At 44.4% G+C, this 50,152-nt stretch carries 44 protein-coding genes and 1 tRNA gene; 28 read left to right on the top strand and 17 right to left on the bottom strand.

Annotated features, from left to right (window positions below; translation table 11 throughout):
- From A3763_RS07595 to A3763_RS07575, 5 genes are all read left to right on the top strand, one after another.
- A partial coding sequence (locus A3763_RS07595; protein WP_156494994.1) for a DUF933 domain-containing protein occupies nucleotides 1-513 on the top strand: 513 nt, incomplete at its 5' end.
- An 80-nt stretch (nucleotides 514-593) separates the two neighbouring features.
- Nucleotides 594-670 (top strand) — tRNA-Met (locus A3763_RS07590).
- 552 nt (nucleotides 671-1,222) lie between these two features.
- On the top strand, nucleotides 1,223-2,152 hold the full coding sequence (locus tag A3763_RS07585) for a glutathione S-transferase family protein (protein WP_068515846.1): 930 nt from the start codon (nucleotides 1,223-1,225) through the stop codon (nucleotides 2,150-2,152).
- Nucleotides 2,153-2,167: 15 nt separating this feature from the next.
- Nucleotides 2,168-2,797 carry a hypothetical protein gene (locus tag A3763_RS07580; RefSeq protein ID WP_068515850.1) on the top strand — a complete coding sequence of 210 codons (630 nt, stop codon included), beginning with the start codon at nucleotides 2,168-2,170 and terminating at the stop codon, nucleotides 2,795-2,797.
- A 76-nt stretch (nucleotides 2,798-2,873) separates the two neighbouring features.
- The gene (locus A3763_RS07575; protein WP_068515853.1) at nucleotides 2,874-3,275 is read left to right on the top strand and encodes a hypothetical protein; all 402 of its coding nucleotides are present in this window, start codon (nucleotides 2,874-2,876) and stop codon (nucleotides 3,273-3,275) included.
- Between the two features lie 15 nt (nucleotides 3,276-3,290).
- Here A3763_RS07575 and A3763_RS07570 read toward each other — a convergent pair whose 3' ends face one another.
- Nucleotides 3,291-3,689, bottom strand: a complete 399-nt coding sequence (locus A3763_RS07570; RefSeq protein ID WP_068515856.1) for a hypothetical protein — start codon at nucleotides 3,687-3,689, stop codon at nucleotides 3,291-3,293.
- A gap of 259 nt (nucleotides 3,690-3,948) precedes the next feature.
- Here A3763_RS07570 and A3763_RS07565 point away from each other — a divergent pair, with 259 nt between their 5' ends.
- Nucleotides 3,949-5,157: a methyltransferase gene (locus A3763_RS07565; protein WP_068515858.1), complete on the top strand. Its 1,209-nt coding sequence runs from the start codon at nucleotides 3,949-3,951 to the stop codon at nucleotides 5,155-5,157.
- On the opposite strand, the gene hisA is transcribed toward A3763_RS07565, so the two are convergent.
- Entirely contained in the window at nucleotides 5,158-5,916 is a 759-nt protein-coding gene (gene hisA, locus A3763_RS07560; RefSeq protein ID WP_068515862.1) for a phosphoribosylformimino-5-aminoimidazole carboxamide ribotide isomerase, read from the bottom strand. It abuts the gene before it with no gap.
- A 156-nt stretch (nucleotides 5,917-6,072) separates the two neighbouring features.
- Here hisA and A3763_RS07555 point away from each other — a divergent pair, with 156 nt between their 5' ends.
- The 4 genes from A3763_RS07555 to A3763_RS07540 all read left to right on the top strand — a co-directional run bounded on the left by A3763_RS07555 (nucleotide 6,073) and on the right by A3763_RS07540 (nucleotide 9,004).
- Nucleotides 6,073-6,756: a CsgG/HfaB family protein gene (locus tag A3763_RS07555; RefSeq protein WP_068515864.1), complete on the top strand. Its 684-nt coding sequence runs from the start codon at nucleotides 6,073-6,075 to the stop codon at nucleotides 6,754-6,756.
- Between the two features lie 28 nt (nucleotides 6,757-6,784).
- On the top strand, nucleotides 6,785-7,192 hold the full coding sequence (locus tag A3763_RS07550; protein WP_068515868.1) for a DUF4810 domain-containing protein: 408 nt from the start codon (nucleotides 6,785-6,787) through the stop codon (nucleotides 7,190-7,192).
- Nucleotides 7,189-7,833: a GNA1162 family protein gene (locus A3763_RS07545; RefSeq protein ID WP_068515871.1), complete on the top strand. Its 645-nt coding sequence runs from the start codon at nucleotides 7,189-7,191 to the stop codon at nucleotides 7,831-7,833. The genes A3763_RS07550 and A3763_RS07545 overlap by 4 nt, the downstream gene beginning before the upstream one ends.
- Before the next feature lie 304 nt (nucleotides 7,834-8,137).
- Nucleotides 8,138-9,004 (top strand): hypothetical protein, encoded by an 867-nt coding sequence (locus A3763_RS07540; protein ID WP_068514500.1) that lies wholly within the window; start codon nucleotides 8,138-8,140, stop codon nucleotides 9,002-9,004.
- 37 nt (nucleotides 9,005-9,041) lie between these two features.
- Here A3763_RS07540 and A3763_RS07535 read toward each other — a convergent pair whose 3' ends face one another.
- Both A3763_RS07535 and A3763_RS28390 read right to left on the bottom strand, forming a co-directional pair.
- The gene (locus A3763_RS07535) at nucleotides 9,042-9,764 is read right to left on the bottom strand and encodes an MBL fold metallo-hydrolase (RefSeq protein ID WP_197475874.1); all 723 of its coding nucleotides are present in this window, start codon (nucleotides 9,762-9,764) and stop codon (nucleotides 9,042-9,044) included.
- Nucleotides 9,749-9,961: a hypothetical protein gene (locus tag A3763_RS28390; protein WP_068567935.1), complete on the bottom strand. Its 213-nt coding sequence runs from the start codon at nucleotides 9,959-9,961 to the stop codon at nucleotides 9,749-9,751. Before A3763_RS28390 ends, A3763_RS07535 begins: the two co-directional genes overlap by 16 nt.
- Nucleotides 9,962-10,308: 347 nt before the next feature.
- Here A3763_RS28390 and A3763_RS07530 point away from each other — a divergent pair, with 347 nt between their 5' ends.
- Nucleotides 10,309-11,223, top strand: coding sequence for an MBL fold metallo-hydrolase (locus A3763_RS07530; protein ID WP_082880408.1), 915 nt, complete (start codon nucleotides 10,309-10,311; stop codon nucleotides 11,221-11,223).
- Between the two features lie 26 nt (nucleotides 11,224-11,249).
- On the top strand, nucleotides 11,250-11,723 hold the full coding sequence (locus A3763_RS07525; RefSeq protein WP_068515874.1) for a hypothetical protein: 474 nt from the start codon (nucleotides 11,250-11,252) through the stop codon (nucleotides 11,721-11,723).
- Between the two features lie 539 nt (nucleotides 11,724-12,262).
- On the opposite strand, the gene A3763_RS07515 is transcribed toward A3763_RS07525, so the two are convergent.
- Complete coding sequence (locus tag A3763_RS07515; protein ID WP_068515881.1) at nucleotides 12,263-13,285, bottom strand: AraC family transcriptional regulator; 1,023 nt, start codon at nucleotides 13,283-13,285, stop codon at nucleotides 12,263-12,265.
- A gap of 223 nt (nucleotides 13,286-13,508) precedes the next feature.
- On the opposite strand from A3763_RS07515, the gene A3763_RS07510 reads away from it, so the two are divergent.
- Genes A3763_RS07510 through A3763_RS07500 form a run of 3 tightly spaced genes read left to right on the top strand, consistent with a single transcriptional unit; the run spans nucleotide 13,509 to nucleotide 16,750 of the window.
- Nucleotides 13,509-15,071, top strand: a complete 1,563-nt coding sequence (locus A3763_RS07510; protein WP_068515883.1) for an NAD(P)/FAD-dependent oxidoreductase — start codon at nucleotides 13,509-13,511, stop codon at nucleotides 15,069-15,071.
- Complete coding sequence (locus A3763_RS07505) at nucleotides 15,068-15,892, top strand: alpha/beta hydrolase (RefSeq protein WP_068634556.1); 825 nt, start codon at nucleotides 15,068-15,070, stop codon at nucleotides 15,890-15,892. The genes A3763_RS07510 and A3763_RS07505 overlap by 4 nt, the downstream gene beginning before the upstream one ends.
- Nucleotides 15,893-15,928: 36 nt before the next feature.
- A complete protein-coding gene (locus A3763_RS07500; protein WP_068515889.1) occupies nucleotides 15,929-16,750 on the top strand; it encodes an SDR family oxidoreductase in 822 nt (273 codons plus the stop codon).
- 106 nt (nucleotides 16,751-16,856) lie between these two features.
- Here A3763_RS07500 and A3763_RS07495 read toward each other — a convergent pair whose 3' ends face one another.
- The 4 genes from A3763_RS07495 to A3763_RS07480 form a co-directional block, all read right to left on the bottom strand.
- Nucleotides 16,857-17,036 (bottom strand): hypothetical protein, encoded by a 180-nt coding sequence (locus A3763_RS07495; protein WP_068512752.1) that lies wholly within the window; start codon nucleotides 17,034-17,036, stop codon nucleotides 16,857-16,859.
- A gap of 204 nt (nucleotides 17,037-17,240) precedes the next feature.
- Complete coding sequence (locus A3763_RS07490) at nucleotides 17,241-18,320, bottom strand: efflux RND transporter periplasmic adaptor subunit (protein WP_068515892.1); 1,080 nt, start codon at nucleotides 18,318-18,320, stop codon at nucleotides 17,241-17,243.
- The gene (locus tag A3763_RS07485; RefSeq protein ID WP_068553430.1) at nucleotides 18,307-21,723 is read right to left on the bottom strand and encodes an efflux RND transporter permease subunit; all 3,417 of its coding nucleotides are present in this window, start codon (nucleotides 21,721-21,723) and stop codon (nucleotides 18,307-18,309) included. Before A3763_RS07485 ends, A3763_RS07490 begins: the two co-directional genes overlap by 14 nt.
- A 20-nt stretch (nucleotides 21,724-21,743) precedes the next feature.
- Nucleotides 21,744-22,049 (bottom strand): helix-turn-helix transcriptional regulator, encoded by a 306-nt coding sequence (locus A3763_RS07480; RefSeq protein ID WP_197470031.1) that lies wholly within the window; start codon nucleotides 22,047-22,049, stop codon nucleotides 21,744-21,746.
- Nucleotides 22,050-22,174: 125 nt separating this feature from the next.
- Here A3763_RS07480 and A3763_RS07475 point away from each other — a divergent pair, with 125 nt between their 5' ends.
- The 3 genes from A3763_RS07475 (at nucleotide 22,175) to A3763_RS07465 (ending at nucleotide 25,296) form a co-directional block, all read left to right on the top strand.
- Nucleotides 22,175-22,516: a rhodanese-like domain-containing protein gene (locus A3763_RS07475; protein WP_068509654.1), complete on the top strand. Its 342-nt coding sequence runs from the start codon at nucleotides 22,175-22,177 to the stop codon at nucleotides 22,514-22,516.
- Nucleotides 22,517-22,915: 399 nt separating this feature from the next.
- Nucleotides 22,916-24,139: a YjgN family protein gene (locus tag A3763_RS07470; protein ID WP_068509657.1), complete on the top strand. Its 1,224-nt coding sequence runs from the start codon at nucleotides 22,916-22,918 to the stop codon at nucleotides 24,137-24,139.
- Nucleotides 24,140-24,165: 26 nt separating this feature from the next.
- Complete coding sequence (locus tag A3763_RS07465; RefSeq protein WP_068509659.1) at nucleotides 24,166-25,296, top strand: M48 family metallopeptidase; 1,131 nt, start codon at nucleotides 24,166-24,168, stop codon at nucleotides 25,294-25,296.
- Nucleotides 25,297-25,307: 11 nt separating this feature from the next.
- On the opposite strand, the gene A3763_RS07460 is transcribed toward A3763_RS07465, so the two are convergent.
- Nucleotides 25,308-26,633, bottom strand: coding sequence for an MATE family efflux transporter (locus tag A3763_RS07460; protein ID WP_068509662.1), 1,326 nt, complete (start codon nucleotides 26,631-26,633; stop codon nucleotides 25,308-25,310).
- A 180-nt stretch (nucleotides 26,634-26,813) separates the two neighbouring features.
- Between A3763_RS07460 and hisC the strand changes: the two genes are divergently transcribed.
- A complete protein-coding gene (gene hisC, locus A3763_RS07455) occupies nucleotides 26,814-27,881 on the top strand; it encodes a histidinol-phosphate transaminase (RefSeq protein WP_068509665.1) in 1,068 nt (355 codons plus the stop codon).
- A gap of 232 nt (nucleotides 27,882-28,113) precedes the next feature.
- On the opposite strand, the gene orn is transcribed toward hisC, so the two are convergent.
- Nucleotides 28,114-28,671 carry an oligoribonuclease gene (orn, locus tag A3763_RS07450; protein ID WP_068509667.1) on the bottom strand — a complete coding sequence of 186 codons (558 nt, stop codon included), beginning with the start codon at nucleotides 28,669-28,671 and terminating at the stop codon, nucleotides 28,114-28,116.
- Between the two features lie 135 nt (nucleotides 28,672-28,806).
- Here orn and rsgA point away from each other — a divergent pair, with 135 nt between their 5' ends.
- The 4 genes from rsgA to asd all read left to right on the top strand — a co-directional run bounded on the left by rsgA (nucleotide 28,807) and on the right by asd (nucleotide 33,476).
- Nucleotides 28,807-29,856, top strand: coding sequence for a small ribosomal subunit biogenesis GTPase RsgA (gene rsgA, locus A3763_RS07445; RefSeq protein WP_068553429.1), 1,050 nt, complete (start codon nucleotides 28,807-28,809; stop codon nucleotides 29,854-29,856).
- Between the two features lie 115 nt (nucleotides 29,857-29,971).
- Nucleotides 29,972-31,711, top strand: coding sequence for an HDOD domain-containing protein (locus A3763_RS07440; RefSeq protein WP_068509670.1), 1,740 nt, complete (start codon nucleotides 29,972-29,974; stop codon nucleotides 31,709-31,711).
- Nucleotides 31,712-31,777: 66 nt separating this feature from the next.
- Nucleotides 31,778-32,590 carry a sulfurtransferase gene (locus tag A3763_RS07435; protein WP_068507602.1) on the top strand — a complete coding sequence of 271 codons (813 nt, stop codon included), beginning with the start codon at nucleotides 31,778-31,780 and terminating at the stop codon, nucleotides 32,588-32,590.
- Between the two features lie 25 nt (nucleotides 32,591-32,615).
- On the top strand, nucleotides 32,616-33,476 hold the full coding sequence (gene asd, locus A3763_RS07430) for an archaetidylserine decarboxylase (RefSeq protein ID WP_068507599.1): 861 nt from the start codon (nucleotides 32,616-32,618) through the stop codon (nucleotides 33,474-33,476).
- A gap of 5 nt (nucleotides 33,477-33,481) precedes the next feature.
- Here the strand turns inward: asd and epmA are convergent, their stop codons facing one another.
- Both epmA and efp read right to left on the bottom strand, forming a co-directional pair.
- Nucleotides 33,482-34,477 (bottom strand): EF-P lysine aminoacylase EpmA, encoded by a 996-nt coding sequence (gene epmA, locus A3763_RS07425; protein WP_068507597.1) that lies wholly within the window; start codon nucleotides 34,475-34,477, stop codon nucleotides 33,482-33,484.
- Nucleotides 34,478-34,521: 44 nt separating this feature from the next.
- A complete protein-coding gene (gene efp / locus A3763_RS07420; protein ID WP_068507556.1) occupies nucleotides 34,522-35,094 on the bottom strand; it encodes an elongation factor P in 573 nt (190 codons plus the stop codon).
- A 224-nt stretch (nucleotides 35,095-35,318) separates the two neighbouring features.
- Here efp and epmB point away from each other — a divergent pair, with 224 nt between their 5' ends.
- The 3 genes from epmB (at nucleotide 35,319) to A3763_RS07405 (ending at nucleotide 40,574) form a co-directional block, all read left to right on the top strand.
- Nucleotides 35,319-36,347: an EF-P beta-lysylation protein EpmB gene (epmB, locus tag A3763_RS07415; protein WP_068507605.1), complete on the top strand. Its 1,029-nt coding sequence runs from the start codon at nucleotides 35,319-35,321 to the stop codon at nucleotides 36,345-36,347.
- A gap of 208 nt (nucleotides 36,348-36,555) precedes the next feature.
- Entirely contained in the window at nucleotides 36,556-38,367 is a 1,812-nt protein-coding gene (locus A3763_RS07410) for a hypothetical protein (RefSeq protein ID WP_068509967.1), read from the top strand.
- 110 nt (nucleotides 38,368-38,477) lie between these two features.
- Nucleotides 38,478-40,574, top strand: coding sequence for an EAL domain-containing protein (locus tag A3763_RS07405; protein ID WP_068509966.1), 2,097 nt, complete (start codon nucleotides 38,478-38,480; stop codon nucleotides 40,572-40,574).
- A 9-nt stretch (nucleotides 40,575-40,583) separates the two neighbouring features.
- Here the strand turns inward: A3763_RS07405 and A3763_RS07400 are convergent, their stop codons facing one another.
- From A3763_RS07400 to cysM, 4 genes are read right to left on the bottom strand one after another with little or no spacing between them, the layout of a single operon-like run.
- Nucleotides 40,584-41,048 carry a MazG nucleotide pyrophosphohydrolase domain-containing protein gene (locus A3763_RS07400; protein WP_068509964.1) on the bottom strand — a complete coding sequence of 155 codons (465 nt, stop codon included), beginning with the start codon at nucleotides 41,046-41,048 and terminating at the stop codon, nucleotides 40,584-40,586.
- A gap of 9 nt (nucleotides 41,049-41,057) precedes the next feature.
- Entirely contained in the window at nucleotides 41,058-43,301 is a 2,244-nt protein-coding gene (gene relA, locus A3763_RS07395) for a GTP diphosphokinase (protein WP_068509962.1), read from the bottom strand.
- A 26-nt stretch (nucleotides 43,302-43,327) separates the two neighbouring features.
- Complete coding sequence (gene rlmD / locus A3763_RS07390; protein ID WP_082865187.1) at nucleotides 43,328-44,809, bottom strand: 23S rRNA (uracil(1939)-C(5))-methyltransferase RlmD; 1,482 nt, start codon at nucleotides 44,807-44,809, stop codon at nucleotides 43,328-43,330.
- Nucleotides 44,810-44,834: 25 nt separating this feature from the next.
- The gene (cysM, locus tag A3763_RS07385; protein WP_068509959.1) at nucleotides 44,835-45,737 is read right to left on the bottom strand and encodes a cysteine synthase CysM; all 903 of its coding nucleotides are present in this window, start codon (nucleotides 45,735-45,737) and stop codon (nucleotides 44,835-44,837) included.
- A gap of 242 nt (nucleotides 45,738-45,979) precedes the next feature.
- Between cysM and A3763_RS07380 the strand changes: the two genes are divergently transcribed.
- Both A3763_RS07380 and A3763_RS07375 read left to right on the top strand, forming a co-directional pair.
- Entirely contained in the window at nucleotides 45,980-48,922 is a 2,943-nt protein-coding gene (locus A3763_RS07380) for a hybrid sensor histidine kinase/response regulator (RefSeq protein ID WP_068509957.1), read from the top strand.
- A gap of 219 nt (nucleotides 48,923-49,141) precedes the next feature.
- On the top strand, nucleotides 49,142-50,152 hold a 1,011-nt coding region (locus tag A3763_RS07375), incomplete at its 3' end, for a hypothetical protein (protein WP_156494993.1).

The raw sequence follows: 50,152 nt of genomic DNA, 5'->3' as shown, positions 1-50,152 counted from the left end.
CTTTGCCTGCTTACAATCAAGCCTACAATGTATATTGCCAACGTTGATGAAGACGGTTTTGAAGACAACCCTCACCTAGATAAAGTTCGTGAAATCGCAGCAGAAGAAAACGCTGTAGTCGTCGTGATCTGTAATAAGCTAGAAGCAGAAATTGCTGAGCTGGATGACGAAGAACGCGATGAATTTTTAGCAGACCTTGGCATGGAAGAGCCAGGCCTTGATCGTGTCATTAGAGCTGGCTACGAGCTACTTGGTCTACAAACCTACTTCACTGCAGGTGTAAAAGAAGTTCGCGCCTGGACAATGAAGCAAGGCGACCCTGCCCCTAAAGCCGCTGCAGTGATTCACACAGACTTCGAAAAAGGCTTCATTCGGGCCGAAGTAATTGCCTATGATGACTTTATCGACAATAACGGTGAAGCCGGCGCCAAAGACGCAGGTAAATGGCGTCTGGAAGGCAAAGAATACATCGTACAAGATGGCGATGTAATCCATTTCCGCTTCAACGTTTAAGCAATAGCATATAAGCGTATTTTTTATAAATTTTTGGCTTGACAAGTTCCAGTAAAAACAAGAGAATACGCGCCTCTTTTGGCTACATAGCTCAGTTGGTTAGAGCACATCACTCATAATGATGGGGTCCCAGGTTCGAATCCCGGTGTAGCCACCAATTATTCTAATAAATACAGTCAGTTAGACTTCGCGTCAGCTGGCTGTTTTTATTTGTGCTTCTACTTAACGACTTAACCCCCTATTACTCCCTACAGTTTAGAGCGCTCTCCTCGTCAAATTAACGACCATACATTCCGTCCAAGCCTAAAAGATTAGTGGATTTTATTCACAAACTATATTCGAGTTATTCGTTTATATCATGAATAGATAGTCGACATAATTCACATACTCTCAGTTCCAACGAAACAAGAACAGCCTTTCGACTAACCTGATTTTCATTAGAAAAAGCAATCCAGAGCTTATTACCACTTTATATTCAAAACATATTACCTTGCTCAAAACACGTAGCAGCCTTATCACACAAACTAAGGCTAACCAATGTAGGTCATCGAGCCAGTTTTTCCGGAAGCGGCCTATACGTCACTCCTGGTTCTAGCACCTAGCCACAACAGCCAAATACAGCAGTTTGCATTGCGAACTATACCACGAGACAGTTTTATGCTTAGATAGCCTGGATATCAACTAAGCCTGTTATTCTGGAACATCTTCAATGAGCATAATACTGCACCACTACCCTCTGTCTCCTTTCTCTGAAAAAATAAGAGCGATGCTTGGCTATACCAACCAAGAGTGGTCCTCCTGTCTGACCTCAGAAGCGCCGCCACGAGGCAAACTGGACTTACTTTCAGGAGGTTATAACAGAATACCAGTGGCACAGGTGGGAGCTGATATTTTTTGTGATACGAGCCTTATAGCTGATGAACTCGCCGCTATCGCTGACGAACCATCGTTAGCCAACGAAGCTCTGAATCAAGGCCTTCTAACTGAAAGACAATGGCTTGAATCAAAGCTATTTTTTGCATGTGTAAATAAAGCATTCTCTTTATCATTACTTCGACGTATTGCTAAAGACAAAGGCTTATGGAATTTACTTCTGTTCTTGAAAGACAGGATAGAAATGGGCGCCAAAGCCTCGGTATCCCTCGGCAGCCCTAGATCAGCCAACAAACATATTAAGCAAGGTCTAAGCTATCTATCAGAAAACTTAAGCTCGAATGAGTTTATCGGTGGTAACACACCGAATATTCTAGACTTCTCTGCTTATCATTGTTTCTGGTTTCTGACGGAAGTCGGCCTTAAAAAGGATATTTCCAAGAATACAGCCGCGTTGGCTTGGTACCAAAAAATGAAGGCTTTCACCAACTCTCCTGACAATGAAATTAGTATCGATACGGCGATCGATATCGGGAGAGAAGCCCAACCTCGGCAACTAGACAAGCGTTACACCTCAGACCATAGAATTGGCAGTAAGGTTGTTATCGCACCTAGTGACTACCGACAGGTACCCGTAACGGGAACCTTAGTAGGCGTCGACAGCCAGCGCTGGATTATTTCTCGTAACAACCCGGAAACTGGCTTGATACATTTGCACTTTCCTAGTAATGCCGTGGATGTAAATATCCGCCTTCCAAAGCAATAACAGGACAAGCCTATAATGAAAGCCGTTACGACCTCCCTCCTTATACTAATACTGTTTAGCTTAAGTATCAGCGCAAAGCTTTATGCAAATTCGATAGAGATGCCTTCACCTGAACAGCCCTCTGAAGACCTTGGAAAATATGTCTCTATTAATATTGAGATCAAGGAGTTGAAGGAGTCAGGCATAGTTCTCCGAGAAGCTAGCGAAAAGCTATCTCTTGCCCTGGATGAGGTTTCAGAAAATCTTCAGGATCTCTCTCCCGAGCAGTTGCGTTTGATTAATGACTTGGCCGATAAAGTAGACAGCATGACCAACAAACTCAATCGGGCAGCTGGTAGCTTTCCCGAAACCATTAAGAAGGCTCAACAGCCTTCAAATGAGCTGCTAACTCAGTCACTTAAAACAGTTCGGGACGAAACCGTAACGCCGATTGTCGACAGTATCAATCGCTGGTTAATTATCACCATTATAGGCTTAGTACTCATCGGTATAGGTCTGTTGGTAGGGTTTGTTATAGGCTTAAAGAAAGTATCGGCAGCGGGAAGTAAGATACTACAAATAGCTGATGGATATCGAATAATTCCTTTAGAGCAGTATAACGAATCACGAATAGCCCCCCTCAACAAAGCACCACAGGAGCTATAAAATAGTTCCTCATTACTTGGCATATTCCTGCTAGACCTTTACTATAATTCCCTCTGTATATTCTGAAGGTTTCAATATGCGTATTCGGCTCGATAACGGCAAAGACTATGATCTACTTGCGATGTTTACACCGTCTTGGGTCGGCCACAAAAAAGCTCTTGAAGCTCTTCGAAAAAACTATTCAGTCTGGACCAACGCCCTCACTTTACCGTTGTATAACAGGAACAGTGTTTCTGGCTTGCTTAAGTGGCTAGTGGTTCTGACCCTACATTCCATTTCACTTCTATCGCTCCCTTTCATCCTGGTCTTGGGCTTTTCAATGAAAGCTTATACGATTTTCTTAAGCGACGATGTAAAGAAGATGAAACAGTACAAACAAGACTTACAAACCATCTATGCAAAGTTAAAAGATATCGAAGATCAGGATGAATATAAGCGACGCTTGAAAGAAGAGATAGCCAAGGTAAAGCCGTTCTAAGAATTGCTTTGAAAATCAGGCAATATCCTCATATCCAGATACCGGGTCTTGCTCACAATTCTTACGGTACTGAGTCAACAACCAGGCTATCGCGCTTGCATAAACAAGATTGGTTGCAAGTTCAGCATGAGGGTTTTCCAAAAATGCCCTTTGCGAAGCCAAACCCCGTACGGTACTCGCCAGGTCTGGTTGAAAAGCTAAATACTCATCCCATAAAGCGGTGTGACTTTCAGGACTAATCGCATAAATACCTAAACCATCAGACTGCTTCGAGGCTACCAAGTGCTCACCGTAAGAGGAACGTTTAGAAGCTAGCTTCAATAAGTAATGTTCTGCAAATTGGGAGCGTTCATCCAAAGCCGCGAGTGCGGGACGAATTACATAATCATTGAGTTCTTGTGCATTAATACCCATGATCCACCTCTCAATGCCAATTTTTCGGCAGTTTTTTGCCTTTTATACGCTTATGAAGTTTGGATGCAATTTGCTTGCCTGATAACTTGAGCTGACGCTTACGCTAGCCTTATTAACCTTATCGGCCAGCGTCTCACATGCTCCATACCTGGGTAACAATTCGATAACAAACGAAACAAAAGCGCTTAAGTGTTTGCATCCGTTCGTCATAGAATATCTAATTTATAATCTAAAGATCTCCTAAGAACTTTTTATTCAGATGAAAGCTCGTTTTACGAAATTAGATCAAATCCTTAAACGCTATGAGCATCTTTGGAAGCCGCCTGCTTTTTCTAGTATTGACTCTCGCTTGGATGATTACCCCGAATTGCAAGCCTGGTTACGTTCACTTAGCTCAGATGATATTGATACGCTTCAGCTTTCTGATCAGGACTTACTAGCCTCGGCAGCCAATTATTTCCCCGTGGCGTCTGAACTCCTTTCACTTATTAGCGTTCCAGCTTCAGAGACATCAAAAGCAACAAAGGAAGTAGAACTACCCGCATTTTGGGATACAGGAATTCCTGGCAGAAAAGCAGCGCAGATAAAGTCCTTTATCAAAAGCCAATCTCCACCCACAACGCCGCTTATTGAATGGTGTTGCGGAAAGTTGCATTTAGGTCGATTAATATCAGAGCTATACAAGCAAAAAGTCACCGGTTTAGAGATTGATACGCAGCTAGTCAATCAGGCAAATATCCTTTCCCGCACCAGAAAATTGAGCAATCAAACTGTGGCGCTAGAGTGTGATGTATTGAATGATGACCTGTCTCAGCTGCTTGAAGCTAACCATCACCTAATTGCCTTGCATGCCTGCGGTGGCCTGCATGTACATATGCTAAAGCAAGGTGTAGAAAGTCACTCTAACAGAATGACCTTCTCACCATGCTGCTATCACCGCTTCAATAGCTCTGAAAACTACCAGGCGCTATCACTTGTAGGCCGAACTACCCTACTGAGCCTAAGCAATGAGGATTTGCGTTTAGCGACAAGACAGTGTAATACGGCATCGGCCGCTGAAACCCGAAAGCGCAAACAACTACAAGCTTGGCGACTCGGCTTTGATACGCTCCAAAAAGATATCAGACATACTGATCAATACCTTCCTTGCCCCTCTCTCAGCATTCGTATTCTTCAAGAAGGCTTCGAACGTTTTTGCAAAAAATGTGCGCAGCTAAAAGATATTGACCTGCCGCAAACAATAGACTTTTTACACTACCAATCTCTGGGGCAAACCAAGTATCAAGAATACGAAAAACTAGAGCTGGTAAGGATGTTATTTAGGCGCGCGTTGGAAACCTGGCTGGTACTGGATCGCTGCTTGTTTCTGGAGGAAAATGGCTATCATTGCCAAATATCGACATTCTGTGAGAGTTCAGTCAGCCCCAGAAACTTTCTGATTAAGGCCCATTTGAAAAACAAAACCTAGCTAGCGATTTTCATTCCATGAGATGCACTCATCAAGTGTAAGCCCCGCCCCCCCAAAAATATCCAAGGCACTCCCTATTGTCAGATCAACCTTGCCGCCAGATAACTGATGAACCAATTTTAAGTCTTCGAAAGAACGTGCACCGCCAGCGTAAGTGACTGGAATGGGGGAAATTTCTCCTAATAAAGAAACCAGGTCCTCATCAATTCCTGCTTGTAGCCCTTCAACATCGGCAGCATGTATTAAAAACTCATTGCAGTGCCCTGCCAACTCAGCGAGGGTATTCTTGGTAATCTGAGTACGGGTCACTGTTTGCCAACGATCCGTCGCAATATTCCAACCCGATTCGGTTTTTCGGCAACTCAGATCCATCACTAAACGCTCCGCTCCCGTCTCCGCTTTTATCTTTTCAATTCTGTCAGAAGATAGCTCCCCATCTTCGAAGAGGTAAGACGTGACGATCAAATGCGACGCACCTGCTTCCAAAAACTCGCTGGCATTTTCATGATTAACGCCCCCGCCAAATTGTAAACCTTGAGGCCAGGCCGATAGTGCCTTAAGTGCTTCGTCCTTATTTCCTGGGCCTAGTGCAATAACATGCCCACCTTGTAAGTTATGCTCCTTGTATAAGGAAGCATAGTAAGCCGCATCATAAGCACTCACAAAATTAGTATCGGCACCTTGGTCATTCAAGCTACCACCAACAATTTGCTTTACTTTGCCTTGATGTAAATCGATACAGGGACGAAACTGGGTCAAAGGAGGCCTCTTTTACAGAATGAGATAAAAATAAAACTGGCGCATATTATACCCAATTAAGCGGGGTGATTCGCCCCATATTGAAGATTAATCCAGTACACCTAGGCTTGTTGCTGTGATAATCTTTGGAGCAAACCTACCTGAAGGACCTTAATTATGAAGAATTTCTCCTTACGTTTTAGCAAAGTAATTTCCTTAGTTTCACTTTTTGTACTCCTTAGCGCCTGCGCAACGGAAAGTAAGCGAGCTATTCAACCAGATCGAGTTGCCAGCTATCAAACAAACTATAGTGGTAAGAAAACAGCCATGGTAGTAGGCAATTTTAATAACCGTTCAAACTATATGCAGGGTCTATTTTCTTCTGGTGGCGATCGCCTAGGTTCGCAAGGCAAGACCATCTTAAAGACCCACCTTCAACAAACGAACAGATTCAACCTTGTTGACCGTGACGCGATGAAAGAGCTTGAGCAAGAAGCTGCCTATCGCGGTCAAAAGCAAAACATTACGGGCGCAAGATATGTCGTTTCAGGCGCAGTCTCGGAGTTTGGCCGTAAAGAAGTTGGTGACAAGCAACTATTTGGTATCTTGGGGCGCGGAAAGGAGCAAATTGCTTATGCCAAAGTTTCCATCAATATCATTGACGTAACAACCAGCCAAATAATCTATTCAACACAAGGTGCCGGAGAGTATGCACTGAGCAATCGCGAAGTCATCGGTTTCGGTGGCACAGCGGGTTATGATGCAACGCTTAATGGCAAAGTTCTTAACTTCGCGATTACCGAAGCCATTAATAATTTAGTTAGAGATCTAGAGTCCGGCGTTTGGTCTGTTGAAAAATAGCAACTAACTATCGACATAAGGAAGTTCGATGAAATACATTAATATCAAGTTGATCGCTGCAATGGCGGTCATTCTTTTGGCTCAAGCATGTTCAACTCATAGTAATTTGTACTATTGGGGTGATTACCAAGAAATCGTTTACGATATTTACCTCAACCCCGGCGAAGCAGATACTGCCACGCAGATCTATAAACTAAACCTAACTATAGAGCGAGCAGAAAATAAAGGGATGAAAGTTCCTCCCGGCCTATATGCTCACTTAGGAATGGTTCACGCTCAAGCCGGAAACCCTGGCCTGGCAAAAAGCGCTTTGCTACAAGAAAAAGCACTGTACCCTGAATCTAGCGTATTTGTTGACGGCATTCTGACTCGCTCCAACATGCAAGACACCGCCTTGGAAGCATCTAACAGCCATCATAAGGAGAAAACAAAATGAAGGGATTCAAGTTCTTAGTTATTTCAATACTTGCTTTTGGAGTTTTATCCGGTTGTGCCGTTAAAGGTTATGACTACACGGCCCTTAAGCAAAGCAAACCGACCTCTATTCTGGTAATTCCACCCAATAATAGCTCTGTCGAAGTTAATGCACCCTATACGCTTATTTCCTCGATATCTGAGCCCTTGGCAGAAAAAGGCTACTATGTATTTCCTGTTTCAGTTGTCGATACTTTGTTTAAAGAGAATGGGCTCCCTACAACGGCTGAAATGAATACTATTCCCTTGGACAAAATTAGGGAAATTATCAACCCTGACGCAGTGTTATACATTGATATCAAGCAGTGGGGGCAGGAGTACCAAGTGATATCCTCAAAGACTGTCGTGGCTTCAGATTGGCGATTAATAGATGCCAAGAGTGGACAAATATTATGGAATGGCAGAGCCCAAGCTGTGAAGTCTTCAGGTGACGGCGGTGGCGGTTTGGCTGGTGCTCTCATTGGTGCATTAGTAGATCAAATTGCCGGCAGTATTGTCGATCACACACCTGAACTTTCTGCTATGGCGAGTAGTAACCTGGTCAATAACCAGCACTGGGGTCTACTTCCTGGGCCTTACGCACCAAAACCAGAAGAAAAGTAAAGATCAGGCAATAGCAATATCTAGAGTGCCTGGGTTTTGCCCGGGTACTCTCTCCTCAAGCCCCTCCATCAATCCTAAAAAGATAAGACAGCCCCAGAGTTTATTCTTACAATATCTTTGTTAGATTAGAATCAAACAAGAACAGTTTAATACCAGAGCCATTCAAGGTATCGTATAGTGCTAGGGAAGGAAAAAATAGCGCCCTTTTAGTAGGTGTCAAATTCGCTTTTGCTTAGATGGCAATCGATTCCTTCCAACTGCCATACCTGTCTCAATATTTGCTTGGTAGGAGTAACAGCGAATTATGAATTTTTCGAAACTCATTTACATCAGCTTATTGCTCTCGCTCTTCAGCTCATTTTCCAATGCGATAACTCAAACGAGCATTCGCTACCCTCAGCCAGGCGAAGTATTCACCAAACATCACAGTTACCCAATAGAGCTATTAAAGCTAGCCCTAAGTTATCATTCGGTGCCTCTAACAGTAGAACCCTCGCAGTATTTTATGACACAAGGCCGGGCTATCAAACAGTTGAGCCAAAGCAAGGGTATCGATGTGATGTGGACCATGACTTCCAAAGAACGAGAGTCAGAAGTAAAGCCTATTAGAATCCCTATTTATAAAGGCTTGATTGGCTGGCGCTTGTTCCTGACAACACCCGAGCAGTTGGCAACACGAAAACAAAGCCAAGATTTAAGGGCTTTAAAAAAAGCCACACTCATTCAAGGGCATGACTGGCCCGATACCAACATATTGAGATATAACAATTTTAAGGTACAAACTGGCCCCAGTTACGAAGGCTTATTTCAAGTGTTGTCACTTAATCGGGCGGAACTCTTTCCTCGCTCTATTATCGAGATCTGGGATGAACTAGAAACGCATCAACATCGCAACATTACCCTTGAGCCTCACACGCTACTCAGCTACCCGACCGCTACGTATTTCTTTGTCGCACAAGAAAATACGGCCTTAGCTAGCCTTATAGAAGAGGGGCTTCAGAAAGCCCTGTTGGACGGAAAGTTCGATGCGCTGTTCCAGCAGTATTATGCTGATCTGATACTGAAGGCTAATTTAAAGCAGCGACTACACTATCGCCTGATTAACCCTTTGCTTCCTGAAGCGACACCACTAGACCAGAAAGCTCTCTGGTTTCATTTAGATAAAGACTGAAAGCATCATTACTTTCAGCCTCTATACTAAGAGAAACTTAGTGTTTGTGCTTATGTTTATTGGGTTTATCGTGCTGGCTCGCATGCAAACTATTAAAGACGATTTTGATCCAGGTAGGCTCATTTAAGAAACCGTTTTCCCACTCGTCCCATTTTGCACTCAAACCTGCACTTTGTATCTCTTCCAGGCTCTTGTCATTCATCATGCTCTCGACCTCTTTCGCCGTACCACGCAACATGTCTCTGAAGGCAATAAGGTCTGGCTTCGTTGCCATTGGTCCGTGCCCAGGCACAATTTGGGTTGAGTCATCGATAGAATCTAAAATTCGATCAATATTCTGGGCGACACCTCGTACACGCCCACCTGCATCCACATCAACAAAGGGGTAAAAGCCGTTAAAGAAATGGTCACCCAAATGGACAATATTTTGTTCTTTAAAGAAGATCACGCTATCGCCATCAGTATGTCCGATTGGCAAGTGCATTACAGAAATATCATGCCCGTTAAAGTGGATAGTCATACGATGATCATAGGTAATATCCGGCAGCGCATGCTTTGGGTATGGTTCCGACACCATGTTAAACAGCTTAACCTCTTGACGAGAGTTCAAACGCTGATAAACATTATCATGCGCGACAACGGTAGGCTCTTTACCCAAGAGCTTATTGCCTTGAGTATGGTCACCATGCCAATGCGTATTTAGGATGTACTTAAGCGGTTTACCAAAAGTATCAAGTGTTTTCTCTAAACCACCTGACATATCGGCATAGTCACTATCGACAACCCGTCATCACCTTCGGACAATAAGATATTCCCGCCCTTTCCCTGAAGAAAGTGAAAGCCTGGCTTTAACTCAGTCACTTTAAACTGCTTAGTACTATGGTGGTGGTTTTCTGCAACACTTAAATTTGCAGACAATAACAACATGAGGCTGGCGCCCGCTTTAATTACGTTCACTAATTTATCTCCCTATTGATTGAGTCTTTAACATGCAAACATGTGAAGCGAAACGACCACCAAGCAGAGTATTTCTGCTTCATTTCCTTCTAAAGCGCCTTGAGTATATCAGTCTTATAATTTCCTCTCACCAACATTCAGGCTAAGGTAAATATGCGCTTAATTCAGGATAAGAACAAATACCGCAGCGATCACTAAGCTCCTGGAAGTGATAGCCTGTCGCTTGTTATTATTCTCAGCATTCTAAATACATATAAAATATATATCAGGTATATTTATTATATATTTTACCTATCAGTCTATTGTCATTACTATCGCCTCATCATACAAAAAACAAAGAGAACATTATGAAGCCCTTAGTCATGAGACTTACCATGCTGATCCCTCTCCTGCTTATCACTTTCACAAGCAGCACATCAACTTTTGCTGGAGAGATGATACCTGCAAATCTTAGTTTTTCAGTTATCGTCACCGCTGAATCAGGCGGCGCGCAAGAAGCGATGGTGGTATCCAGTGGTAGCTGGTTTACTCAGCGAACGTTAGTGCATAACGCAATTCTTATCAAACATCCAAAGGGTGATTTGCTCTGGGATAGCGGCATCGGCACTGAAGTCGAAGAACAAATGCAAGTATTCGCTTTTTGGGAGAAACAGTTGTTCGCGATCGAAAACGTTAAACCCGCCATTAGCCAGTTAAACGCGAATAACTACCCCATCAGCACAATTAAAGCCATCATCCCTAGCCATATGCACTGGGATCATGTCAGTGCAATTGAAGACTTCCCAGCAACACCGGTATGGATTCAACAGCAAGAGCATGACGCCGCGCACCAAGGCAAGCCACCCGCCTTTGTCTTATCGCAATTTGATAGTCCTGACATCAAACGGCAATTCATAAAGCTCTTAGATCAACCCTACCAAGGCTTCGATAAAAGTTTGGATATCTACGGTGACGGCAGCTTAGTGTTAGTCGACCTGGCCGGGCACTCGCAAGGGCACTTGGGTCTTTTTGTTAATACGCCAGACAAAGGGCGCTATTTCTTCATTGGCGATGCAACATGGGCGATCAAAGGAATTCAAGACAACCGCGGCCGTCCGAAGATTGTTCAGTGGGCAACTGGTGTCGATAATAACGTAGACCAAGCGGAAAAAGTCATCGATCAAATTCACTCTTTAAGCAAACGTGACCCTGACTTAGTGATCGTCCCGGCTCATGACGAACTGGTCACGGCAAAACTGCCCAACTATCCCAGCTTTTTATAAGATGGATTTACACCAAGGCTAACAAAGTGAACTACCAGCAACTTGATGCCATCGCCGATGCCTATATCCCTTTGTTAGGACTGCTTGTACTTGGCTTTATCGCCAGACAAATCCTTAATAAACAATACCGAACAGCAGCCAGGTTCAGTCTACAAACCTTGGTATCAGTAGCGCTGGTTTACGCCTTAATGGCTCTGGATAACTATTTTCTTATTTGGCCTACAGTCTCACTAGACTACAGCACTCATACAGCATTATCCCTGGCCTTAGTGATGTTATTAACTCAAGGTTCAACGTTTCAAGTTCACTGGCAAGTTGCCTTGGGAGTATCATTCTTAGCGTATGCGATTTTAATGCTTTACCAGCAATATCATACTATTGCAGACATAGTCAGCACCGCTTTCATCCTGGTTCCGAGTCTGTTTATTATTAACAGGAAACTGGTCTCTAAAGACCCAAATTGGGAACACTGTTCAGCTAAGCCTTATAAGAGTTCATAAAGTCGATGCCTGGCTTTAAGGCGCATCGCCAAACTAAAGCTGCTTCCTCACAAAAGTTAGGGTAGGTATCTTCAATAGCCTGAATGAAAGAGTCTACGAAAAGTTTATACATATATTCGTCAGCTCGAACTTTATCGGCGTGATGTCGAGCGATAGTTTTTAGGTATTCGCTTTCTTTATTAGTACAGTAGAATTTGACTAAGTGCTTTATAGATTCTCGAAGCATTTGCTTCTGCTTATCCATATCGATATAAGCANAAGCATTTTTTATTAAATTAGAGCTATTAAAAAAGTGTGTATAGAAAGAATCAAAAAAGTTGCTATCGTTACTCAGAATAAAATCGTAACTATCGTCAAAATGACTCCCGAGAGATTCAATCATCCCCATTACTTAAGCGCTCCAATGCAATTTTTATTCAGAAAGAAAATATTTTAGACTAAACATGCACATTGTTCTAAGTAATTATCGTTTTCACTCAGATGATATTCCAAGGCTGCAGATACGAGTAGTCTTATAGCCAGCCGGGATAAATTACTCGCTAAACTCTTCTAAGATAATCTTTAGGCGTACATCCAGTCCAACGTTTAAACGCTCTCAAAAAGCTAGCGGACTCAGCGTAACCTAACTGATCAGCCAATGCGGCCACTGACACTTTCCCTGCAGCCATCATCCCTAGACAGCGCTGTTTCTTATGCTCATCCAGGATACCTTGGTAACTCGTGTTGGCAGCGCTTAGTTTTCTGCGGAAGGTACGCTCACTCACAGAAAACATCTTTGCCACTTCAGGAACGCTTGGAAAGCGCCCTTCGTAGCCTTCAATGACTTGCTTGGTTTGTGAAACAATATCTTCATCTTGCGAATAGAACTTACGTAATAGCTCATAAGCTTGAACTCGATATAGCTGATGAGCGAGAGGGTTCCCGTGCTTCATCGCCACACTCAAAATGACGCGTGGAAGCCGAAACCAGTTATAGGGCTGATCGAAATGTAAATCAAAGTCGATATATTTCTGATACTCCGCCAAACACTTACCTTCAGGCTTAGGCCGAGCAGTACCTGCAGCAATTAGTATTTCGTTTGGTTTTTCAAGAAACTCCCTTACAAAGATATAGGTTCCCATAAGGTCTCTGTCGGCAATAAATGTCCTGAGTTTAGGTGAGGCCTCTGGTAAGGTATAACGTAGCTCTATCCAATCTTTATCAAAATGCAAAGTCATATGTGAAAAGAGCAGTGATAATGACTGAAATTGAGCGCCAACCTTCAAAGCCTGGTCAAAATTTGGTGCACTCATAAGCAACATTGCATAGGTACCGTATGAGGTAAATGTCACCTGACTGCCTACCTTGACACCAAGAATAGGGTCATTCAGTAAGTCTATTGCTTCTGACACGATATCCAGCTCCAAAGATTGCTCAATCACGGCGGCACCATTCATATTCTGCAAGGACATCCCCCTGCGCCGCAAAAGTTCTTCCGGGTCTGCCCCCAAGTCTTCAACCGCTTTAAACAGTGGAATCAAACCTAATATCGACTGCTTCTTTTTAGCACTGCCTACATACATAAACCCTACAGACCTTTCTTTGAATTAGGTGACCAAAGTAACAATTAACTAGCCTCAACTGTCATTATGGCCGTATTTATCAATTTTTGACAGGAAGCATCCTATATTATGTGACCAACAGTCACTAATCTGCATATACCCACTTTAGCTGATACGAATATTTCAGCAGAAAACTAATAAAAAAGAAGCACGATAACTTTCGCGGTAATTGCAGGAGATCATCATGAACAAAGACTATGAGCAACTCGACGTACTGATCGTTGGAGCTGGCATTTCTGGCATTGGCATGTGCTACAACCTAAAGAAAAAGCGCGCACATACCTCTTTTGCAGTGATTGAAGGTCGAAAAAACATTGGCGGCACTTGGGACTTATTCAAATACCCGGGTATTCGTTCAGACTCTGACATGTATACCTTTTCCTATTCTTTCAAACCCTGGACAGACCGTGAATATATTGGCACAGCTGACCGCATCAAGCATTATCTAGATGAACTGGTTTCTGATGAGAACCTGGACCAGTACATTCGTTTTCAACAGAAAGTCATATCAGCTGACTGGAACTCGGAACAAAACCGCTGGCTTGTCAGTATCGAGCGAGCAGATGGGTCGCAGTACCATATTGCTGCGAAATTCCTTACCTGTTGTTCAGGCTATTACAATTATGAAAAAGGTTACCTGCCAAATTTCGAAGGCTATGATGACTTCAAAGGAACCATTGCCCACCCTCAGCAATGGCCTGTTGATATGGACTACTCAGGTAAGCGCGTTATTGTCATAGGCAGTGGTGCGACGGCCGTCACCGTTGTACCCGCAATGGCAAAGAAAGCAGCTCATGTCACCATGGTTCAGCGCTCGCCAAGCTACGTCTACTCTCGCCCCGCTTCAGACATGTTATTTAGAATAATCTCTAAAATACTCCCGGCGGGCCTAACGAATAGAATCATGCGCGCCAAATACACTACCATGCAGCAAATGGTATTTATGTTATCCAAACGCTTTCCAAACTTTATTCGTAAGCTTGTCAGAGATATGAATAGGAAAGCACTGGCGGGAGCAGCTGACGTCGATACTCATTTCAAGCCCACCTACAATCCATGGGATCAGCGTATGGCCCTGGTACCTGATGCAGATTTATTCAATTCAGTTCGTTCCGGCAAAGCGAGTATCGTCACTGAGCATATAGCGCGCTTCACTGAGAAAGGAATATTGTTGAAGTCGGGCGACGAAATTGAAGCCGATATTATTGTTCCCGCCACAGGGCTCGATCTTCAGCTATGGGGAAAAATGAAACTGAGTGTCGATGGTCACGACGTCGATGCGCCTAAGCTAACCAACTATAAAGGCATGATGTTCAGCCAAATGCCAAACTTTGCTTGGGTCTTTGGATACACTAACTCTTCCTGGACGCTCAAAGCAGAGCTGACCTTTGATTATGTCTGCCGCCTATTGGAACACATGGAGCAAAATGGTTACCAAAGTGTCTACCCTTACCGTGAACCAAACGCCAAACAAAGCACCATTGTTGCACTGAAATCTGGCTACGTATTAAGAGCTCTCGACCGCTTGCCTGGCCAGGGAGAGTCCTTTCCATGGTGCAATAAGGACTTTTACTTCAAAGACATCTTTGCCATCAAACACAGCAAACTCGACGACGGTGTACTTCGTTTTGATGACAACACGCCTCTTGAAGCTTTTCATAAGGTAGAAAAAACTGAAACAAGTACGCCTTCCGTCGCCAAAGAAAAGACACAAACGACCGAAAAAGTTGAGGAGGTAGAAGTATGAAATCTCTACCTCCTGTTGTCTTGATCCACGGAATGTGGAGCACACCAGACATATTAGATGAACTGAAAGACGCCTTTGAACAACAAGGCTACCCTGTACTCGTTCCGAGACTTCCACTTCATTACCCTAAGAATAAGCTATGCGAGGACAAAAGGCGCTCTTTAGCTCGACTGGGTATCGAAGATTATGTCGCCTCTTTAAAGCAAGACATAAATAAATTCACGAGAGCCCATTCAAATCAATCACCGATATTAGTCGGCCACTCAATGGGCGGTTTACTCGCGCAGTTGCTTGCACAAGCGCTACCCTGCTCTCAGTTGATTTTAATTTCCTCAGCTGCGCCTGCGGGCATTAATGCTTCAAGTTGGTCGGTACTCAAAACCTTTGGACATAACTTGTTGAAATTTCCCTTATGGCGCTCGTATACCAATTTATTATTAAGAAATATTCAGTACGGTATCGCGAACACACAGAGCGCTGATATCCACAAGCAACTCACTCAAGCATCTACCTTTGAGTCAGGTCGAGTCACAACACAACTATCTATGTGGTTCTTATTTCGCAAGCCCCCCTCCAAGGTGGATTATCAATCTGTAAGCTGCCCGGTATTAGTGATTGGCGGCACCGAAGATAAAATCACACCGATAAAAATCCAACATAAGATCACCCGAAAATATGGCTCTTCAGCCAGCATAAAAGTTATCGAAGGAGCCTGTCACTATACCGTGGGAGGAAGCTTCTTCCCTCAAATAAGGGAGTCGATCTTTACCTGGCTGGATACAAAACTACCTAAACATAGTCAGGATGCACAAGCGGCGTAAACACCTAAATTAAAATAACAACTTAAGGGTCTTAACATGAAAAGCACTTGGACGAACAAAACAATTCTCATCACCGGCGCGGGCTCTGGTATTGGTCAGGCAATTGCTAAACTATTCGCGCAGCTGGGTGCAAATTTAGTGGTCACTGATATCAACCAAGCAGGTCTTAAAGAGACGAGTAAAGCCATCGGCTCATCAGCCATTATTTCCAAGCAGTCCGATGTCTGCTCAAAGGAGGACTGGCAAGCTCTCGCTAAAGATATTGAGCTTTCATCCGGGCATTTAGATGTACTCATTAATAATGCAGGCATGACGTCTTTTGGTTATTTTGAAGAAACTTCTGAGGCCCTATTTAACAAAGTAATGGATGTAAACCTAAATGGTGTCGTTATGGGTTGTCGAGAAATGATGCCATTACTTGAAAAGTCATCACGCGGCATGATCGTTAATGTCGCTTCAATATTCGGCTTGATCACCATGCCAATGGTAGCGCCCTACCATGCCTCTAAATTTGCCGTTCGCGGATTTACCGAAGCCTTACAACAAGACATGATTTATTCAGGTAAGAATATTGATGTTATTTGTGTGATGCCCGGCGGTATTCGATCCAACATTGCAAATTCTGCTGAAACTGAAGCAGCTAATTCCAATGAGCTTGCCAAACACTTTGAAACGGTGGCACGAACAAGCCCTGCAAAAGCGGCAGAAGTCATCGAAAAAGGCATGCGTAAGAAGACCTTCCGAGTATTAATTGGTGCCGATGCCAAGTTTGTCGATATTCTTTATAAGGTACTACCGACCAGCTACTATAAAGTATCTAACCAGCTTTTAGGCGTTAAACGGTTTTTACGTTCGTAGAACTAACAGAAATGGAAAAAAAGCGGGGATGGAGAGCTACCCCGCATAAAGGGGACTGGTAAACCAGCAAGGTAAAACAGGGACGTACTTTAACGAATTATGAACTTTAGGAAGCCTCGGACTTCATATGCTTACGTGCTGCAAATAAACCAACAAAGCCAGCCGAAAATAGCATCATGCTGCCGAACTCACTACTTGCATCCTGAGCGACACTAGCCGAAGCCTGTGCACTACAAGCAAAGACAAACAGTACAAGTATTGAGATAGAGTTTTTTATAGCTGACAATAGAATTCCTTCACATCAAAAAGATTGATAAACAAGCTTACTGCTTTGATTTAAGTGAAGACTAGCACGGAAGTTCTAACTCAACTGTCAACGAATGTTAAACGACAAGTTATTGAAATATAGTGTGATTTATTTGGCATTATTGCCAGCATAACTGTTCAATAAGCGAACAAAAGGTGCGAAAAATAGGGAGAAAGTCCCCCTTTAGCTCTGAACAGGTAAAACAAGGTCTCCGGCACGCAATCCCGAGACGACTTCGATCATCCCGTTTTCTTTCTGATCGCCAACTCTTATAAAGCGTCGAACAACTTGCTCGTTTTCCAAAACCCAAACAACGTTCAACTGACCAACATAAGCTATACGATCACTAGGCAATAGAATCTGTTGTTTCGTACCCACCGGCACACTTAATTGCGCATACATGCCAGGTAGCAAGCCTTCAGCCTCCAGACGGCTCTTAATCAAGAAGCTTCGAGATGCAGCATTACCTGCTGGCACCATTTCTTCTATTACTGAAGGCAGATTCTTATTCATCGAGGGAATCCTTACCTGCAAGGTGTCACCCAAACTGAGGCCGATCGCCAATTGTTCGCGCACATGCGCCTCGACTCGTAAAGTAGCTGGATTATATAAGGTAAGAAGCTGCATCCCTGGTTGGGCAGTATTACCGGGCTCTGCAAAGCGATCGATTATTAGACCATCAATAGGGGAATGCACCTGAGCATAACCCAGGGCCGTTTGCGCTTCTAACAAAGCCTGTTCTGCACTTTGCTTACCGGCTAACAAGCTATCGTAGTTTGCCTGAGTCTGCTCCAAAGCAGCGTTAGCAATCAAGCCTTTCTGACTCAAGTCCTCAGAACGCTTAAGATTATTCTTTGCTTCCAACAATCGTGCAGACACTGAAGACAAAGCCGCTTTTGCCTGAGACTCCCGTGATAGCAAATCTGCCTTTTCCAATTCAATCAGTAGCTGCCCTTGTTTAACCTGCTGCCCTGCTCGTACATGTACTTTCTCTATCTTGGCTAGAATACGTGATGAGATAAGTGAATTCTGTTTCGCTTCAATACCTGCTGGCACTGGCTCGAACACTTCCTTCTTCACCCGTTCGACCTCAATCGCTTGCCTTAGTAGCTCATCGAGTTTTACCAAACTTTGCTGCTCACTTTGCCCGGGCTTTACCTTGTTATTAAAGGCACCCGCCATCCAGGCAACCATAACGATAAGTAAAGCAATTGCCAGTACAGGTAAGCCCAGTTTTTTTAATACGGAGTCATTTGTTTGCATCTTCGTATCCTAATTTTGCGTGATCAGTTAATGAGTTATTTTCTGGCTTATCGAACACCAACAAGTAAACAATTGGTACCACCAGCAAGGTAAAGATGGTTGAGGCAATGATGCCGAAAATAATAGCCAGAGCCAGGCCACTAAAGACCGGGTCAAGGATAATCACCAGATTACCCAGCATGGTAGTGCCAGCAGTCAGTAGAACAGGCCTCATACGAACGGAGCCCGCCAGTATAAGCGCCTCTTTAAGCTCCACACCCCGGTCTCTGGCTTGAGTGATGAACTCTACGAGTATCAAAGAGTTGCGAACAACGATTCCAGCCAAAGCAATCATGCCGATCATCGCTGTGGCGGTAAATAATACGGGTTCAGGCGCTCCTGCAATCACTCGTTCGCCAAAAAGGTTCAGCGCTGCAAAACCAGGCATAATACCGATAATCGTCAAAGGAATAGCCGACATAATAATCAAGGAAAGACGGACAGATTGTGTCTGTATCTTCAGTACAAAGAAGATACCTGCCAAAGCAAACATAAATGCTAAACCCATATCTCTAAAGACATCTATGGTGATCTTCCACTCGCCTTCACCACCCCATTCGAGCTGGATATTTTCAGGTAGCGACCAAGTCTGTCCGGCTGACTCACCAGTGAATAGCGAAAGAAAGTTGCGAGACTGCCAATCACTAACATTCAGGTTTTCTTGTTTCGCTTCTGCCCCAAGCTGTAAATCGCCACTCACATCAGCAATCACTTCAGCAGGCGTTCTACCAGACAGCTCTGCCATCACATAAACGACCGGCTTTAGGTCTTTATGATGAATTGCACGATCCGAGACATGCTCTTCGAACGCACCTAATTCTCCCAAAGCAACGAGGGGCACCGGTGCACTGTCCAAGCCATAGCGGCTGCTCTGTTTGATCACCCCTGCTTGACCTCTTACCTGCAAACGCGCTAAATCTTCAATCGAGTTTTTATCTGCTTCCGCAAGCTCTAAATAAAGCGGAACGGGTGACGTTTCTCTTTCTTGCTGATAGAAACCCGCTGCCATGCCTTGATTAGCAATAACTAAAGCTTGATTGGCTTGAGCAGAAGAAATTCCAGATAAAGCTGCTGCTGTCTTATCCAGGGTATAGCGAAGCTTTTTCTGTTCAGCCTCGACAGTGGTATCAACCTCCACGACAAAAGGCTCTTTTTCCAGGCGCTCTTTTACACTCAATGCAGCAGCCTGTATATCCTCGTAGGGAGTCAGTTTGTCACCGTACAATTCAGCGACCAAGGTACTCAATACCGGGGGCCCTGGTGGCACTTCCACCACTCTAACCAATACACCTTCTTTATTAAAAGACTTAAGCAAGTCTCTTAAACGCAGCACCACGCCATGAGACTGATGCTCTCTTTCTGCTTTATCGAGTAAGGTCAGCCGCAAGTCTGCCTGATAAGGCATCGTGCGTTGATAGTAACGGCGAACCATACCATTAAAATCGATAGGCGAAGCCACCCCCACAAAGGCGGCTGAAGCGAGTACTTCGTTTACTTGCGTCACTTGTAAGGAGATCTGCTTAGCCAAACTCGCTGTCTGTTCCAAGGTCGCTGACTCTGGCATATCGATAATAATCTGCACTTCATTTTTATTATCAAAAGGCAGAAGTTTTAAGGGAACCCAGCGCATCATAGGTAACATGGCTGCAGCTAGGAATAAGATCAGCACAGCCCATAAGACCCATTTTGCTTTTCTCCGATCATTCAAAAAGGGAGAGAGAACACGTCGGAAAAAAGGGCTCCCGCTATCAGCACGACTGTCCTCACCCTGTTCAGCAACAATGGCCGAAGGTTTCAGAAGTTTACTCGCCAACCAAGGCGTCACTAAAAATGCCACCAGCGTACTGACGCCGACGCTCACTGGCACATTGAAAGCCATCGGCGCCATATAGGGCCCCATCATTCCGGTAATGAAGGCAAGCGGAATAAATGCCAGGACGATAGTGATGGTCGACATTATCAAAGGCACTTTGATTTCTGATATCGCTGCAACAATTTGAGAGGCCGTACCAGGGTCCTGGCTTCCATCTTTGCCACGCAGCTTCTTTTTCAAATATCGTTCAATGTTATCGACACCAGTAATCGGGTCATCGACAAGTAAACCTAGTGATAGAATCAAAGCAAATAAGGTCACACGGTTAATGGTATAACCAAAAGCCATATCCAAGGCCAAGGTCACCCCGTAACTAATGGGTACCGCAATACCAACAACTAAAGCAGGGCGCCAGCCAAGGAAAACCGCGATAAACACCACCACGGTAAAGACCGCAAAGGCCAAGCTACTCGTTAGGTTATCAACCTTCTCATTCGCCGTTGCACCGTAATCACGTAGCACTTCTATGCCGATACTTGTCGGCAATAAATCTGACTTTAGCGCTGCAATAAGCTTATGAACTTCCTGAGCCACACTGACTGCATTGCTTCCCGGCTGTTTGGCGACACTGATAACCGACATCGGTAAATCACTACGTGCGGCGATCGGGACCCCTTCAAATTCTGGATGTGTTTCAGCAAAATCCAACCAGGTATAAGTACTCGCATTGGCAGGGCCGTCAACAATTTCAGCTACATCCTGAAGCGTTACCGGAATCCCATCGACAACATTGACCACCGTCTGTTTTAGACTACTAAGGTCGCGGATAAAGTCGCCGCTTTCGAGTTGAATAGACTCATTGTCAACGAACCAGTTGCCGCTACTTTGAAGCAGATTGGACACCTGTAAAGCTTGCAAGACGTCTGCCGAAGTACTTTGACGCGCTGCCAAACTTTCGGGCTGTAAAAAAATCCTTATCGTTCGTTCTCGGCCCCCCGTTACCTTGACTTCACTGGTATCAGGAATTGCCTGTATATAAGTCGACAGCTCTTCCGCTACCCGCCTTAAGTCATAATCGCTAGCATCGCCTTTGGAATACAAAGCCAACATCATGATCGGCACATCATCCACTTCAACCGGGTTTACGCGCCAGTTTTGTACTGCCTGAGGGACTTTATGTTGATTGGAATGAAGTTTGTTATAGGTATTCAGAATTGCATCTTCACGATCTTCGCCAACATAAAATCGTAAAGTAACAGCCGCCTGACCGCTCATTGAGGTGGAATAAACATTCTCTACACCCGGGATTTGAGCCAGAAGTTTTTCCAGCGGTGTTGTCACCTGCCGTTCTACCTGCTTAGAAGACATACCTGGCGAACTGACTAACACATCGACCATCGGTACAACAATTTGAGGCTCTTCTTCACGTGGAGTGTAGTTCAGCGCGACCATGCCCAATAAAAGCGAGACAATAAGAATCGCTGAAGGTAAGCCACCCGCTAAACTGTAGGCGAGCAAACGTTCGATAAAAGATTTATCTGCTGAAGTCATGCAATTACCCTAAGGTTTAATTAATTCGGCTGGCAAAATACGTTATACAAGTTCTGAATTATCGACTCTACACGAGGGTCGTTTAGCCGGTAATAGATGGTCTGCGACTCCCTGCGCGTTGCCACAAACTCTACTGCTCTAAGCTTTGCCAAGTGTTGCGACAAGGCCGATTGAGAAAGAGGCACCCGCTTATTTAATTCGCCAACTGATAGCTCCCCTTCACTCAAAACACACAAAATCATTAAGCGCTTGCTGTTTGCCAGGTTTTTTAAGAAAGCCTCTGCTTCTGCCGAGCGCGAAGACATTTCATCCAGACTAATATCCATCACCTACACCTTAAATTACGTCTTATGCATGTCACGATAAATATGAATACTAATTAAAAATTGCTAATTTAGCAACTTCTAATATATCATACCTCCCATCACTGTAAATGTTTGAGGTAATAAATATGTTGAGATCGATACCGGACTTAATTCAAGAAATCAGACCTAAAGTACGCTGTGTAACATCATCAAGCGCCAAGCTGGAAATGAGCAATAATGGTGGTATTTTGATTGACGTAAGAGAACCCATGGAAGTGGCACAAAACCCGACACCGAACGCCCTCAACATTCCACGTGGTGTCTTGGAAATGAAGGTATCAGAACTCCACCCACATGAAGAAACACCGCTCTATATCCACTGCGCAACCGGTGCACGCGCCACTTTATCTGCAGAGCAGCTGATGAGAATCGGCTATAAGCATGTATCGGTGATCACTTGTGATATTGAGACGATATGTCAGAGCTAGAATAATTAGAAAGTAGAATGGCACTTACTTAAACTGAATTTCACTTTTTTACAGTGGAAGCCTAGAGAAACATTACTCCTCTGTGCAGCAAAGCGCTCTGTGTCCTCTGTGGTTAAGGGCCTTAGTCTTGAAGATCAAAAACCCAAAAACGAATCCACCACAGAGGACACAGAGCGGCCGATGGCCTGTACGGAGATAATCAAAAAAGGGTTCTTAAATGAATGGCTCCTATTTAATCTGAATTGCACCCTATAGATAATCATTTGTTTAGATGGAACATATGCTTAAGTAAGTGCCGTTCGGTCTAGAGTAAATTTACTCTGACCGCAGCCTCTCCTTCTAATTATGTTAGACTGCCGCTAGTTTTTAAGCGCATCAAATTGAAGGAACTCCCATTAAATGGACTTAGAAGTAAAACCCTATACTGAACAGCCTTTTAGATTCAGCGGCAAAGCACTCGAATTCTTTGGCATTTGGATCGTCAATATAGCTCTCACCATCGTTACGCTGGGCATTTATTCGGCCTGGGCGAAAGTTAGAACACACCGCTATTTTTATGGCAATACTCAGCTTGACGACAGCGCCTTTCAATATTTGGCAAAGCCTGAACAGATTCTAAAAGGGCGAATTTTTGCATCCATATTATTCGGCATTTATTACGCAATAAATTCCTATAATGGCGTTTGGGGTTTGTATGCCGCTGCAGCAGTGACAGTTTTAGTGCCTGCAATCATTGTTCTTTCTATGTCGTTCAGGCTCCGCCACACAGCTTATCGTGGTATTACCTTCCGCTTTGAACGAAACTTCAAGCAAGCTTATTTATTTTATGGCCTACCGGTATTTTTGTTCCTGGCTCTGCTTGTTAGCTCAATATATTTTTCTGTGCCCAGTGAGGTATGGGAATACTCGGAAGTCCCGATTTCTGAGGAGATGCCAGCTGATGAAACGACAGAGATACCTGCCGTAGGAGAAGAAGCAAAAATAGATATTGAGGAAGAGTTTAATATGCCTTGGGGGCTTGCTGCTTTGTTCCCATTGTTTATCTTGGGCTTTCCCTTCTGGCAATACTTAAAAGCTATTTTCCTTGTAAATAACGCTCGCTATGGCACCTCACCATTCAGCTATGGCGCTGGCGCAAAAAGCTTCTATCTTATGTATTTAAAGGCCTCCGGTGTTTTTATCTTAGCGATATCTATTGTACTTTGGACTTTATCCCAGCTAGACCTTATGAATTTTACAAGTGAAGAAACAGCACCGTCTTTTTCAAACCTCATTTTAATTCAGCTGGTATTCTTTACTGTTTATTTATGGATCTTTGCCTACCTTCAAACCAAGCGCCAAAACTTGATATTCAATCATACCCAGATCGAAGAGATGACTTTCTCAAGTACATTGAGCGTTAGCTATATGTTGTATCTATACCTCAGCAATACGATTGCCATTATCTGCTCACTAGGCTTACTCATCCCCTGGTCGATGATCCGTACTGCGCGCTACCGCGCAAGCCAACTAACACTGCTGACAAATCAATCTCTCGATAATTTCGTCGCGGATCAACAAAATCAATTGACCGCAATGGGTGAAGAGTTTGGTGAAGTCTTTGATATCGAAGTGGGAATTTAAATGCTGACGAAGCCTGGTTGCTAACAATGGAGATTTCCGGCTATTTGTACCTAGGGCAAAGCTCATCACGGCTTCCCGCTAAGCTACATTATCAGGAAGGCGGTCAGCTCTGCTTTTTTCCAGAAAGTGAATTTGTCACTGAGTCATCCAATGAACCCTTAAAAAAGGTCGCCATTAAAGATGTCGACATCTCATCACGCATTGGCAATACCCCGCGCTTCATTAGTTTTGGCGATCAATGTCAATTTGAATGTGCTGATAATTTAGCAATCGATGAACTGATTAAAACCGCCCAGCAGGATGGCTACCTCAAAACTAAAACATATTCCGGGCTCGCTCACCGCTTGGAAAGTAAGCTTCAGTTTGTTGCGTTAACCTTAGTTTTGGTAGCGGTCGCTAGCTGGGGTTTTATCGCTTATGGCATTCCTTTTTTCAGCGAAGAATTGGCCCACGCACTGCCCGCTGAAGTATCAACAAAAATTGGTCACGGAGGCTTAGAAATCCTAGATAAGAGCGTGTTTCAAAGCAGTGAATTAGCTGAAGAAGAGCGCGACTCCTTAAGGCAGGCCTTTAATCGCATCGCCGACGAGCTGACAAAGATTGAAGGCCTTGAGCTCATTCCAATGAAAATCGAGTTCCGCAAAAGCGAGTCCATCGGTGCGAATGCTTTTGCACTTCCATCAGGAACCATTATTTTTACCGATGAGATGGTCAAACTCGCAGAGAACCAAGAGCAGCTGGAAACGATCATGCTGCATGAAATTGGACATATCGCTCACCGGCATAGTCTGAGAAGACTGATACAGCAATCCAGCCTAGCCCTATTCATCGTTATCGTAACTGGCGATATTTCAACCACCAGCCAAGCAATTCTTGCCTTACCTGGTGTTCTTCTGCAAGCAGGCTATTCCCAAAAAATGGAGCTCGAGGCTGATGATTTTGCGCTGAAACATTTACAAGAGTTTGGCTTACATCCTGAGGATTTTATTACCTTAATGGAGAACTTAGAATCCCAAGAAAAAGACCAAGGTGCAAACGAGCCCGAAGAAAACATAGGTAGCGTGGAGCCAAAACAAGAATCTGAAATACAGGGCTATTTTTCAAGCCACCCAAGCACGTCAGAGCGGCTAGAACGATTTAGAAATCACCGTCATTGAAGCGCTAAACACTAAAGCTTAGCGCCTCCCCATTTCCCTCTATGCCAGTGAATACCGTAAACAAAACCTTGGCCCAGGCGAGAGAAAGAAAACAAAAGCCAAATCACCAGCAAGGGCGGCTCAAAATAAACTACTGCGATAAGACCTAAAGGAAAGAACACAGCCCATTGAGAAAGCATACTTGTCTTCAAGACTACTTTTACGTCACCACTTCCCAGCAAGGCGTTCATAAGAATCACACCGATAACATCGATAAATATTAAAGCCCCCGTCACCTGCAAAGGTAAGCGAGCCGCGTCAATGGTAGCCGTATCTGAAGTGAAAAAGCGCAAGATAAGCTCTGCATTGAAGGCTAATAACATACCGAGTATCAAGGTTATCCCTCCGCCAATTTTGGCAACATCATAGGCCCAGAGTTTAGCCTTCACCTTGTCTCGTTCACCTAAGCTTGTACCTACCAGCGTTGCAGCGGCCATACCAAAACCAAAGCCTGGCAAAATACATAACATCAGAATATTGATGAGTATATTTAAAGCGGCAACTTCACTAACGCCTATTTTACCCACCATCCAAAACAAGCTGATCATACCAATCGCAATTAACAGCTGCTGAAAACCTGCTGGAATGGTGAGTCTAAAGACGCTAGCAAGATCACTTAAGCTTGGTTTTATACGGAATAATTTTAACGACTCCAGCTTGAAGAAGCCCAAACAAAAATACAGAACAGAACCAACGCCCATGGCAATGGTACTCGCCCAAGCCGCACCATCAGTCCCCATAGCGGCGAAACCAAGGTGACCGAAAATCAATATATAGTTCAGAATAATATTTAGTACATGAATAAACACTAGCGACAACATGTAATACTTTGGCTGACTAATGCCATTAAAGTAACCGCGAAAGGCGTAATTCACCCCCATGAAAACCGTCGCGAGGACTCTGATCTCCCAATAAGAGCTACCTAATTCAGCGACTTCGGTATCGGCATTAAGATATGGAAAAATAGAAGGTATATAAGGATAAATTAAAGCTGTCAGAAGGCTGCCAAATATTACGGCGATCATCACACCTGCAAATAGCGACACCCCAGCTTGCTCGATTTTCTTCTCACCCAAACGACGAGAGGCAACAGCTTGAACACCGCTAGACAGCCCCAGAACCATGGCGCTTGAAACGAAGGCTGCAAAACTCCCTGTTCCTACTGCGGCTAAGGCACTAGCCCCCAGATGACCGACCATTGCGACATCGACGATATTCAGTATATTTTGCGAGATCATACCGCCAATAATAGGCAGAGAAAGTAAAAAAATTAGTTGAAAGCGGTCTAGGGTGATCATTATCGTTCTTATTGTATTTGCTTAATAAGCGCATAATATTTGCACCCCCCCCACACTCGAAACCAGGCTTAAAAATGATTTAGATAATTTCATTCTTGGCGATTAAGCCGGTATTCGGTAAAGTAAGCAGTAATCTAAATTCGCCCTCGCGATATCAGTTTTCAATTTAAGAGAGTTATTATGAGTCAGTTCTGGAGCCCCATCGTTCACAAGCTCACCCCTTACGTTCCAGGTGAGCAACCTAAGGTTTCCAATCTTATTAAGCTCAATACTAACGAGAACCCTTATGGCCCCTCTGACAAAGTTCTCTCGGCCCTGAAGGCTGAAGCGTCTGATTCTCTTCGTTTATATCCTGATCCAAATGCCAGTGAGTTGAAAAGTGCGATAGCCGAATATTACGACCTTGAAGTCGAGCAGGTTTTCGTCGGTAACGGCTCAGATGAGGTGCTAGCACATACCTTTATGGGCTTGCTATCAAATGGTAAGCCGCTACTCTACCCCGATATTACTTATAGTTTTTATCCGGTTTATTGCAGCTTATACGAAATTGAACCTAAGACTCTTCCACTTAGTGAACGGTTTGAAATAGAGCTTAGCGACTACCCAACAGATAATGGCGGCATCATCTTCCCTAACCCTAATGCACCAACCGGTCGTGTATTGCCATTAGACGAAATCGAAGCTCTGCTGAAAAGGAATACTGAATCAGTGGTCGTCGTGGATGAGGCTTATATCGATTTTGGTGGTGAAAGTGCCGTTGCGCTCGTCAATAAGTATCCCAATTTATTGGTTATTCAGACCTTTTCTAAATCTCGTTCTTTGGCGGGCTTACGTGTCGGTTTTGCCATTGGGCATAAAGACTTGATCGATGGCCTTGAGCGAGTGAAGAACAGCTTCAACTCCTATCCGCTTGACCGCTTTGCAATCAAAGGCGCATCGGAAGCGATTAAAGATAAAGCTTATTTTCAAGCCTGCTGCGATAAGACCATTGAAACGCGTGATTGGCTAACACTAGAGCTCGAGAACTTGGGTTTTGAAGTCATGCCTTCTGCGGCAAACTTTGTGCTCGCCAAGCACCTAGATATTGAAGCTGAAGCTCTCGCTGCTGGTTTGCGTGAACAATCGATTATCATTCGCCACTTCAAACAGCCACGCATTAAAGATTATCTTCGGATTAGTATTGGTACACCTGAAGAATGCCAGGCACTGATTGCAGGACTTAAGCGCCTAATCGTGGGATCAGAGTAAAAATAGCTTTTTTTACTCTGACCCGAATGGCACTTACTTAAGCTGAATTGCACCCATTTTACAGGGAAATATTATTCCTCTTTGCAGCGAAGCGCTCCGTGCCCTCTGTGGTTAAGAGGGCTTAATCCTAAAGATCAAAACCCCAAAAACGAACCCACCACAGAGGACACAGAGCGGCCGGAGGCCTGCACGGAGAAACCAAAAGAAGGGTTCTTAAAGGAGTGGCACTTACTTAGGCTTTAATAAAGTGCTCCCGGTAATATTTTAGCTCTTCAATCGAATCTCGAATATCATCAAGTGCCAGGTGAGTACCTTGTTTTTTTAAGCCTGATTGAATCTCTGGTTTCCAGCGCCTAACTAGCTCTTTCAATGTACTGACATCCAGGTTCCGGTAATGAAAGAAGGCTTCTAGCTCCGGCATATACTTCACCAAGAAGCGCCGATCCTGACCAATGGTATTTCCGCAAATTGGCGAGCAGCCCTTATCTACATATTGCTTCAAGAACTCTATCGTATCTTGTTCTGCTTCTCTCTCGGAAGTATTGCTGGCTTTAACCCGAGCAGTCAGACCATTTTCACCATGTGTTTTGGTACACCATTCATCCATAGAGTCCATCAATTCGTCACTTTGGTGAATCGCGATAACCGGCCCTTCCGCCAGGGTATTTAGCTGTGAGTCGGTCACAATCGTAGCGATCTCGATAATGCGCTCTTGTTCAGGATCCAAGCCGGTCATTTCTAGGTCGATCCAGATAAGGTTGTCTTTATGTTTCGCGGGGCTGTCGGTCATCAAAATAGTCCTATGATTAATGCTGGTGCTTGGCAGCTAAAGATAATCACTATATTCGATATAAACAAGCTTCTGGAATACTTTTACTGCTAGAATAGCGCCATTGGTTCTTTTCCTAGCGATTCATCGGAGCTTATGAGCAAACGTAAACTGAATAGACGGCAGCAATGGCGTATCGAAAAAATACAAGCTGAGAAAGCCGCACGTGCCGACCGCAAAGACAAAAAGCTAGGGCAAGAATATGCAGCAAGCGATTTAGGTGAAGAACAAAAAGGCCTGGTCATCGCGCACTATGGCCAACTGCTCGATATCGAACCCAGCGAAATTTGCGAAGGCGAAACAGAAAAACTTGTTCATCGCTGCCATGTCAGAGCAAATGTCGATGCTTTAGTCACCGGTGATGAAGTCGTCTGGCGCCCCGGCAAAGACCAAAGCGGTGTGATCGAAACACGCCTAGAACGCCACAGTTTACTGCAACGCCCAGACAACTATGGGCTGCTCAAACCCGTAGCCGCCAATATCGACCGTATTATTATTGTTGTCGCCACTGAACCCACACCCTACGCTAATCTAATTGATCGTTATCTGGTGGCCGCTGAAACTCTCGACATCAAGCCTGCCATACTGTTTAACAAAAGCGACTTGATTAATGATAATAACCGCGCTCAGATAGAAAAACTCTGCCAAAGCTATGAAGCACTTGGCTATGAAGTACTCAAGACCTCAGCCAATGAAGTCGAGCATTGTGAGTCCACCTTATTCGACTGGCTAAAAAACTACACCAGCGTCTTCGTTGGCCAATCCGGTGTCGGCAAGTCTTCACTGATTCGTAGTATTCTGGGTGATCAGAGCATTAAAGTCGGCGCGCTTTCGGAAGTATCCCGTAAAGGTACTCACACCACGACGACAGCCAAGCTTTTTCATATTCCGGGTGGCGGTAGAATTGTTGACTCACCGGGCATACGAGAATTCGGCTTATGGCATATCAATGAGCAAGAACTGTTGGAAGGTTTTATCGAACTCAGGCCGCATATTGGCTACTGCCGTTTTCGTGACTGCAAACATAATAATGAGCCCAAGTGCGCGATCCTTGACGCCTACGACAAAGGTGAGATTAGTGAAGAGCGCATGAATAGTTACCGCAGAATTAGAGAAACACTCGGCGACAAAGAAACCTACCAATAATACTCAGCCATTAATTGCCTGCATTATTAAAAATCCAATCTATACTCTAGTCATAGTGAGCTATTTTCAATAAATTGCTCGCAACTCCTAACTATCAATCTATTACATTAGCTTTATGACTGACTCAAAAATGCCCGATAGCGCTGAAGGCTGGGCAAACTTTCTGGTGACAAAGTCACTTCCCTCGCCATTTAAAGTGGGTCAAAAAGTCATTCGTATGCTAGAAAAAAAGGTTATTCCATACTCTCATCTGGCTGCTCACGTTAATAAAGACCCAATCTTGGCTTTTTACGTCATGTCACACGCCAATGATAGCCAGCTAGAAGATACACCGAGCAGTAAGACACTGGCACACGCCATTAGTATGATTGGCATTGAGCGCCTAACAGAGCTGATAAACGAGCAACCCTTTAAAGCTATTTCCTTAAAGAGTATTACCAGTTTCTACTACCTTCGAACACTATCAACCAGTTTATATGCAGGCCACCTCGGTCGAGCCATCGCTAAAAGAAAAGGTAAAGGAAACCCCGAAGACGTTTATTGGTCCAGCTTGTTTCTGGGTGCGCCTATCTGGTATTTATGGCGCTTTGCAACGCCTGAAATGCGTTTAGTACGCTATGCCATTCGTTCCAACTACAAGCTCCCCCATGTTGCCGAGAAAGAAGTATTAGGCGGTACAATCGTCGATGTCACGACCGCTCTGGCTAAAAAGCTAAACGTTCCTGCCCTGGCTCAGGCATGCTATCAACCAGATAAACAATTAAGCCATAAGCAATGGGTCACTATTGCCCGCTCTTTTAGCCCTGATGGGAAACCGCTCCGTGTTGAAGATCGCGACATTAATATGCTGATGCAGTCTCCACATTTTGTCGTGATGCTGGCAAACCTGATTGCTCACTATTCTTCATATTGCTGGTATTCAAGGGCAACATTAAGAGCACAACGGATTCTGGCTTGCTACTTAAACTGCTCGGTTGATGAAGCGATTCAGCTAACTCATGAAGCTGCTGCAGATATGTCACGCGCTCATCCTATGCCAGGCGTAATGCAACCGGCTGCTAAATTATTCGTGCCACCACGCAAGCGCACTAAAGCACAAAGTGAGTGCCAACTCAGTGAATTCCAGTCAGATGCCTATGCGCCATCTCAGAAGGGAAAAGCAGCGCCCCCTGCTCCAGAAGCGCCAATAGCCAGCTCTACTAAAACTAACAAGCTTGAAGACACCAGACAACACGAGAACCGGGACGTACCGAAACCTGAAAAAATTAATGCACCGACTAATAAAGAAGGCATTGCTGAAAAAGCGCAAGCAAACGGGCCGCTTTCACGGAACCCCTTATATACTGAGCTAACACATATCATGGCTCATCGCCCGCAGGAGTTTACCGACCTACATGAGCTGATGAATGCCGCGACCCAAGGCATTGCCTACGGCATTGAGTTAGAACGAGCATGCGTGGGTCTGATAAGCAAAGACCGCAGCCGCTTTAAAAACTATTATTCAGTCGGGTGCCAAGATCACCCTGAACTTAAGGATTTTGAAAGCAAAATAATCAAGAATACTATTTTTGAGAAATTATGCTCTCGCCCAGCCAGTATTTGGGTGAAACCCTCTAGTGACAAGAAGATACTCGACCTGATTCCCATGAATTTCAAGGGCGCCACCGACTCAAAAGAGTTTTTCTTAATGTCGGTATTTGTTGGCAAAAAACCGGTTGCCCTTTTCTTCGCAGATAACACTGACAACCAAACACTCACCGACGCTCACTATAAACAATTCAAATACCTATGCAGCGCAGTCACTACTTCCTTACAGCATCAAGCGAATCGTCAAGCATCAAAGGGTGAAGAATAGTTAGTCCCAAACTTTGTCATCTGGTATGATCCGCCGATCATCATTTGAAGCAATGAGAACTAACAAATGTCAGATCTGTTAATTGAAGCGCCTCAATTACTCGCACTATTAAATAATGAAGACTCCTCTGAAAAGCTGATCATCGTCGACCTTGGAAAAGAAGATCGCTACCTAAGCGCTCATATCCCCGGTGCAGTACTGGTAAGCCCTAATTTAACCCAGGCGGGTCCGCCGGTGCCCGGCCTTGCTCCGAGTAAAGAAAATTTAAACGATTTAATGCAAAGCATTGGTCTGACTCCCGATAGTCAGGTTATTGTATACGATGATGAAGGTGGCGGCTGGGCAGGACGTTTTATCTGGCTACTCGATGAAATTGGCCATAACAACTACCGCTATTTGAATGGCGGCTTGCACGCATGGGCTGCTGAAAATTTCGACATGGAAAGCGGCCCTGTGGCTAATGAAAAGTCAGATATTCAAGTGTCTTTTAGCGGTAAACATAGCCTCACTCTCGCGCAGCTAAAAGAGCTTGTAAACACTCAAGATTTGCAAATCTGGGACGCTCGTTCTCCGATGGAGCATAGTGGCGAAACTGCTTACGCAGCCAGAGGCGGCAAGATTCCCGGCGCACTAAACTACGAGTGGACTCGCGCGATGGATCAACAAAATAGCCTAAAACTAAAACCCTTTGACACCTTGTTGAGTGAGTTAGCGACTGTTGGAATAAGCCCAGAAAAGCCAACCGTCACACACTGCCAAACCCACCATCGCTCAGGCCTCACTTATCTATTAGGCAAGCTACTTAGCTTCACAGATATAAAAGCTTACCCTGGTTCTTGGGGCGAATGGGGAAACCAAGCTGACACCCCTATTGAATGAGTAAATTACTACTAACGGACTTACTATGAAACTCGATGATCTATTTATTTTCAGTCAATATATTGCACCGCAACACTTGATCTCGCGGGCAGCAGGAAAAGTCGCTGAATGTGAAATTCCGGCGTTCAAGAATAAGCTGATCGCTTGGTTTATTGATAAATACGGCGTCAATATGTCTGAAGCCTTGCTTGATTCGCCAGAGAATTTTAAGCACTTCAATGACTTCTTCACTCGTGAACTTAAACCTGGCGCACGGGAAATTGACACCCAAGAAGATGCAATCATTTCTCCGGTTGATGGCGCGATTAGCCAGCTAGGCCAGGTTGATAAAGGCCAGGTATTTCAGGCAAAAGGTCAGAGCTTTAGTGTGGTAGAGCTGCTTGGCGGCGACATTGAACGAGCCGAACCGTTTATGGGTGGCGACTTCTCAACAATCTACTTGTCGCCTAAAGATTACCATCGAATTCATATGCCCTGCACCGGCACATTAAGAGAAATGGTTTATATCCCTGGTAAGTTATTTTCGGTTAACCCGGTAACGGCAGAGAATGTCCCTCGCCTATTCGCCAGAAATGAGCGTGTTGCAGCCATATTCGATACCGAGTTTGGCCCGATGGCCATGGTCTTGGTTGGTGCAATGATTGTTGCCAGTATCGAGACCGTTTGGTCTGGTTTAGTCGCTCCGGTTAAGCGCGATGTGAACAGTACCCTTTATGGGGATGCGAGCAGTATCACTCTGGAAAAGGGGCAGGAAATGGGACGATTCAAGCTCGGTTCTACCGTTGTATTGGCGTTTCCAAAAGGCACAACACAATTCAATGAAGCAATGCAGGCAGGCTCCCCCGTTAGAATGGGTGAAAACTTCGGTAGTATCATTAAAAGCTAGATTTACTAGACCCGACTTAGAGGGAAGCTCAATACATCTTCAATGCTATTGACTCCCTCTTTGATCATCAACAAACGATCCAAACCTAGGGCAATTCCCGAACAGTCTGGCATACCAGACTCCAAAGCTGATAAGAACTTCTCATCGATTGGTATCCCATTCAAACCCATATCCTGGCGTACCAAATTATCAGATTCAAAGCGCTGGCGCTGCTCTTTAGCATCCGTTAGTTCATGATAGGCATTCGCAATCTCGAGCCCGTTTATATATAGCTCGAACCTTTCTGCGACCAATAAGCCATCCTCATCATGCTTCAAGGCGGCTAGAGATGCTTGTGATGCGGGATAATCCGAAACAAACACGGGTCTAAGCTTACTATCTTCAGAACAGCCCAAGTATGGCTCAATACAGACGCTTAGTAGCAGATCCAGGTACTCATCACGTTCCAAATTAGGCCCGGAATAGCCGGCCAACTCTATTGCTTTCTGCCTCAGTACATCAATAGCGACTATCATCGGGTCAAGATCTAAATATTTCCGAAACAAGTCGCGATAACTAACTGTCGACACTTCACATGAACCCAAAAGAGTTTCCAGTAGGTCTGCGGTTTCTTGCATCAGAGCGTTGAGATCAAAGCCTGGGCGATACCATTCAAGCATGGAAAATTCAGGATTATGTCGTACGCCGCTTTCAGCATTACGAAAAGTTTTACAGATTTGGAAAATCGAACCACTCCCCGCAGCAAGTAGACGCTTCATAGGGAATTCAGGAGAAGTATGTAGATATAAACATTCTGAACCCGCACCAGGTGCAGAATTCAAAGCGCAAGACAAACTTTCCAGATGAGGATCTGTCGCAGTTGAGCGACCAAGAATAGGCGTTTCAACTTCAAGCACATGACGTGCGACAAAAAAAGCCCGAAGCTGCGCATATAGCTCAGCCCGGGCTTTTAGTCTTTGCAAAGAACATGTTGGTTGCCATTGTTCTGAAGTTTTATTCATAACAAGCAAGCAAACCTCTAATCTCTATGCAATCAATTGCTCAATTATGACTTGGCACGACTCACGTATTCACCAGTACGAGTATCGATACGCAGCTTCTCACCAATATTGACAAATAATGGCACATTGACCGTTGCACCGGTAGAAAAGGTAGCCGGCTTTGTGCCACCTTGAGCTGTATCGCCTTTCAAACCCGGGTCAGTTTCTACCACTTCCAGCTCAACAAAGTTTGCTGCAGCAACAGCCAAGGGTGCACCATTGAATAGTGTGACCGTATAAACATCCTGTTCCTTTAACCACTTAATTGTATCACCGACAGCCTTTTCATCAGCAGCATGCTGTTCAAAAGAACCATCAGTCATCATAAAGTGCCAGAACTCACCATCGGTATAGAGGTACTCCATATCGAATTCCATTACGTCAGCCGCTTCAAGAGATTCACCTGACTTGAAGGTTCTCTCCCATTGACGCCCAGTATTGAGGTTTCTCAACTTAACGCGGTTAAAAGCCTGGCCTTTTCCTGGCTTTACAAATTCATTCTCAATCACCGCACAAGGATCACCATCCAACATTACTTTTAAGCCTGAACGGAATTCGCTGGTAGAATAACTTCCCATTTTGATCTCACCTGTTTCTGTCTCCTACATATTTATGCAGGAACTATTCAATTTACGGAATTATTTTCTCGCTATCTTGGTCCAGCCTAATCTATACAGGGCCAATGAGTGGGCGACAAACTGTTTTCTATAGCTTTACTTCGCTATATACTGCGCGGTTTACCGGCCTCTTTACATCAAGGGCTGACTCTTTTTTAGGCTCGCAGACCAAAATTAAAGCGCACATGATACATCTATCAACTATTCCTGTCGAAAATAAAGCGCAATACGGTTCATGGCAGTCTCAACTTAGCCAGTGCAAAATAAGTACTGCAGACTTGCTGAACAAGCTAGGTCTGAACGATCATCCTTTAGTAGATGAAGAGGCTGAGCGTTTGTTTGAATTAAGAGTACCACCACGTTACTTGGCAAGTATTCGTTCAAACGACCCGAATGACCCACTTCTTCTACAAGTACTTCCTCAAAATAGAGAGTTCAAGCAAGTCGATGGTTTTAACGATAGCCCTCTGAACGAGGAAGAGTACTCTCCCGTCAAAGGCTTACTGCACAAGTACAATAATCGGGTATTACTCATGAGTAGTACTGTGTGCGCTATTAACTGTCGTTACTGCTTCCGCCGGAATTTTCCTTATGACGCGCATCGCCAATCAAAAAACGAATGGCGAAAGGTCTTCAACTACATTGAAGAACACAAAGAATTAGATGAGGTAATCCTGAGCGGTGGCGAACCCTTAATACACAATAACGACCACCTTGCCTGGCTAATAAACAATATTGCTGATATCAAGCATATCCAACGCATTCGTATTCATTCTCGAATGGTCGTCAGTATCCCGGAAAGAATCGACCAAGAACTATTAAAAATATTTTCTGATTGCAACAAACAACTCATACTCGTCACACACTGCAATCACCCTAACGAGTTAGATAGTCAACTCAGACCCTGCTTCACTGCTCTCAAACAGGCTGGCGTCACCTTATTGAACCAGGCAGTCTTGCTAAAAGACGTCAATAATCATGCAGAGACACTAACAAAGCTTAGTCTAGCGCTCTTTGACCTGGGCATTCTCCCTTACTACCTATTTATGTATGACCGTGTTTCAGGCGCAGCGCATTTCGAGGTCTCTGAGCGCGAAGCATTTAAGCTCTATAAGCAACTTCTTGGCGCTCTGCCTGGTTATCTCGTTCCTCGCCTCAGTCAGGAAATCCCGGGGCAAAACTCTAAGAGCCTGGCAACATTTAGTTGGCCATAAATAATGTGCTACTGAGAACTAAATCGAGCCTGTAACGCGATTTAACAATTCAAGCCACACTTTTTCCCCCTCATTCAAGACAATACCATAATCCCTGCTATGCTAGTTATAAGCGTATTATGGCTACGGTTTCGCATAATTTTCTGACTAGATGCTGACCCGTACAAGCAAAATAAGTAGCCTCTTACTACAAATTTAGGAATCATGAATGCACGGCCAAGATATAGAATTAAATTTATCCACCCCCGAGCAAACTTTAATCAGTTTTTCTTTTGCTGAACATACTCCAGCAGCAATTAAAGCTTGGGTGAAGGATTTGCCGATGGCTAATGTGGGAGAGCTCTCACGCCAGTTATACCAGGCAATAATCGAGTTTAATAAGCTGACTCTTCCTCCTCTAACACGAATGCAAATTCTGGAACTATTGAGGCCGCCAATAGACTATGTATGTAAGGAGCTGTCTAAACACTTCCTTAATCAGTCAGTTGTACTAAGTGAAAAACAGCAAAAAATTGCTAACCTGACTCAAGCTATCCAAATACATCTCGCAACCTCGTATAAGATAATTCTTATCGATAGCGTGCCTAACATTAATAGCGAAAAAGTCAGGAAAAACTTTACTTGTGCTGCTCATAGGATGATGTCCGAGTATGGGCAAGTCCTGCTCCGATCTAATCAGCTTTATATTCACACTCCCAGAGATATCTGGGTCGAAATGCATCAGGTTTTCTACTTTGCTGAACAACACAATTTACTGAAATATACCGTTGCAGACGATCAAAGAAGAGACGGACGAGAAACTCGAATAGATCAAGTCTATAAACAGAATCTCTTACTAAGCTGCTGTCGCCCTAACCAGCTACGTCAAAACGATATACAGATTGCTTATTACGCTTTCGAATTGTGGTCAGACCTAGTTGACATCGGTGCCGATCAAATCGATGAATCAGTCTTTGTAATCAATATCGAGCAAGATCTACCACCTCGATACAAAAGCTTACTTAAAAGTACCAGTGCCAGCCATTATGGCTTTAACACGACCGAACTAGTGAGCAGACTAAATGAACACCTTAACACTGAAGTAGAGCAGGCAAAGTCAAAGAAGCGTATTGAAAAAGAGCCGATCATAGCACTGCCTAAGCATATTTCCGACGTCGTTTTGGATCATTTACATCATTCATTCGGTGTATTAACCAAGCGCAGCTTTAAACGGGTAGAAGATGAGGGTGCCCTAAACCTATGTGTTGGTTTAAGTGCAAGCCACTATTACACCTCGGGAAAAGTCGAGTTCCACACACAAATGCTTCAACATGCATCCGGTTCAACCTCAGGTGATGACAATATTTTCCTAAGTGCCACCAATCAGTCTCAGGATGGTTGGGGTGACAGCTATGATGCCGGTAGTCATTCGGCGACTACGCCCTCCGACGCGCCCATTTCCTATGACCGAGCAATCGATGACAAGCTCGACAGCGCTTACCCGAAGTACACAGTTCCTTTAGTCAATACAAGCCCTGGTGGCTATTGTCTGCAATGGGAAGGTGAAGTACCAAGCAATATTCAAGCGGGTGAAATAATTTCCTTGCGTGAAAATGCTCAGCAAGCATGGAGCATCGCGGTTATTCGCTGGATCAGACATATCAAGCAGCAAGGTACCCAGGTAGGGATCGAACTATTAGCGCCTAGCGCTAAGCCATGTGGTGTCCAATTGCTTCAGAAGACGGGAGACCCTAGCGAGTACCTAAGAGGACTCCTGTTACCAGAACTGAGTGCCATAGGTCAGCCTACGACACTTATTACACCCAGGCTTCCCTTCATGTCCGGTCATAAGGTATCGATTCGAGCCAATGGCGCCGAAGGAAAATGTAATTTAGAAACACGTGTATCAGCGACCGGTAGCTTTAGTCAATTTGAACTGTCAGAAAACAAACAAATGAAAGAGCTGACTGAAAATCGGGTTCCTGATATTGAGGTAGGCGACAACGATGATGACTTCGACTCATTGTGGCCGACACTATAAATAGAGAACTGAAAACGAAAATAGAGCACACCATAAGCGCTCTATATTAATAACTTGCCTGGTTTAACAGGTATATATTTTTTGAACATTAAGAGCAGTATCCCAAGTCAATGAGCAAAATAAACGACACAATTTATCTACTTATTCTCGACCCATCAGAGAACGACGCAGAAAAGCTAATCAGCCTGTTGCGCAATGCCGGCATACCTACCCGGGCAAAGCGTATCGAGTCTGAAGAAGAGTTCGTCGATGCGCTTGAAGAGCAGTCTTGGGATCTATTTGTTGCCCGCGAAAAAGAAGCTGACTTTGATATAAACCAAGCCCTAGTGCATATACGCCAAAAAGACCGCGATTTGCCCTTTATCGTCTTAAGTGATGCTTATGACGATGAGCAGCTGGTTAAGCACATGAAAGCCGGCGCAAAAGATGTCGTACCTTTCGAAAATGATAAACACATAGTCGTCGTACTGCGACGAGAGTTAGAGAGTCGAGCCGATCGTAAAAAGTTGCGTTTAATGGAAGCAAAAATTCGCGATGCAGAGCACCGCTGTGAATTGTTACTCGATAGCTCAAAAGATGCCATTGCTTATATCAGTGATGGTATGCACATCTATGCCAACAGCTCCTATATGCAGTTCCTTGGCTACGATGATATCGATGAAATGATCTGCATTCCTGTGCTTGATACCTTTAATTCAGAATCACAAAGCAGCTTCAAAGAGCTATCTAAGCCTTTTTCAGATAACCCGCAAGCCGAAAAGACCGAAGCAACAACCTGCATATCCATTCGTGAAGATGGTACTGAAATTAGCGCAACCATGAGCCTTTCCGCTGCAACTTACGACGGCGAAGACTGCCTACAAATTATTATCCGTCCAGAGCATGACAATGAAGAACTTGCGGAAAAGATAAAAGAACTCAGCCAACAGGATCTGCTAACAGGTTTATATAACCGCCAATACTTTATGGAACAACTGCACGATGCAAAAGAATGTGCGGTAAATAATAGTACGCATGCAGGCGTACTTTACCTGGCCATCGATAACTTTCAGAAGATAAAAACCAATTTTGGCATGGCTGATGCCGACCTGGTACTACGCGACCTGGCTCATGTTATTGATAGCAACCGAAAGAGCGACCATCACCTGGCTCGATTAAGCGACGATGTTTTTGGCCTAATATGCCCGGCACAAAATGGAGATGATGCCGTTGAAGTCGCCCAAGCTTATGGTCAGGCTGTTGAAGATCACTTATTTGAGGTCGATGGAAAAACAATTCAGATAACACTTAGTACTGGTGTCACTTTGATAACTGAGAATGCCCCCGCCATCAATGATATTCTAGGTAGAGCTCAAACGGCGTCTCAAGAACTCGCTTCTCAGGACAACGCTGAAGAGATAAATGGAGTCAAACTGTACACGATTCAAACTGATAAGCCTTTAGATGACCATGACATGGCAATGGAGCTGATTCAGGATGCAATCGACAATGACAAATTCAAGCTGCTCTTCCAACCGATTATCAGCTTGAGAGGCGAAGGGGATGAGAACTACGAAGCCTTTATTCGCATGCTGAATGAAGAGGGCGAGGAAATTTCACCCTATGACTTCCTGCCACCAAGCGGCCCAAGTAATATGGCCAGCAAAATCGACAAATGGGTTATCTTACAAACAATTAAACACTTAAGTGAACATAGATCAAAAGGTCATGACACCAAACTCTTTATTAACCTGACCAGCGAGACGCTACAAGATCAAACCTTCACCTCATGGCTGAATGTAGCGCTGAAAGCCGCTCGCCTACCTGGCGACTCTTTAATTTTCCAGATATCGGAAAACAACGCTATCACTTACATGAAACAAGCAAAAGAGTTTGCCAAAGGTATCAGCACCCTACACTGTAAAATGTCGATCAATCAGTTCGGCCATGCCTTAAAACCTTTCAACCTTCTGAAACACTTAAGCCCAGAATACATCAAGCTTGAAGGTTCCTTTACTCAAGATATGCAAAAGGGTGAAGATTCAAAAGAACAGGCTAAAGAAATGATTCAGACCTTACAGTCCATGGGTAAACTCACTATCGTGCCGCTGGTAGAGAGTGCAGCCCTGCTATCAACTTTGTGGCAAGCGGGCGTCAACTATATTCAGGGTTACTACCTGCAAGCACCCTCTACAGAAATGAACTACGACTTTAGCGAAGAAAACTAATTGGAAAGCTTATTTCTCTTTCAGTTTGGCCAACTCCCAGAGCTGGTCTAGTTGAGTTAAGGGCACCTCGCTCACAGAAGTGCCCTGATTGCCCAATTGCTCCTCGATAAATTGAAAGCGCGAAGTAAACTTATCATTGGTAAGCTGAAGCGCATCTTGAGGAAGTACACCTAGAAAGCGCGATAGATTCAAGCAGCTGAAAAGCAAGTCACCAAACTCAGCTCGAATTTCAGGCCTTTTAAAAAGGTCTTCAGCCGTGCTTGTCTTACACTGCGCTTTCGCTTTTATGACTTCCTGCTTAAGCTCGTCCAGTTCTTCAGCTATTTTATCAAAAACTGGCTCTATTTCAGGCCAATCAAAGCCGTGCTTAGCTGCGCGCGCTTGAATATCCAAAGCCTGGTTCAGTACTCCATCTTTATTGGAAGCACCTTCTAGAATACTATCCTGAGCCTTTTTAACTTTCTCTGAAGACACCAAAGCTCCTTAGTTACGTTTTCTGCGAGCATCAATAATATTGGGTAATTGCTTGATCTTGGCTAGGGCTTGCCCAAGACTCGCCAAGCTCGACACATCCATTGCAATGGTAATGGTCGCAATATTTTCTTGTGGGTCAGAGTATGAATTCACGCCCGTTACATTGACCTTCTCGTTAGCTAGTACAATCGTTATATCCCGAAGCAGGCCTTCTCGGTCATAGGCTTGAATCTCAATACCCACACCATAGGCTGCATCGGCTTCATAGCCCCAGGAAACTTCTATAATACGATTTGGCTCCAAGTCTTCAAGCTGGAGCAAATTCATACAATCCTGTCGGTGTATCGAGACGCCTCGTCCAACTGTTATATAACCCGTAATTGGGTCTCCTGGCACAGGCTGGCAACACTTCGCCATAGTTGTTAGTAAGCGCCCAACGCCCTTGATCTTGATATCATCTCGCCCAGCACTATTCGCCGCTTTCTGCTGTGGTGCACCAAGACGAAGATCCAATTGCTGTTCTTTAGGCTGCAGAATTTTCTGAGCAACATTCGCTATATGCGTTGGCTTCACGTCTCCTGCACCAATCGCCGCAAATAGGTCATCCACCTTATTGAACTGAGTTTGTTCCACAAGTTCCGAGTAATGGATATCGCCAATAGACAAGCGCTTAAGCTCATCCTCCAGAAGTATTCGGCCATCAGTGATATTCTGAGATCGATTCTGTTGCTTAAACCAATGAACCAGCTTGGCTCGTGAGCGCGAGGTCTGAATATAGCCTAAACTCGGATTTAACCAGTCACGGCTCGGCGAAGCCTGGTTAGAGGTTAGAATATGAATCTGCTCGCCAGTTCGAAGCGGGTAAGTTAACGGCACGATACGACCATTTACTTTAGCACCACGACAAGCATGGCCCACCTCAGTATGAACACGGTAAGCAAAATCTACCGGCGTTGCGCCATTTGGCAAATCAACAACATGGCCATCAGGTGTAAATACGTAAATACGGTCTTCACCAACGTCTGAGCTTAGCTGGTTTGCAATTTCCGAGGCATCACCCACCTCCTCTTGCCATTCCAGTACTTGTCTAAGCCAGTTGATCTTTTCCTCATACCCTGAAGATCGACTTTTAACATCGGTACCTTTATAGCGCCAGTGAGCACAAACTCCCAGTTCGGCTTCCTCGTGCATTTCCCTCGTACGGATCTGCACTTCCATGACCTTTCCTTCTGGCCCAATGACAGCTGTGTGCAAAGAGCGATAGCCATTTTCTTTCGGGTTAGCAATATAGTCATCAAATTCGTAAGGAATATGCTTCCACAAGGAATGCACAACACCTAGTACCGAATAACAGTCTTGTACACTGGGCACCAGAATTCTAAAAGCTCGAATATCGTAAATTTCAGAAAAATCTAGATTCTTACGGCGCATTTTTCGCCAGATGCTATAGATGTGTTTACTTCGGCCAGCGACTTCGCCGCGGATGTGGGCATTCTCTAATTCAAGCTCAAGTTTTTCAGTCATTCTTTTTACAAAAGAATCCCGGTCAACTCGGCGCTCATCCAGCAATTTCGCTATCTTTTTATAGGCTGAAGTGTGTAAGTAGCGAAAAGACAGGTCTTCGAGCTCCCACTTGATATAGCCTATACCTAAGCGATGTGCCAAAGGCGCATAAATATCAAAGACTTCTCGTGCAACACGCTGACGTTTTTCGGAGTTCGCGTCTTTAACCGCTCGAATTGCGCAAGTTCGCTCTGCCAACTTGATGAGTACGACGCGCACATCATCAATCATGGTCACAAGCATTTTCCGGACGTTATCAATCTGCCCTTGAGTCTGACCTAAAACCATACCTTTAAATGGACGATGTGTTGCAGAGATCGCTGCCATTCGCGCAACACCTTCGATCAACTTGGCAGTTTCTCCGCCAAATTTTTTCGATACTTGCTCCAGCGGCAATTTACCTTCGCGGACAGCTCGATAAAGTATTGCTGCAATGATAGCTGTCTGATCCAATTCCAACTCGATCAGAATCTGAGCCATCTCCAAACCAATTACAAAACTATTGTGCTCTTTTGCCCAGACTCGATCTTCCTGGACCGATTTCTGCTCGATTTCAAGGCTAGTTTCACAGGCCTGGCGTACTGTCTCGATATTACCCAACTCGGTAATTGAACTGATTTTATCAAGCCATTGATCAATGGCGGCTTCGCCATCGAAATCCTCAATGTAATCTTCGCGAACCTTAACCATAAAACTACCTGTTTATTATTCTTAGCCTACTTACTATCGAAAACAGCTATCGACTCTAAATGCTCAGTATGGGGAAACATATCCAAAACCCCTGCCTGCATCAGACGATACCCTTGCTGCACCAAGATCCCCGCGTCACGCGCTAATGTAGCCGGGTTGCATGATATATAAACTATTCGTTTTGCCCCAAACTGCCTAATATTGCTCACGATATCCAAAGCACCTGCTCTAGGCGGGTCGATCAAAATCTTATCATAAACTCCCTTCGTCCAAGCTTGAGCCGAGAAGTCACTGTATAGGTTACTTTCATAAAAAGTGACATTTTCGATATCATTAGCTTGTGCATTAAACAAGCCTCTTTCCACCATATCCTGACTGCCTTCAACCCCAACAACTTCCTTAGCGCACTTTGCCATTGCCAAAGTAAAATTACCCAGTCCTGAAAACAGATCCAGAGCACGCTCATCAGATTTAAGTTCAAGTAGCTGCAGCGCGAGTAGAACCATCTTCTGATTCACACCAAGGTTGATTTGCGTAAAATCTTTTGGGTGGAATTGTAAGGCTAAATTTTGCTTCAATACCCGCAAATTATAGGACAAGTTAGCTTGGCCTTCTTCTCGGCACTCATTTTCCGGCCACAACTGCTGAATACTGGAAATGTCCCCTGCTTGCAGAAACACCGTCCACTTCTGCTCCTTCGCAAGGTTTCTAAGCATTTCCAAGTCACTCTGCTCAAGAGGCTTCACATGCCGAATCAACACGCCTATTCCCTCACGACTCAAGGACAGTTCCAGGTGGCCAAGTGCTTTATGCACCGAGATTGAAGCAACAAGTTCTTTAAGTACGGGTAAGGCACTTGAAAGCTCACTAGCCATAATTGGGCAAGAATCTATATCTAATGTCTCTTTGGAGGCTTTTTTACGAAAGCCAATTCGAAGCCCTTCTCCTTTTCGGCCATAGTCGACACTGAGCCGGACACGCGAACGATAACCCCACGGCTCACTCTCGACAAGCGGCAACCATTGTTGCGGAGCCAAATCCCCAAAGTGCTTAAGCTGGTCAGCCAATACAGTTTGTTTATGCGCCAGTTGAGCTTTATGCCCCATATGTTGGAGGCTGCAGCCACCACAAGTTCCATAATATGAGCATACAGCTTCAACACGTTGATCTGAAGCTTGCATCACTTTCACCGCAGCCAGCTCATCATATTTAGCACGATGAGCCAAGACCTCAGCCAAAACAGTCTCACCGGGCAAGGCATAATGCACAAATTGCGTTTTGCCTTTATTTTTGGCGATACCTCGCCCCTCATGACTGAGAGACAGAATTTGACACTGAAGCAAGCCACTATCAGAGCTATCAACATCGTTGGCGAGGTTCTTGGACTCCAGGCTCACTTTCACCCGAGCTTCCTGCTTCGAATCTTTAAGTTCACGCTCAAGTGATTTTTTTTGCTTTTTAGACTGCTCACGCAGCTTAGTTCTATGCTTAGAAAAAATATTTGCCATAGTTACACGCTACCGAGCCACCTGCTCACGAAAAAACACCTGTTGAAAGGTAACGATCTCCACGGTCACAGATAATGGCGACGATCACCGCATTTTCAAGCTTGGCTGACAAGCGCAAAGCTGCAGCCACGGCTCCGCCTGAGGACACACCGCAAAAAATACCTTCCTGTGCGGCAAGGGCCTTCATTGTTCTTTCCGCTTCATCTTGCCCCATCTCGACCACTTCATCGACTCGTGAGCGATCAAAAATACTCGGCAGATACTCTTCAGGCCAGCGACGAATACCGGGAATTGCCGCATTTTCTGCAGGTTGCAAACCCACTATCTTGATATCTGGGTTCTTTTCTTTCAGAAACCTGGAGTTTCCCATAATGGTACCTGTCGTTCCCATGGCACTGACAAAGTGAGTAATTTTTCCATGAGTTTGCTCCCAGATTTCAGGCCCCGTCCCGCAATAATGAGCCAAGGGGTTGTCATCGTTCGCGAACTGGTCGAGGACAATGCCCTTGCCTTCGGCCGCCATTGACTGCGCCAGGTCACGAGCGCCCTCCATACCTTCTTCTTTGCTAACATAGAGCATTTGTGCACCGTAAGCTTCCATTGAGGCCTTCCGTTCCATGCTAGCGTTGTCTGGCATAATCAGGATCATCTTGTAGCCCTTGATTGCCGCAGCCATCGCTAAAGCAATCCCCGTATTGCCACTCGTTGCTTCGATTAAGGTATCACCGGGCTTTATCTGCCCTTTTTCCTCTGCCCTCTGAATCATACTTAAAGCAGGCCTATCCTTCACCGAACCTGCAGGGTTATTACCCTCAAGTTTGACTAGCAGGATATTAGTTGTCTGACCAGGTAAACGCTGTAACCTGACGAGGGGGGTATTTCCAACATAGTCTTCAATCGTAGGAAATTCGTTTTTTGCATCACTCATTGGGAGTAAAATTCCTGTTCAATATTCTGTTTACAGAGTATGTATTAATTCAATGCGCCCAGTCTAGAATGCCTAATTCACAGACAAGACAATAAAACGACACTAGATCAAATTAGCACCGTTTAATCATACTAATTTCTGTAAAGCTTGCTATGGCAGTCCATCGTACAATTGTCCATAATACATAGTTCATGATATACCACACGGCCTGACAAAGCCTTATATTATATAAGTTTAAATCCATGAAACCTATCAAGCTCAAGTCTCGCATCGCACTGATTGCCTCCTTGCCTCTAGTATTAATATTTCTTGGCTTAGGCCTAGTATTAGCCGACCACAGGCTAAATGTCGTTGAAAAACAGTTTTTCCAACAGCTAAGTCTATTAACCCAGACCAGCGCCAGCATCACAGCTCAACACTTGCGAAACAAAGCCACGCAAAAAGATGATGAAAAGCAATCAGAACTAAACGATCTGAATAAATACTTTGACACGCTACTTGCTTCCCCCCTTATCGAATCGATTACGCTACTCAATTCAAATCATAAGGTCTTAAAACACCGAGGCACTCAGCTATCCGCACGACTTAACCCAACAACCTTTCCCACAGTCAGCCCAAAAATTATCGAGACAGGCAATGAAAACATTTTCGTCATACCGCTGAATACTGAAAAGCGCTCAGCCACTCTTTCATCTTTGACTCAAAGTAGACTAAAAAAACAAGTTGGCCCAAGCACCTATCAACAGGAACAGAGTAAGGCATGGTTATTAATCAACACCAACCGGGGCTCCATGAACCAAGAAATCGGCAACACAGTCATGAAGGCTATCTGGTTAATGTTAGTCGGCGCAATCCTTTGCTATTTCTCTGTGCGTTTTTTGATTAAACAAATAATAGCGCCAATTAAAGAAATTGGGCTGCATTTAGGTAAGCTGGCTGACGGCAATTCCGACATACACATTCAAACTGTTTTCCCTAGCGAACTTAACCAGCTGGCTCACAGCGCTAATCAGTTAGGTGAGCGCTTGAGCCAAACTCAATCTGACATGACGCAAGAAATTGAACAAACTACAGAAGACTTGCGAGAAACTCTCGAAACAATTGAAATTCAGAACGTAGAGCTCGATATAGCGAGGAAGCAGGCTGTTTTGGCAAACCGAACCAAGTCAGAATTTTTAGCCAATATGAGTCATGAAATTAGAACACCACTGAACGGCATTATTGGTTTCACCAACCTCTTACTTAAAAGCAACCTGAACAAACGACAAATAGACCACCTTAGTACAATCAAAAAGTCTTCAGAAATTCTGCTACTAATCATAAATGATATTCTCGACTTCTCAAAAATAGAAGCCGGTAAGCTATTGCTAGAAAAGGGTACCATTGAATTTCGGGAGCTTATCGATGACGTGGTTGCTATGCTTGCACCGACGGCTCACGCCAAGAATCTGGAGTTGGTTCACCTACATTACCAAGACGTCCCCAGGGCCATTATTGGCGATCCTCTGCGCATCAAACAAGTTGTCACCAACCTGGTCAATAATGCAATCAAGTTTACCCAGGCTGGTGAAGTCTTAGTCAGGGTGATGTTAGCCGATGACGAAAATGACCTCAGCCGCGAGTCTGTCAAAGTGTCAGTGACCGATACAGGCGTTGGTTTGTCTCGCGCCCAACAACACTCGATTTTTAACGCCTTTTCCCAAGCTGACGCCACAACTGCGAGAAACTTTGGCGGCACAGGTTTAGGGCTCGCGATATCCAAGAACCTAATTGAGCAAATGGATGGTGAAATTGGCTTTGAGAGTGAGCTTGGCAAAGGCTCTACATTCTGGTTTACCTTACCCATAGAAAAACCAGGCAACGAGCTTGAACAGCTCCCAACCCAAGAGCAGCTAAGAGGCAGCCATATAATATGCTACGAACCCAAAGGGTCCGCCAGACTTGCAATAGAGCATATGTTCAACTCCTGGGGTGTAGACTACCAGTTTGCCGAAAGCAAATTACAACTGATAACCCTGGCAAAAGTTGCTGAGACCCAGAAAGATCATCGCCGACTAACCTTGGTGAGTCTGGATAAAAGCCAGTTAGGCGTCCCTGAATACACCTCGATCATGCAAACCCTTCAATCACTAGGTCAACGAGTTTTGCTCATTACGCCGACCCTAGAAGACTACGATACCGAAGCCATTCAAAGCGCCAGCGCACACTTGGTGAAGCCGCTCACCCGACAGCGTTTTTACAATGAGCTATGCGAACTAAGCATGGAAAACTACACTAAAAAAAGCATCTTGAAAAAGCTCACAACCCCTATTTCAACGCCTATTAAAAAAGATAGACAACCAATTCTTGTCGTGGATGATAATGATATCAACTTATCGTTAGTGGTCTCAATTCTGGAAAGCATGGGGATACAAGCAGAGTCCGCTAATGACGGCTTTGAAGCAATCAGCAAATGTCAGGAGACCTCGTACAAGCTTATTTTTATGGATATTCAGATGCCAGGAATGGATGGTGTTGAAGCGATGAAGCGCATCCGGCAGATTAATCAGCAGTATAAAACAGCAACGATCATTGCACTGACTGCCTACGCCCTTCCCGAAGAACAACAAACCTTTCTCAACCAGGGTTTTCAAACACTTATCACCAAACCAATTGATGAAGAAAAGCTCAGTAAAACAATCACAGAATATCTTCCCGAGCTAGCCAGTGACCTAGGTCAGAAGCAAGCTACTACGTCTATGCCTGCATCGCCCAAAGACAATAGCCCAGTTCACTTACCGGAAACAAATAATACCACCCCAGACCCTCGTCAATCTCAGGCTATTCATTCATCACACACGCCAATTAAAATCATCGATATAGAAGAAGGCGTGAGTTTGTGTAACGGTAACCAAGATCTTGCGGAAACTTTCTTAAAAAAGTTTTTGGAAAGCTTACCAGGTGAAAAAGAACGAATTGAGCAGCTATTCCAAAACAATCAGCTCGAACTACTTGAAGAGTCTGTCCACAAATTACATGGCGCCTGCCATTATTGTGGCGTTCCAAAGTTAAGAAAAACAGTAAAAGATACCGAACATGCTTTAAAAACTTACGAGCGACAGTTGGATACATACATAAATGAGCTTCTCGAAGACATTCAGCGAGTTCTTGATACGGCTAATGAATTGAAGCTAATCCCCTCTTGAGTCACCAGCTAAGCGCTATGCGGATCACACTCTGAAACATAGGCGCTTTTTTAAAAGCCTCGAATTAGATATATTAACTCGGTTAACTCAACCCGAAAGGATTATTAACTTTGGATGCGAGCTATGATCAAGCTCCGAATGTGTAAGTGCATCCAAGTTCAACGATATGGAATACGTTAGAGCTACTAACGTAATTTGCTAAAAAGGTTAATGCAGCTTATGTCCTCACGTCGCTCTCCGCTCCCCAAAACCATTTCGATTATGGTTTTCCTATTTTTGCTAGGCACCCTACAAGCATGCGGACTCCCCGAAGAACAAGGTGGCACTGATGGTAGTTCCAGCGATTTAGATTCTGATAGCGATACCGCACGAGACCCAGATTTAACCCTCGGAAAAACTCTGATAATCAACGCAGAACGACTAGACGGTTCAACAGACCTAAGCCTAGGTCAAATATCCTTAGTTTCACTAAATGCCGACTTCAACGAAACCTCTGACGGCAACCTCCCCACCTGGGACGTAACGAGACTTGAGGACTCCAGCAACATCCAAATGTTTATCGAGTCCGATTACATTGAACAAATTAACCACGTAATAAAAATCCGCTATAGTGACGATGAAATTTATTACGCAGCCATCCCTTACATCCCAATCGCGGTTAATTCTACTGCACAAGTTACCACTAATATTTTTACTCATTACCTACTCAAAAAGGTATTTGATCAAATTCCCGACTCTAGCGCTTTGTTAACTCACCAACCTTGTCTTACCGATAACCCTGTGATTGGCTGTGATAACCAACCTAGAGCTAAGCAAGACTACTTATCAATGATAAATAATGCTGTTGGCGAGTTTAACTTCGAACTTTCCAACAACAATAATATTTCACAGGCAATAGAAACCTTGGAACAACAAGACGAAATTCGTCACTATGTGGAAGCTGCTGCGACAGAGTTAACCAGAGCAACGAGCCCTTTCGCAAAAGGTACAATGCGCGAAGTGACTGGCCTGGGTTTCGATGAAAATGGCGACGTTTTCTCTACACCTCCACCTTTGCCAAAAACTTATAACAGTGCATTTCTTGCCCTCTCTTTAAGCGATATCAACGCAACTAATAGGAGCGTAGAATCCATTGGCTTTGCTGCATCCAATTCAACCATCGTCGAAAACAGGGAGCTAGCCAATGAACTGCCCGCTTACCCCAAATATCAAAGCACCACCTATTTAACG

It is taken from the genome of Oleiphilus sp. HI0128 (genome assembly GCF_001635365.1).
The sequence above is the reverse complement of the archived record's forward strand: the minus strand, read 5'-3'. Positions and strand labels throughout refer to the sequence as shown.

Excerpts from the sequence above, each read along its gene's own strand:
- A3763_RS07585 (WP_068515846.1), top strand. The coding sequence starts at position 1,223 with ATGAGCATAATACTGCACCACTACCCTCTGTCTCCTTTCTCTGAAAAA.
- A3763_RS07580 (WP_068515850.1), top strand. The coding sequence starts at position 2,168 with ATGAAAGCCGTTACGACCTCCCTCCTTATACTAATACTGTTTAGCTTA.
- A3763_RS07575 (WP_068515853.1), top strand. The coding sequence starts at position 2,874 with ATGCGTATTCGGCTCGATAACGGCAAAGACTATGATCTACTTGCGATG.
- A3763_RS07570 (WP_068515856.1), bottom strand. The coding sequence starts at position 3,689 with ATGGGTATTAATGCACAAGAACTCAATGATTATGTAATTCGTCCCGCA.
- A3763_RS07565 (WP_068515858.1), top strand. The coding sequence starts at position 3,949 with ATGAAAGCTCGTTTTACGAAATTAGATCAAATCCTTAAACGCTATGAG.
- A3763_RS07555 (WP_068515864.1), top strand. The coding sequence starts at position 6,073 with ATGAAGAATTTCTCCTTACGTTTTAGCAAAGTAATTTCCTTAGTTTCA.
- A3763_RS07550 (WP_068515868.1), top strand. The coding sequence starts at position 6,785 with ATGAAATACATTAATATCAAGTTGATCGCTGCAATGGCGGTCATTCTT.
- A3763_RS07545 (WP_068515871.1), top strand. The coding sequence starts at position 7,189 with ATGAAGGGATTCAAGTTCTTAGTTATTTCAATACTTGCTTTTGGAGTT.
- A3763_RS07540 (WP_068514500.1), top strand. The coding sequence starts at position 8,138 with ATGAATTTTTCGAAACTCATTTACATCAGCTTATTGCTCTCGCTCTTC.
- A3763_RS07535 (WP_197475874.1), bottom strand. The coding sequence starts at position 9,764 with ATGTCAGGTGGTTTAGAGAAAACACTTGATACTTTTGGTAAACCGCTT.
- A3763_RS07530 (WP_082880408.1), top strand. The coding sequence starts at position 10,309 with ATGAAGCCCTTAGTCATGAGACTTACCATGCTGATCCCTCTCCTGCTT.
- A3763_RS07515 (WP_068515881.1), bottom strand. The coding sequence starts at position 13,285 with ATGTATGTAGGCAGTGCTAAAAAGAAGCAGTCGATATTAGGTTTGATT.
- A3763_RS07510 (WP_068515883.1), top strand. The coding sequence starts at position 13,509 with ATGAACAAAGACTATGAGCAACTCGACGTACTGATCGTTGGAGCTGGC.
- A3763_RS07505 (WP_068634556.1), top strand. The coding sequence starts at position 15,068 with ATGAAATCTCTACCTCCTGTTGTCTTGATCCACGGAATGTGGAGCACA.
- A3763_RS07500 (WP_068515889.1), top strand. The coding sequence starts at position 15,929 with ATGAAAAGCACTTGGACGAACAAAACAATTCTCATCACCGGCGCGGGC.
- A3763_RS07490 (WP_068515892.1), bottom strand. The coding sequence starts at position 18,320 with ATGCAAACAAATGACTCCGTATTAAAAAAACTGGGCTTACCTGTACTG.
- A3763_RS07485 (WP_068553430.1), bottom strand. The coding sequence starts at position 21,723 with ATGACTTCAGCAGATAAATCTTTTATCGAACGTTTGCTCGCCTACAGT.
- A3763_RS07480 (WP_197470031.1), bottom strand. The coding sequence starts at position 22,049 with ATGGATATTAGTCTGGATGAAATGTCTTCGCGCTCGGCAGAAGCAGAG.
- A3763_RS07475 (WP_068509654.1), top strand. The coding sequence starts at position 22,175 with ATGTTGAGATCGATACCGGACTTAATTCAAGAAATCAGACCTAAAGTA.
- A3763_RS07470 (WP_068509657.1), top strand. The coding sequence starts at position 22,916 with ATGGACTTAGAAGTAAAACCCTATACTGAACAGCCTTTTAGATTCAGC.
- A3763_RS07465 (WP_068509659.1), top strand. The coding sequence starts at position 24,166 with ATGGAGATTTCCGGCTATTTGTACCTAGGGCAAAGCTCATCACGGCTT.
- A3763_RS07460 (WP_068509662.1), bottom strand. The coding sequence starts at position 26,633 with ATGATCACCCTAGACCGCTTTCAACTAATTTTTTTACTTTCTCTGCCT.
- hisC (WP_068509665.1), top strand. The coding sequence starts at position 26,814 with ATGAGTCAGTTCTGGAGCCCCATCGTTCACAAGCTCACCCCTTACGTT.
- orn (WP_068509667.1), bottom strand. The coding sequence starts at position 28,671 with ATGACCGACAGCCCCGCGAAACATAAAGACAACCTTATCTGGATCGAC.
- rsgA (WP_068553429.1), top strand. The coding sequence starts at position 28,807 with ATGAGCAAACGTAAACTGAATAGACGGCAGCAATGGCGTATCGAAAAA.
- A3763_RS07440 (WP_068509670.1), top strand. The coding sequence starts at position 29,972 with ATGACTGACTCAAAAATGCCCGATAGCGCTGAAGGCTGGGCAAACTTT.
- A3763_RS07435 (WP_068507602.1), top strand. The coding sequence starts at position 31,778 with ATGTCAGATCTGTTAATTGAAGCGCCTCAATTACTCGCACTATTAAAT.
- asd (WP_068507599.1), top strand. The coding sequence starts at position 32,616 with ATGAAACTCGATGATCTATTTATTTTCAGTCAATATATTGCACCGCAA.
- epmA (WP_068507597.1), bottom strand. The coding sequence starts at position 34,477 with ATGAATAAAACTTCAGAACAATGGCAACCAACATGTTCTTTGCAAAGA.
- efp (WP_068507556.1), bottom strand. The coding sequence starts at position 35,094 with ATGGGAAGTTATTCTACCAGCGAATTCCGTTCAGGCTTAAAAGTAATG.
- epmB (WP_068507605.1), top strand. The coding sequence starts at position 35,319 with ATGATACATCTATCAACTATTCCTGTCGAAAATAAAGCGCAATACGGT.
- A3763_RS07410 (WP_068509967.1), top strand. The coding sequence starts at position 36,556 with ATGCACGGCCAAGATATAGAATTAAATTTATCCACCCCCGAGCAAACT.
- A3763_RS07405 (WP_068509966.1), top strand. The coding sequence starts at position 38,478 with ATGAGCAAAATAAACGACACAATTTATCTACTTATTCTCGACCCATCA.
- relA (WP_068509962.1), bottom strand. The coding sequence starts at position 43,301 with ATGGTTAAGGTTCGCGAAGATTACATTGAGGATTTCGATGGCGAAGCC.
- rlmD (WP_082865187.1), bottom strand. The coding sequence starts at position 44,809 with ATGGCAAATATTTTTTCTAAGCATAGAACTAAGCTGCGTGAGCAGTCT.
- cysM (WP_068509959.1), bottom strand. The coding sequence starts at position 45,737 with ATGAGTGATGCAAAAAACGAATTTCCTACGATTGAAGACTATGTTGGA.
- A3763_RS07380 (WP_068509957.1), top strand. The coding sequence starts at position 45,980 with ATGAAACCTATCAAGCTCAAGTCTCGCATCGCACTGATTGCCTCCTTG.